Raw genomic sequence first — 57,671 nt, 5'->3', positions numbered from 1 at the left:
TGCGGTTGCCGACGACGCTGGTGTTCGACTACCCGACGCCGATCGTGCTGGCGGAGTTTCTGCTGAACGAGTTGTTCGGCGAGGGCGCCGATGTGGTGGTGCCCACGGCGATGGCGCCGGTGACGAACGATCCGATCGTGATCGTGGGGATGAGCTGCCGGTTCCCCGGTGGGGTGGATTCGCCGGAGGGTCTGTGGCGGTTGCTGTCCGAGGGTGCGGACGCGATCTCGCCGGCCCCGGCCGATCGTGGCTGGGACCTGAGCATGCTCTCCGGGACGGACCTGGACATCCAGGGCGGATTCCTAGCGGACGCGGCCGGGTTCGACGCCGGGTTCTTCGGGATCTCGCCGCGTGAGGCGCTGGCGATGGACCCGCAGCAGCGGTTGCTGCTGGAAGGGGTGTGGGAGGCCGTCGAGCGGGCCGGGATCGACCCGGTCTCGCTGAAGGGCAGCTCCACCGGGGTGTTCGTCGGCACCAACGGCCAGGACTATGCGAGTTTGGTGATGAACGCCGCACCCGATGTGCAGGGTCATGCCATGACCGGAATGTCGGCCAGCGTGCTGTCCGGCCGTCTCTCGTACACCCTGGGTCTGGAGGGTCCGGCGGTGACGGTGGACACCGCGTGTTCGTCGTCGCTGGTGGCGATGCACATGGCGGCGCAGGCGCTGCGGGCGGGCGAGTGCGGCCTGGCGCTGGCCGGCGGTGTCACGGTGATGACCACCCCGTTCGGGTTCATGGGGTTCAGCGCACAAGGCGTCCTGTCGCCGGACGGGCGGTGCAAGGCGTTCGCCGACGCCGCCGACGGCACGACCTGGTCTGAGGGCGTGGGTGTGGTGGTGCTGGAGCGGTTGTCTGACGCTCGCCGCAACGGGCACGAGGTGCTGGCGGTGGTGCGTGGTTCGGCGATCAACCAGGACGGCGCGTCCAACGGGTTGACCGCGCCGAATGGTCCTTCGCAGCAGCGGGTGATCCGGCAGGCGCTGGCGGTTTCCGGGTTGTCGCCGTCCGAGGTGGACGCGGTGGAGGCGCACGGCACGGGTACGAAGCTGGGTGACCCGATCGAGGCGCAGGCGCTGCTGGCCACCTACGGCAAGGATCGGCCGGAGGATCGGCCGCTGCTGGTGGGCGCGATCAAGTCCAACTTCGGTCACACGCAGGCGGCCGCGGGTGTCGCCGGTGTGATCAAGATGGTGCTGGCGATGCGCCACGGCATGCTGCCCAAGACGCTGCACGTGGACGAGCCGTCCTCGCACGTGGACTGGACCTCCGGCGCGGTGGAACTGCTGACCGAGTCGGCTGAGTGGCCCCGGAACGGTCACCCGCGCAGGGCCGGTGTCTCCTCGTTCGGGATCAGCGGCACCAACGCGCATGTGATCTTGGAGGAAGGACCGCAGGCCGAGCCGGGTGCGGTGGATCGGGAACCGGTCACCGAGGTGGTTCCGGTGCTGGTGTCGGCCCGTACGGCAGAGGTGCTGCGGGCGCAGGCCGACCGGCTGGCCGCGCATGTGGCGGCCCACGACGAGCCGGCCTTGGCCGATGTGGCGTTCTCGCTCGCGACGACGCGGTCGGCGTTCGAGCATCGTGCGGTGGTGCTGGCGAGTGATCGCGATGGTCTGCTGGCCGGGCTGGGTGCGCTGGCCGAGGACCGGCCGGGTGCGGGTGTGGTGCGCGGCGTGGCCGCGACGGAGCCGAAGCTCGCGGTGTTGTTCACCGGTCAGGGCAGTCAGCGGGTGGGGATGGGCCGGGAGCTGTACGACCGCTTCCCGGTGTTCGCCGAGGCTTTGGACGAGGTGATCGCCGAGCTGGATCCACTGCTCGACGGATCGTTGCGCGATGTGATGTTCACCGAGCCGGAGTCGCTGGACCAGACGGGGTGGGCGCAGCCGGCGTTGTTCGCGCTGGAGACCGCTCTGTTCCGGCTGGTGGAGTCGTGGGGTGTGCGTCCGGATGTGCTGGCGGGGCATTCGATCGGGGAGATCACGGCGGCGCATGTGGCCGGGGTGCTCTCGCTGAGTGATGCGTGTGCGCTGGTGGCGGCCCGGGCGCGGTTGATGCAGGCCCTTCCCGCGGGTGGGGCGATGGTCGCGGTCCAGGCGTCGGAAGACCAGGTCGCCGACCTGCTGGCCGGTCGTGAGGGTGAGGTGTCGATCGCGGCGGTGAACGGTCCTGACTCGCTGGTGCTCTCAGGGGCCGAGCAGCCGGTCCTTGAGGTCGCCGCCACGCTGGGGGAGCGCGGGGTCAAGACGCGACGGTTGCGGGTGTCGCACGCGTTCCACTCGCCGTTGATGGATCCGATGCTGGCGGACTTCCGCACGGTGGCCGGCAGGCTCACCTACCACCTGCCGCGTATCCCGATCGTGTCGACATTGACCGGGGAGGCGGCCACGGCCGAGCAGGTGTGCTCGCCGGACTACTGGGTGGATCAGGTCCGTGGCGCGGTCCGCTTCGCCGCTGGCGTCCGCACGCTGCACGCCCAGGGCGTACGGGCCTATCTGGAGCTGGGCCCTGACGGGGTGCTGGCCGCCATGGCTGCCGGCACCCTCGCGGTGGACGTACACGACGCTGATGTGGCGCTGGTGCCGACGCTGCGTAAGGACAGGGACGAGCACACGGCTGTGCTGACGGCGCTGGCCGAGCTGCACGTGCACGGGGTGGCGGTGGACTGGCAGGCGGTGCTGCCGAGCGGGCGCCGGGTGGACCTGCCGACGTACGCCTTCCAGCATCAGTGGTTCTGGCCCAAGGGGCTGGCGTCTCAGGTGGGGAACGTGGCGGCGGCGGGGCTGGCGACAGCGGGTCATCCGCTGCTGGGTGCGGCGGTGGGCCTGGCCGACTCCGACGGGGTGCTGCTTACCGGCCGCCTGTCGGTGCGGTCGCATCCGTGGCTGGCCGATCACGTGGTGGCCGGGATGATGATCTTCCCGGGCACCGGGTTCCTGGAACTGGCGATCCGGGCGGGTGACCAGGTCGGCTGTGACCTGGTGGAGGAGCTGACCCTGACCGCGCCGCTGGTGCTGAGCGCGGACGACGCGGTCGCGGTGCAGGTGTCGGTGAGCGCGCCCGACGAGTCGGGCCGCCGGAGCGTGAACGTCTACGCCCGCTCGGCGGAAGCCGTCGCCGACACCCCGTGGGTACGGCACGCCACCGGCATGCTCGCGACCGGTTCCGCGGAAGCCGGGTCGTTCGACGCCGGGATCTGGCCGCCACGGGGCGCGACCGCGATTGACCTGGACGGGTTGTACGAGGACCTGGTCGCGGATGGGTTCGGCTACGGCCCGGTGTTCCGGGGGCTGCGGGCGGCCTGGCGCGGATCTGACGGTGAGGTCTTCGCCGAGGTCGCGTTGCCCGAGCAGGCGCAGTCGGAGGCGGCGACGTTCGGTTTGCATCCGGCGCTGCTGGACGCGGCGTTGCACGTGGTGGCCTTCGCCGGGCTTGACGATTCCGAGGGTGGCCTGGTGCCGTTCTCCTGGACCGGGGTGTCCCTGGAGGCCGTGGGAGCGTCGGTGTTGCGGGTCCGGCTGGCCCGCACCGCCGCCGACTCGGTGGAGTTGGTGGCGGTGGACGCGGCGGGCGCGCCGGTGGTGTCGGCGCGGTCGCTGGCGCTGCGTTCGTTCTCGGCGGATCTGCTCGCAACCGCGGCCGGTGGCCAGGCGACGATGGGAGACGGGCTGTTCCGGCTGGAATGGACCGCGCTTTCGGATCTTCCGGCGGCCGATCCGGTGCCGGTGGCGGTGGTCGGCCCCGACACGCTGGGTCTTGCCACGGAGCAGGCCGAGGTTCATCCGGATCTGTCGGCGCTGGCCGAGGCGGATCCGGTGCCGGGTGTGGTGCTGGCCGGGATCGGGACCGATCCGGCTGGGGACGCGGTGGCCTGCGCGCATGAGGTGACCGCTGCGGCGCTGGAACTCTTGCAGGGATGGCTTGCCGACGAGCGGTTGGAGGACTCGCGGCTGGTGTTCGTGACACGCGGCGCGGTCTCGGCTGGCGAGGGCGAGGCGGTCGCCGATCTGGCGGCTGCGGCCGTGTGGGGTCTTGTCCGTAGTGCGCAGTCGGAGAATCCGGGGCGGTTCGTCCTGGTGGATGTCGATGGTGAGCTGCCGGGCTCGGTTCTGGCCGGGGTGCTGGCCAGCGATGAGCCGCAGGTAGCAGTGCGCGCCGGTGGGGTGCGCGTGCCACGGTTGGCGCCGCTGGTGTCGGGGGCAGGGTTGGTGCCTCCGGCAGGGGTGCCGTGGCGGCTGGGCAGCCAGGCCAAGGGCAGCCTGGACGCGCTGGAACTGCTTCCCTTCCCGAGGGCGGCGGAACCGCTGGGAGCCGGACAGGTACGCGTCGCGGTACACGCGACGGGCGTCAACTTCCGGGACCTGCTGGACGGGTTGAACGCGCTGGGCTGGTACCAGGACATGGCCAGTCTGATGGGCAGCGAGGCCGCCGGCGTGGTGCTGGAGGTCGGCCCCGAGGTGGACGACCTGCGCCCGGGAGACCGCGTGATGGGTCTGGCCGAGGGCGCCTTCGGCCCGGTGGTCGTCGCCGCGGCCACGGCCTTGGCGAAGGTGCCCGACGGGGTCTCCTTCGAGCAGGCGGCGACGATTCCGGTGGCGTTCTTGACGTCCTATTACGGGCTGATGGATCTGGCCGGGCTGCGGCCGGGCGAGTCGCTGCTGGTGCACGCAGGCACGGGCGGCGTGGGCATGGCGGCGATCCAGCTGGCCCAGCGCCTGGGCGTTGAGGTGTTCGCCACGGCCAGCCCGGCCAAGTGGGACGTCCTCCGCTCGCTGGGCATCCCCGACGATCACATCGCGTCCTCCCGCACCCTGGAGTTCGAGGAGCGGTTCAGCGGGCGGGGGATCGATGTGGTCCTGAACTCGCTGACCGGCGAGTTCATCGACGCTACCGCGCGGTTGCTGCGCCCGGGTGGCCGGTTCATCGAGATGGGCAAGCTGGACATCCGTGACCAGGAGCAGTTCCCCGGGCTGACCTACCGCTGGTTCGACATGATGGACGCCGGACCTCAGCGACTGCGGGAGATCCTGACCGAGCTGGCAGGGCTGTTCGCAACCGGCGAGCTGCGACCGCTACCCGTCACGGCGTGGGATGTGCGGCGGGGCCGTGAGGCGTTCCGGTTCATGAGCCAGGCCCGCCACACCGGCAAGATCGTGCTGACCATGCCGCGCCGCTGGAACCCGGAAGGCACCGTGCTGATCACCGGTGGCACCGGCGGTCTGGGCGCGGAGGTGGCCCGGCATCTGGTGGCCGAGCACGGCGTACGACACCTGCTGCTGGTCAGCCGAAGAGGTCTGGAAGCGACCGGCGCACGCGAGCTGGAGCAGGAACTGGGCGCGCAGGTGACCATCGCCGCCTGCGATGTGGCCGACCGGGATGCGGTGGCCGGTTTGCTGGCCGGAATCGGCACCGAGCATCCGCTGACCGCGGTGATTCACACCGCGGGTGTGCTGGACGACGGGACCATCGCGTCGCTGACGCCGGAGCGGCTGGAGTCGGTGCTGCGGCCGAAGGTGGACGCCGCCTGGCACCTGCACGAGCTGACCCAGGACCTGGACCTGGCCGACTTCATGGTCTTCTCCTCACTGGCCGGTGTGACGGGCAACGCCGGTCAGGGCAACTACGCGGCGGCCAACGTCTGGCTGGACGCGCTGATGGCCACCCGCCGCGCTCAAGGACTGCCGGGCCTGTCCCTGGCCTGGGGATTGTGGGCGCAGACCAGCGGCATGATCGGGAGTTTGTCGCAGGCCGAGGTCCAGCGGATGACCGCCGCCGGGCTGCCGCCCATCACCACCGAGCAGGGGCTGGCCCTGTTCGACACGGCCATCGGCTCGGATTCGCCGCTGGTGCTCCCGGTCCCGATGAACCTGCCGCCGATGCCCGCCCAGCTGGTCCCGCCGCTGTTCCGCGGGCTGGTACGCGGCACCCGCCGCACGGCGGCGTCGGGGTCGGCGGGTGGCGACGCGGGCGAGGCGCTGTCCCGGCAGCTGGCCGGTATGGCGAAGGCCGAGCAGATCTGGCTGGTGGTGGAGCTGGTGCGGTCGCAGGCGGCGGCGGTGCTCGGGCACGCGTCGGCGGACGCGATTGAGGCGGGGCGGGAGTTCCGCGAGCTGGGCTTCGACTCGCTCACCACGGTCGAGCTGCGTAACCGGCTGAACGCGGTGACGGGGCTGCGGTTGCCGATGACGCTCATCTTCGACTACCCCACCCCCGCCAGCCTCGCCGAGCACATCGTGACGGAGATGGCGCCCGAGGCGGACACCGCAGCAGAGCCGACGGTGCTGGGTGATCTCGACAGGGTCGAGGCCGTTCTCTCCGGCGACGCCCTCGATGAGCTCACTCGCAACGGCATCGCGACCCGGCTGCGTCAACTGCTGGCGATGGTGAGCGAGAGCGACACGGACACTAGTGAAATCGCGGTCGCCGACATGCTCGAATCGGCGAGCACCGAGGAAATCCTGAGTTTCATCGACAACGAGCTGGGCCGCTCGAAAGATCTGTGACCCCGCGTCTGAATTGGAGGGCCACTCTGATGTCCGAAGATCGGAAGCTCGTTGAGTACCTGAAGTGGGTCACCGCCGATCTCCACGAGACCCGTCGACGGCTTGAAGAGTTGGAGTCGCACCGGCACGATCCGATCGCGATCGTGTCGATGGCATGCCGCTTTCCCGGCGGAGTCGGCTCGCCTGAGGACTTCTGGCGGTTACTGATCAACGGTGAGGACGCGATCTCCTCCTTCCCGGTCGATCGGGACTGGGATGTGGAGGGCATTTCGGCCATGGGGGTCGGATGCCAGGGCGGGTTCCTGTCCGATGCGGTGGAGTTCGACGCCGGGTTCTTCGGGATCTCGCCGCGTGAGGCAGTGGGGATGGATCCGCAGCAGCGGGTGCTGCTTGAGACGTCGTGGGAGGCGATCGAGCGGGCCGGGATCGACCGGGTCTCGCTGAAGGGCAGCTCCACCGGCGTGTTCGTGGGCACCAACGGCCAGGACTACATGAGCCTGGTCCTGGAAGGCGGGCAGGGCGACAGCGTCACCGGAACGGTGGCCAGTGTGCTGTCCGGACGCCTGTCCTACACGCTGGGCCTGGAGGGCCCGGCGATGACGGTGGACACGGCCTGTTCCTCGTCGCTGGTGGCGATTCACCTCGCGGCGCAGGCGCTGCGGTCGGGTGAGTGCTCGCTGGCGCTGGCCTGCGGGGTGACCGTGATGGCGTCGCCGCTGGTGTTCCTCGGGTTCAACGCGCAGGGCGCGATGGCGCCCGACGGCCGGTGCAAGGCGTTCGCCGACACCGCGAACGGCACGGGCTGGTCTGAGGGCGTGGGCGTGCTGGTGCTGGAGCGGTTGTCGGACGCCCGCCGCAACGGGCACGAGATCCTCGCCATCGTCCGGGGTTCCGCGGTCAATCAGGATGGCGCGTCCAACGGGTTGACCGCGCCGAACGGTCCTTCGCAGCGGCGGGTGATCCGCAAGGCGCTGGCCGTCGCGGGACTGAGTCCCGCTGACGTGGACGCGGTCGAGGCGCATGGCACCGGGACGACGCTGGGTGACCCGATCGAGGCCCAGGCGCTGCTGGCCACGTACGGCAAGGACCGGCCAGAGGGGCAGCCGCTCCTGCTCGGGGCGGTCAAGTCGAACATCGGTCACACGCAGGCCGCGGCGGGTGTGGCCAGCGTGATCAAGACGATCCTGGCTCTCCGGCATGGGGTGCTGCCCAAGACGCTGCATGTGGACGAGCGATCTTCGCGGGTGGACTGGGACTCGGGCGCGGTCGAACTGCTGACGGAGCCGGTGGAGTGGCCGCAGACGGGCCGTCCGCGCCGGGCGGGTGTGTCGTCGTTCGGGATGAGCGGCACGAATGTGCACATGATCTTGGAGCAGGCGCCGGAGGCGCCGCAGGCCGAGCCGGACGTGGCGGACCCGGCGCCGGTGGCGGGTGTGCTGCCGTGCGTGATCTCGGGCAGATCCGATGAGGCGTTGCGGGCGCAGGCCGGCCGTCTGGCCGAGTATGTGGAGGCGGCGGACGATCTGCGGCTGGTCGATGTGGCGTTCTCGCTGGCCACAATGCGGTCGATGTTCGAGCGCCGCGCGGTGGTGGTCGGGCGTGATCGCGAGGAGTTGCTGGCTGGTCTCGGTCCGCTGAGCACGGACGACGCCGGAGCCTCCCTGCGTGGTGGCGTGATCGCAGTGGGGTCGGCGGCTCGGGTGGTCACGGGTGTGGCCGACGTCGTCGGGAAGTCGGTGTGGGTGTTCCCGGGTCAGGGAGCCCAGTGGGCAGGCATGGGTGCTGCCCTCCTTGAGGAGTCGCCGGTCTTCGCGGGCCGGATGGCGGAGTGCGCGGCGGTGCTGGAGCCGTTCGTGGAGTGGTCACTGCTGGACGTGATCCGCCAGGCCGAGGACGCTCCGTCGCTGGATCGGGTGGATGTGGTCCAGCCGGTGTCGTTCGCGGTGATGGTCTCCTTGGCGGCGGTATGGGAATCGCTGGAAGCCCGTCCCGACGCCGTGGTCGGCCACTCTCAGGGCGAGATCGCGGCCGCGGTGGTCGCGGGTGGCCTGTCGTTGCAGGACGGCGCCCGGGTGGTGGCGTTGCGCAGCCGCCTGATCGCCGACCGGCTGGCGGGGCTCGGGGCGATGGCGTCGGTGGCGTTGCCGGTCGAGCAGGTGCGTGAGCGGCTGTCGTCCTGGGACGGCCGGGTGTCGGTCGCGGCCATCAACGGCCCTCGCTCAGTGGTGGTGGCCGGTGAACTGCACGCCGTCGAGGAGCTGGTGGAGCACCTGACCGAGGACGGGGTGCGGGTCCGCCGGATCGCGGTGGATTACGCCTCGCATTCGGCTCAGGTCGATCTGATCGGTGCGGAACTGGCCCAGGTCCTGACCGGGGTGGTGCCGCAGCAGGTGCGGGTGCCGATGCTGTCGACGGTGACCGGCCGGTGGCTGGAGGGGCCGGAACTCGACGCGGCGTACTGGTGTGACAACCTGCGCAACACGGTCAACTTCGCCCCGGCGATCGGGCAGCTGCTGGAGCAGCGGTATCGGGCGTTTGTCGAGGTGAGCTCGCATCCGGTGCTGACGATCGGCATCGGCGAATGCGTGGATGAAGCCGCGGTGGACGCGGTGATCGCCGGGACGCTGCGCCGGGACGAGGGCGGGCTGGACCGGGTTCTGGTCTCGGCAGCCGAGCTGTTCGTGCGCGGCGTGACGGTGGACTGGCAGGCCGTGCTGACCGGTGGACGCCGGGTGGACCTGCCGACCTACGCCTTTCAGCACCGCCGGTACTGGCTTGAGAGCGCCGGTGCCGGTGCGGGGGACGTGGCGGCGGCGGGTCTGGCCGCGACGGATCATCCGCTGCTTGGTGCCGCGGTCGGGTTGGCCGATTCCGACGGAGTGGTGCTGACCGGGCGTATCTCGCTGCGAACGCAGCCGTGGCTGGCTGATCATACGGTGGCGGGGATGGTGTTCTTCCCGGGCACCGGATTCTTGGAGCTGGCGGTCCGTGCGGGTGACCAGGTCGGATGTGGCCTGGTCGAGGAGCTGACCCTGGCCGCGCCGCTGGTGCTGGGTAAGGATGACGCGGTCGCGGTCCAGGTCGCGGTAGGCGCCCCGGAGGAGACCGGCCGCCGGACCCTGAGTGTCTACTCCCGGCCGGCGCAGGCCGGTGACGAGGCGCAGTGGGTGCGGCACGCCACCGGGACGCTCGCCACGGACGCTCAGGCCGCCGCGCACTTCGATACGGCGGCGTGGCCCCCGGCCGGCGCGACCGCGATCGAGCTGGACGGGCTGTACGAAGAGCTGGCAGCGGGAGGGCTGGGGTACGGCCCGGTGTTCCAGGGCCTGCGGGGGGCCTGGCGTGGCACCGGTGGTGAGGTCTTCGCCGAGGTCGCGTTGCCGGAGCAGGCGCAGTCGGATGCCGGTGCGTTCGGGGTGCATCCCGCGTTGCTGGACGCTGCCCTGCACGCGATCGCGTTCGCCGGGCTGGACACCGCGGCGGGTACGCGGCTGCCCTTCTCCTGGCAGGAGGTGACCCTGTACGCCACCGGAGCGGCACTGCTGCGCGTCCGCCTGGCCAAGGTGGGCGACGACGCCGTGTCGGTGAGCGCGGTGGACGCCGCCGGAGAGCCGGTGCTCTCCGCGCGGTCGCTGGTGTCGCGGCCAGTCTCGGCCGACCAGCTCGCCGCCGCCGGCAGTGGTCCGGGGGCGGAGCGGGAGGCGTTGTTCGGGCTGGAATGGGTGCCGGCTCACGCGCCGGTGTCCGATGCCGGGCTGGATGTGGCTGAGCTCACCGCAGAGGTTCTCGCTGACTTGGCGCTGCTGGAGGTGGTGCCGGATGTGCTGACTCTCCGTGTCAGCTCGTCGGAGACGGCCGGCACCGTGGAGTCGACGCACGAGCTGGTCGCTCAGGTCCTGGGGCTGTTGCGGCGGTGGCTGGCCGATGAGCGGTTCGAGGCTTCGCGGCTGGTGTTCGTCACTCGTGGTGCGGTGGCGGCGGGGGAGGGCGAGGCGGTCGCCGATCTGGCGGCTGCTGCGGTGTGGGGTCTGGTGCGGTCGGCGCAGTGGGAGAACCCGGGCCGGTTCCTGCTGGTCGATGTCGACGGTGAGCTGTCTGCACCGGTACTGGCCGGGGTGCTGGTCTCGGGTGAGCCGCAGGTGGCGGTGCGCGAGGGTGGAGTACGGGTTCCCCGTCTGGCGCGGGTGGCACCCGCGGAAGAGGTCGAGCGGCCGTGGGATCCCAACGGGACGGTGCTGATCACCGGTGGCACCGGTGGTCTGGGCGGTCATCTGGCCCGGCATCTGGTGGCCGAGCGTGGCGTACGGCATCTGCTGCTGACCAGCCGCCGGGGTTTGGCGGCTCCGGGTGCGGTGGAGTTGCAGGCCGAGTTGATCGCGCACGGTGTCGAGGCCACGGTCGCGGCGTGTGACATGGCCGACCGGGATCAGGTGGCGGCTCTGCTGGCCGGCGTGGATGCCGCTCATCCGCTGACCGCGGTCGTTCACACCGCCGGTGTGCTGGATGACGGCACGATTCCCTCGCTGACGCCGGAGCGCCTGGAGTCGGTGCTGCGGCCGAAGGTGGACGCCGCCTGGCACCTGCACGAGCTGACCCAGGGCCTGGACCTCGCGGCGTTCGTACTGTTCTCCTCGCTCGCGGGTGTTATGGGCGCGGCTGGGCAGGCCAACTATGCCGCCGCGAACACGTTCTTGGACGCGCTGGCCGAGTCGCGTCATGCCGAGGGGCTGCCCGCGCTGTCGCTGGTGTGGGGTCCCTGGACTCAGGACACCGGCTTGACCGGCACGCTGAGCGATGTCGACATGCGGCGGATCGCCCGGACGGGCATGCCGCCGCTGTCGGTGGAACAGGGCTTGGCGCTGTTCGACGCGGCCTGCCTGGTGACGCGGCCGGTGGTGATCCCGCTCCGGTTGGAACTGGCGGTGCTGCGCGCCTTCGGCGAGGTCTCTCCGTTGTTCCGGGGGCTGGTGCGGGGCGGTCGGCGGTCGGCGGCGTCCGGTTCGGTGGTGGCGGCGACGTTGCTGAATCGGCTGGCTCCGCTGGGGGCGGCCGAGCGCGCCGAGGTTCTGCTGGATCTGGTGCGCACCGAAGTGGCCATGGTGCTCGGGCACGTCTCGCCGGAGACGGTGGAGGTGCGCCGGGAGTTCCGTGAGCTGGGTTTCGACTCGCTCACCGCGGTGGAGTTGCGTAACCGGTTGAACGCCGCGACCGGGTTGCGGTTGCCGTCCACGCTGGTGTTCGACTATCCGACTCCGGTGGTGCTGGCGGAGTTTCTGCTGAACGAGTTGTCCGGCACCACCGCCGATGTGGTGGTGCCCACGGCGATGGCGCCGGTGACGAGCGATCCGATCGTGATCGTGGGCATGTCGTGCCGCTTTCCGGGCGAGGTCGACTCTCCGGAGGATCTGTGGCGGCTGGTTTGCGAGGGCGGGGACGGGATCGGTGAGTTCCCGACCACACGCGGCTGGGATCTGGGAGCGTTGTACAGCCCGGATCCGGATAACCCGGGCACCAGTTACGTGCGCGACGGTGGCTTCCTGGAGAGCAGCGAGCAGTTCGATCCTGGCTTCTTCGGGATCTCGCCGCGTGAGGCGCTGGCGATGGATCCGCAGCAGCGGCTGCTGCTGGAGGCGTCCTGGGAGGCTTTCGAGCAGGCGGGTATGGACCCGCTCTCTTTGCGGGGCAGCCGGACGGGTGTTTTCGCCGGTGTGATGTATCACGACTACGCGATGACCGCGGAACTCCCGCTGGAGGCGATGGGCTTCATCAGCACGGGTGCCGCGGGAAGCGTCGCGACCGGCCGGATCTCGTACACGCTGGGGTTGGAGGGTCCGGCGGTGACGGTGGACACGGCGTGTTCGTCGTCGCTGGTGGCGATGCACATGGGGGTGCAGGCGCTGCGGTCGGGTGAGTGCGATCTGGCGCTGGCCGGTGGTGTGACGGTGATGGCCTCGCCGGCGGTGTTCATCGGTTTCAGCGCGCAGGGCGGCCTGTCGCCCGATGGCCGGAGCAAGTCTTTCGCTGACGCGGCGGACGGCACCAGCTATTCCGAGGGCGTGGGCATGGTGGTGCTGGAGCGGTTGTCGGACGCTCAGCGCAACGGGCATCAGGTGCTGGCGATCGTGCGTGGGTCGGCGGTCAACCAGGACGGCGCGTCGAACGGGTTGACCGCGCCGAACGGTCCGTCGCAGCAGCGGGTGATCCGCCAGGCCCTGGCTGTCGCTGGGCTATCTCCTGCCGAGGTGGACGCGGTCGAGGCGCACGGTACGGGTACGACGCTGGGTGACCCGATCGAGGCGCAGGCGCTGATGGCGACCTATGGGCAGGATCGGGACGAGGACCGGCCGCTGTTGCTGGGTTCGATCAAGTCGAACATCGGTCACACGCAGGCCGCCGCCGGTGTCGCGGGTGTGATCAAGATGGTCCTGGCCCTCCGGCATGGCGTGCTGCCCAAGACGCTGCATGTCGATGCTCCCTCATCGCATGTGGACTGGTCGGCCGGTGCGGTGGAGCTGCTGACCGAGCCGGCCAGGTGGCCGGAGACCGGCCGTCCGCGCCGGGCGGGTGTGTCGTCGTTCGGGATCAGTGGCACCAACGCGCACGTGATCTTGGAGCAGGGGCCGGAGGCTTCTGTATCGGAGTCGGAGGAACAGGCGCCGGGTGCGGTGCCGTGGGTGATCTCGGCGAAGACTCCGGAGGCGTTGCGTGGTCAGGCCCGTCGTCTGGCGACGCAGGTGGAGGCGGCCGACCTGGACCCGGTGGATGTCGGGTCCTCGCTGGTGGTGTCGCGGTCGGTGTTCGAGCACCGTGCGGTGGTGGTCGGGCGGGATCGTGGCGGGTTGCTGGCGGGTGTGGGTGCGCTGAGCGCAGGTGAGCCGGCGGCTCACGTTGTCTCGGGCGTGGCCGATGTCGCAGGGAAGTCGGCGTGGGTGTTCCCAGGCCAGGGAGCGCAGTGGGCGGGTATGGGCGGGCGGCTGCTTGAGGAGTCGCCGGTCTTCGCGGGTCGGATGGCGGAGTGTGCGGCGGCGTTGGAGCCGTTGGTGGAGTGGTCGCTGCTGGACGTGATCCGGCAGACCGAGGGTGCTCCGTCGCTGGATCGGGTGGATGTGGTCCAGCCGGTGTCGTTCGCGGTGATGGTGTCGCTGGCGGCGGTGTGGGAGTCGCTAGGGGTCCGTCCCGGCGCGGTGGTCGGCCACTCTCAGGGTGAGATCGCGGCTGCGGTGGTCGCGGGTGGTCTGTCGTTGCAGGACGGCGCCCGGATAGTGGCGCTGCGCAGCCGCCTGATCGCCGACCGGCTGGCCGGGCTCGGGGCGATGGCCTCGGTGGCGTTGCCGGTCGAGCAGGTCCGTGAACGGCTGGCCGTCTGGGACAGACGGATCTCGGTCGCGGCGATCAACGGCCCGAATTCGGTGGTGGTGGCCGGTGAGGTCGCGGCCATTGAGGAACTGGTCGAGCGACTGGCCGGGGATGGGGTGCGGGTTCGCCGTATCGCGGTGGATTATGCGTCGCATTCGGCTCAGGTTGATCTGATCGGTGCGGAGCTGGCCCAGGTCCTGGCGGAGGTGGCTCCGCGTCCGGTGCGGGTGCCGATGCTGTCGACGGTGACCGGCCAGTGGGTGGAAGGGCCGGAACTCGACGCGGGGTATTGGTGTGACAACCTGCGCAACACGGTCAACTTCGCCCCGGCCGTCGGGCAGCTGCTGGAGCAGCGCCACCGCGTGTTCGTGGAGGTGAGTCCCCATCCGGTGCTGACGATCGGCATCGGCGAATGCGTGGACGAGGCCGCAGCAGATGCGGTGATCGCGGGGACGCTGCGCCGGGACGAGGGCGGGCTGGACCGGGTGCTGATCTCGGCCGCAGAGCTGTTCGTGCGCGGCGTGACGGTGGACTGGCAGGCCGTACTGCCAGGCGGTCGCCAGGTGGACCTGCCGACCTATGCCTTCCAGCACCAGCGATTCTGGCCGAACACCAGGCAGAGCGGTGACCCTCGCGTGCTGGGCCTGTCCGCGACGGGTCACCCGCTGCTGGGCGCGGCGATTCCGCTGGCCAACTCCGATGGGGTGGTGCTGACCGGGAGGTTGTCGGTGAGCGCCCAGCCGTGGCTCGCCGATCACATGGTGGCGGGTTCTGTGGTGGTGCCGGGCAGCGTGTTCGTGGAGCTGGCGATCAGGGCGGGTGACCAGGTCGGCTGCGACTTGGTGGCGGAGTTGGCGCTGGCCGCGCCGCTGGCCCTCGTCGAACACGAGGCGGTAGTGGTGCAGGTCTCGGTGGACGCACCACAAGAGGGCCGCCGGAGCCTGAGTGTGCACACACGTTCGGCGGACGCGGCCGATGAGGGACAGTGGGTGCTGCGCGCCACCGGCACGCTCGCGACCGGTACTCCGAAAGCCGTGCCGTTCGACGCGGCGGTGTGGCCTCCGGCCGGCGCGACCGCGATCGAGCTGGAGGGGCTGTACGAGGAACTGGCGAAGGAGAGCTTCGCCTACGGTCCGGCGTTCCAGGGCCTGCGGGCAGCCTGGCAGGGTGCTGACGGCGAGGTGTTCGCCGAGCTGAGTCTGCCGGAGCAGGCAGGAGACGCGGCTTCGTTCGGGTTGCACCCGGCGCTGCTGGACGCGGCGTCGCATGCGGCGCCGTTCGCCGGGCTGGACGATGCCGAGGGCGTCCAGGCACCGTCGTCCTGGGGCGAGGTGTGCCTGCACGCGAGCGGCGCGTCGATGCTGCGGGTACGGCTGGCTCGGACAGGGGACGACGCGTTCTCCCTGTTCGCGGTGGATGCGGCCGGGGAGCCGGTGGTGTCGGCCCGGTCGGTGGTGATGCGACCGATGGCCACCGAGCACGTGGCCGGCTCCGACCATCGTGGGGCAGGATGGGACTCGCTGTTCGGGGTGGACTGGTCCGTGGCCGACGGTCTGCCGGAAGCCGACCCGGCGCCGGTGACGGTGCTTGACCTGGACCCGCTGGATCTCTCGTCTCTGCTGGAGTCGGGTCCGGTCCCGGGCGTGGTGCTGACGGAGCTGGTCTCGGATCCGGCGGCCGGGGTGGTGGAGTCGGCGCATGAGCTGACCGCCCGGGTTCTGGATCTGCTGCAACGGTGGCTGGCCGATGAGCGGTTCGCCGATTCGCGGCTGGTGTTCCTCACCCGGGGCGCGGTCGCGGTGCGCGATGGTGACGCGGTCACCGATCTGCCGGCCGCGGCGGCGTGGGGCCTGGTCCGCAGCGCTCAGTCGGAGGACCCTGGCCGGTTCCTGCTGGTCGACGTGGATGATCAGGAGTCTTCGCCGCTCGATGTACTGCCCGGGGTGCTGGCCTCCACCGAGCCGCAGGCGGCGATACGCGAGGGGGAGGTGCTGGTTCCCCGCCTCGCCCGGCTGTCACCGGACGAACACGACGCCCCGGCCTGGAACCCCGAGGGCACCGTGCTGATCACTGGTGGGACCGGTGGTCTGGGCGCGTTGTTCGCGCGGCATGTGGTGGCCGAGCGTGGCGTACGGCATCTGCTGCTGACCAGTCGCCGGGGCTTGGATGCTCCGGGTGCGGTGGAGCTGCAGGCCGAGCTGATCGCGCACGGCGTCGAGGTCACGATCGCGGCGTGCGACATGGCCGACCGGGACGCGGTGGCGGCCCTGCTGGCGCGGGTCCCGGCCGGGCATCCGCTGACCGCGGTGATTCACACCGCCGGTGTGCTGGTCGACGGGACGATCCCGTCGCTGACGCCCGAGCGGCTGGACAGTGTGCTGCGGCCGAAGGTGGACGCGGCCTGGCACCTGCACGAACTCACGCGGAGCAGCGACCTGGCCGGGTTCGTGGTGTTCTCCTCGCTGGCCGGTGTGATGGGCAACGCCGGTCAGGGCAACTACGCGGCGGCCAACGCGTTCCTCGACTCGCTGGTCCAGCTGCGCCGGGCGCAGGGGCTGCCCGGGTCATCGCTGGCCTGGGGCTTGTGGGCGCAGGGGACCGGGATGACCGGGGAGCTCGGGGCGATCAATCTGCAGCGGATGGCGCGGGCGGGCATGCCGGCGCTGTCGGCCGAGCAGGGGCTGGCGGTGTTCGAGGCGGCCACCGCGTCGGCCCGGGCGGCGGTGGTGGCGGCGCGGCTGGATCTGTCGGTGCTGCGCAGGTTCCCTGAGGTGCCGCATCTGATGCGGGGCCTGGTCCGGGCAGGCCGCCGGTCGGCGGTCTCCACCTCGCTGGGCGGGGACGCGGACCTGGTACGGCGGCTGGCGGGACTGGGGGACGCCGAGCGGGTGCGGCTGGTGACGGAGCTGGTGCGGGCTCAGGCGGCGGCGGTGCTCGGGCACGCGTCGGCGGACGCGGTCCAGGCGCGGCGGGAGTTCCGCGAGCTGGGCTTCGACTCCCTCACCGCGGTGGAACTGCGCAACCGGCTCAATGCCGTCACCGGGTTGCGGCTGCCCGCCACCCTCATCTTCGATTGCCCCACCCCCGCGAGCCTCGCTGAATACGTGCTGGCGGAAATCACGCCCGGAGCGAATACCGAGGTGGAGCTGTCACTGCTGGCCGATCTCGACCGGTTCGAAACCGCGTTTTCCGGCAACGCGCTCGACGATCGCGCCCGGAACGGCATCGCGACCCGGCTGCGGCACCTGCTGGCGAAGGTGAGCGAGAGCGGCACGGAAACTAGTGAAACCGCTGTCGCCGGCATGCTCGAATCGGCGAGCACCGAGGAAATCCTCAGTTTCATCGACAACGAACTGGGCCGCTCGAGAGATCTGTGACCCGAGCCCGCGTCTGAATACCGAAGGACCACGCTCATGTCTGAAGACCGGAAGCTCGTCGAGTACCTGAGGTGGGTCACCGCCGATCTGCACGAGACTCGCCGGCGGCTCGAAGAGGTGGAGTCCGGTAGGCATGAGCCGATCGCCATCGTGTCGATGGCGTGCCGCTATCCCGGCGGGGTCGATTCTCCTGAAGATCTGTGGCGGTTGCTGTCCGAGGGTGCGGACGCGATCTCGCCCTTCCCGGCCGATCGGGGCTGGGATGTGGAATTGCTGTCGGCGATGGGCGTCGGGGGCCAGGGCGGGTTCTTGCCTGATGTGGCGGACTTCGACGCCGGGTTCTTCGGGATCTCGCCGCGTGAGGCGCTGGCGATGGATCCGCAGCAGCGGGTGCTGCTGGAGGTGTCGTGGGAGGCGGTCGAGCGGGCCGGGATCGACCCGGGCTCGCTGAAGGGCAGCCAGACCGGCGTGTTCGTGGGCACCAACGGCCAGGACTACGCGAATCTGCTCATGAGCACTCAGGCGGATACGCAGGGCCACGGCCTCACCGGTCTGTCGGCCAGCGTGTTGTCCGGCCGTCTCTCGTACACGCTGGGTCTGGAGGGCCCGGCGGTGACGGTGGACACCGCCTGCTCATCGTCGCTGGTGACGTTGTCCCTTGCGGCGCAGGCGCTGCGCTCGGGTGAGTGCTCGCTGGCACTGGCCGGCGGTATCACGGTGATGACGTCGCCGTTGGCGTTCGTGGGTTTCGAGGGCGGGCTGGCGCCGGACGGTCGCTGCAAGGCGTTCTCCGACTCGGCGGACGGCACCATTTGGTCTGAAGGCGTCGGCGTGCTCGTGCTGGAGCGGCTGTCGGACGCGCGCCGGAACGGGCATCAGGTCCTGGCGGTCGTGCGTGGGTCCGCAGTCAACCAGGATGGCGCGTCGAATGGGTTGACCGCGCCGAATGGTCCTTCGCAGCGGCGGGTGATCCGGCAGGCGCTGCTCAGCGGCGGTTTGTCGCCGTCCGAGGTGGACGCGGTGGAGGCGCACGGCACCGGTACGGCGCTGGGTGATCCGATCGAGGCGCAGGCGCTGCTGGCCACGTACGGCAAGGACCGGCCGGAGGGTCGTCCGCTGTTGCTGGGGGCGATCAAGTCGAACATCGGTCACACGCAGGCGGCCGCGGGTGTCGCCGGTGTGATCAAGATGGTGCTGGCCATGCGGCACGGGGTGCTGCCCAAGACGTTGCATGTGGCTGCGCCGTCTTCGCATGTGGACTGGTCGGCGGGTGCGGTGGAGTTGCTGACCGAGCCGGTGGAGTGGCCGCGGACCGGTCGTCCGCGCCGGGCGGGTGTGTCGTCGTTCGGGATCAGCGGCACCAACGCGCATGTGATCTTGGAGGAGGGGCCGGAGGTTCCGGCCGAACCGGGTGTGGAGGTTCCGGCATCGGGTGTGGTGCCGGTGCTGGTCTCGGCCAGGACGGGTCAGGCGTTGCGGGCGCAGTCCGAGCGGCTGGTCTCGCATGTGCGGGACCGTGGTGAGGTTGCGCTGGCCGATACGGCGTTCGCGCTGGCTGCGTCGCGGTCGGTGTTCGAGCATCGTGCGGTGGTGCTGGCCGGGGACCGTGATGGTCTGCTGGCCGGGCTGGGGGCGCTGGCGGAGGACCGGCCGGGTGCGGGTGTGGTGCGCGGCGTGGCCGCGACGGAGCCGCAACTGGCGGTGTTGTTCACCGGTCAGGGCAGTCAGCGCGCGGGCATGGGCCGGGAGTTGTACGACCGTTTCCCGGTGTTCGCGCAGGCGTTGGATGAGGTGATCGCTGAGCTGGACCCGCTGCTCGACAGGCCGTTGCGCGACGTCATATTCGCCGAGGCGGGGTTGCTGGACCAGACGGGGTGGGCGCAGCCGGCGTTGTTCGCGCTGGAGACGGCGTTGTTCCGGTTGGTGGAGTCGTGGGGTGTGCGGCCGGATGTGCTGGCGGGTCATTCGATCGGGGAGATCACGGCGGCGCATGTGGCCGGGGTGCTGTCGCTGGCGGATGCGTGTGCGCTGGTGGCGGCCCGGGCGCGGTTGATGCAGGCGTTGCCGCCCGGTGGGGCGATGGTCGCGGTGCGGGCGTCGGAGGATCAGATCGCCGATCTGCTGGCCGGGCGTGAAAAGGAGGTGTCGATCGCCGCGGTCAACGGTCCTGCCTCGCTGGTGCTCTCCGGTGTCGAGGAGGCGGTGCTTGAGGTGGCCGCCGCGCTGGAATCCCAGGGGGTCAGGACGCGGCGGTTGCGGGTGTCGCACGCGTTCCACTCGCCGCTGATGGACCCGATGCTGGCGGACTTCCGCACGGTGGCCGGCAGGCTCGCCTACAACCCGCCGCAGATCCCCATCGTCTCCACCCTGACCGGGGAACCGGCCACGACCGAGCGACTGTGCTCGCCGGATTACTGGGTGGATCAGGTCCGTGGCTCGGTCCGCTTCGCCGACGGGATGCGCACCCTTCACGTGCAGGGCGTACGGGCCTATCTGGAGCTGGGCCCCGACGGCGTCCTGACCGCCATGGCCCAGGACACGCTGGCTGACCTGGAATCAGACGTCGCGCTGGTGCCGCTGCTGCGCAGGGACCGGGACGAGCACGAGGCCGCCACCGAGGCGCTGGCTCGTCTGCACGTGTACGGGGTGCCGGTGAACTGGGAGAAGGTGCTCCCGCGCGGCCGCAGGGTCGGCCTGCCCACGTACGCCTTCCAGCGCCAGCGGTTCTGGCCCGAGGCCGCCGCCCCCGCCGACGGCGCCGCCGTGGCCGATCCGGTGGACGCGGAGTTCTGGGCCACCATCGAGCGTGAGGATCTTCAGTCCCTGGCGGCGCGGCTGGATGTGGAGCAGGAGACGCTCGGTGCGGTGTTGCCGGCGTTGACGTCCTGGCGCCGGGCCCAGCGTGAGACGTCCGTCGCGGACTCCTGGCGTTACCGCGTCAGCTGGAAGCCGCTGACCAGCGTCTCGGCCGCTGCCGACCCTGGCAGCTGGCTCGTCGTCGTGCCCGCCGAACTGGCGGGCGACGTCTGGGTGGAGTCCGTGGTCCAGATGTTCGGCGCGGCGGCCGTACGGCTGGATGTGTCCGGCCAGGACCGGGCCGCGCTCGCGGAGCGACTGCGCGAGAGCCTCGATGCGGAACCGGCCGGGGTGGTGTCGCTGCTGGCGCTGCGTGAGACCACGGAGGTCTCCGCGGGTTCGGCGCTGACGGTGACCTTGGTGCAGGCGCTTGGTGATGCCGGTGTCGAGGCGCCGCTGTGGTGTGTCACGAAGGGCGCGGTCTCGATCGGCCGGTCCGACCAGGCGCCGAGCCCGGCTCAGGCGGGCGTGTGGGGCCTTGGCCGGGTGGCCGCGCTGGAGTACTCGCAGCGGTGGGGCGGCCTGATCGACCTTCCCCAGACGCTGGACCAGCGGGTGGTGACCTGGCTGGCGGGCATCCTCACCGCCCCCGATGCCGAGGATCAGGTGGCGATCCGCTCGACCGGCGTGTACGGCCGCAGACTGGCCCATGCTCCCTACCGGGGCACCGACGCCATGCCGCGACCGCACGGCACGGTCTTGATCACCGGTGGCACGGGTGCGCTCGGTGGTCACGTGGCCCGGTGGCTGGCCGCCCAGGGCGCCGAACATCTCTTGCTGACCAGCAGGCGGGGCCTGGCGGCCGACGGCGCAGCCGAGTTGCGCGAGGAGCTGACCGCGCTGGGCGCCCGGGTGAGCATCGTGGCGTGCGACGTGGCCGATGCGGACGACCTCGCGGCCGTGCTGGCCGACGTCCCAGCCGAGTGCCCGCTGACCGGGGTGGTCCATGCCGCCGGTATCAGCCCGGCGAACGGCCTGGACGGGCTTGACGCCGCCGAGCTGGCCGAGGTGATGCGGGCGAAGGTCGTCGGCGCGCTGAACCTCGACGAGTTGCTGGGTGACCTCGAGCTCGACTTCTTCGTGCTGTTCTCCTCGATCGCCGCGGTGTGGGGCAGCGGCGGCCAGGCCGCGTACGCCGCCGCCAACGCCTGTCTCGACGCCCTCGCCGAACAGCGGCGGGCGCGCGCGGCCGTGGCGACCTCGGTCGCGTGGGGCCCCTGGGCCGGGGACGGCATGGCCGCCGGCGCGGCACAGGACTACCTTTCCCGGCGTGGCGTGCGGGTGATGACGCCGGGCGTGGCCGTCACCGCGCTGTGGCGGGCGGTCGCGCACCGCGACGCGGCCGTCGCGGTCGCGGACATCGCCTGGGAGCGGTTCGCCCCGACGTTCACGGCCGTACGGGAGAGCGCTCTGCTCGGCGATCTGCCGGAAGTGCGGAGTCTGGTCGAGGCGGGTCGTGCCATCCGGGAAGGCGAGCAGTCGGCGGCCTCCGCCCTGCGGGCACGACTGCGTGAGCTGGCGGCGGGCGAGCGGTCGCAGGTCCTGCGTGACATGGTCCGCGAGCAGGTCGCCGTGGTGCTGCGGCATTCCGGCGCGGATGCGATCGAGACCGGACGGGCTTTCAAGGACCTGGGGTTCGACTCGCTGACCGCGGTCGAGCTCCGCAACGCGCTCCAGGCCGCGACCGGTTTGAACCTGCCGGCCACGATGGTCTTCGACTACCCGACGCCGGCCGTACTGGCGGACCACCTGCTGGCGGAGCTGCTGGGCGGGCAGGCACAGGTGGCGGCGCCGTCGGCGGTGGTGCCGGTGGCGGACGATCCGATCGTGATCGTGTCGATGGCCTGCCGCTATCCGGGGGGAGTGAACTCTCCGGAGGATCTGTGGCGGCTGGTCGCCGAAGGCCGGGACGCCATCTCCCCGGTGCCCCGGGACCGGGGCTGGCAGGCACAAGGCGAGCTGGACTTCCAGGGCGGTTTCCTCGCTGACGCGACCGAATTCGATCCGGGGTTCTTCGGGATTTCGCCGCGTGAGGCGCTGGCGATGGATCCGCAGCAGCGGCTCCTGCTGGAGGCGTCCTGGGAGGCGATCGAGCGGGCGGGGATCGACCCGGTCTCGTTGCGCGGCAGCCGTACCGGTGTGTACGCCGGGCTGATCCACCACGACTACGTGATGAGCCTCGGCCTCCAGCCGGAGGTGATGGCCTTCGCCAGCACCGGTACCGCGGGAAGCGTCGTGACCGGTCGGATCTCGTACACGCTGGGTCTTGAGGGCCCGGCGGTGACGGTGGACACCTCGTGTTCTTCGTCGCTGGTGGCGATGCACCTCGCGGCGCAGGCGCTGCGCTCGGGTGAGTGCTCGCTGGCGCTGGCCGGTGGTGTGACCGTGATGGCCACCCCGGGGGTGTTCATCGGCTTCAGCGCGCAGGGTGGGCTGTCGGCGACCGGCCGGTGCAAGGCGTTCGCCGACAGCGCCGACGGCACGACCTGGTCCGAGGGCGTGGGTGTGGTGGTGCTGGAGCGGTTGTCGGACGCTCGGCGCAACGGGCATCAGGTCCTGGCGATCATGCGCGGTTCGGCGATCAATCAGGACGGCGCGTCGAACGGACTGACCGCGCCGAACGGTCCTTCGCAGCAGCGGGTGATCCGGCAGGCGCTGGCCGGTGCCGGTTTGTCGGCGGCCGAGGTGGACGCGGTGGAGGCGCACGGCACGGGAACCACGCTGGGTGATCCGATCGAGGCGCAGGCGCTGCTGGCCACGTACGGCAAGGACCGGCCGGAGGGTCGTCCGCTGTTGCTGGGGGCGATCAAGTCGAACATCGGTCACACCCAGGCGGCCGCGGGTGTCGCCGGTGTGATCAAGATGGTGCTGGCCATGCGCCATGGGCTGCTGCCCAAGACGCTGCATGTCGATACTCCGTCCTCGCATGTGGACTGGTCGGCGGGTGCGGTGGAGCTGCTGACCGAGCCGGCGGAGTGGCCGCGGACCGGTCGTCCGCGCCGGGCGGGTGTGTCGTCGTTCGGGATCAGCGGCACCAACGCGCATGTGATCTTGGAGGAAGGGCCGGAGGTTCCGGCCGAACCGGGCGCGGAGGTTCCGGCATCGGGTGTGGTGCCGGTGCTGGTCTCGGCCAGGACGGGTCAGGCGTTGCGGGCGCAGGCCGAGCGGCTGGCCTCGCATGTGGATGGCCGTCGTGAGGTGGCGCTGGCCGATACGGCGATCTCGCTGGCTGCGTCGCGGTCGGTGTTCGAGCATCGCGCGGTGGTGCTGGCCGCCGATCACGATGGTGCGCTTGCGGGGCTGGGCGCGCTGGCGGAGGACCTGCCGGGTGCGGGTGTGGTGCGCGGGGTGGCCGGTGCGGAGCCCCGGCTCGCGTTCCTGTTCACTGGCCAGGGGAGTCAGCGGGCGGGGATGGGCCGGGAGCTGTACGACCGGTTCCCGGTGTTCGCCCAGGCGCTGGATGCGGTGATCGCGGAGCTGGACCCCCTGCTCGACGGGCCGTTGCGCGACGTCTTGTTCGCCGAGGCGGAGTTGCTGGATCAGACGGGGTGGGCGCAGCCGGCGCTGTTCGCGCTGGAGACCGCCCTGTTCCGGCTGGTGGAGTCGTGGGGTGTGCGGCCGGATGTGCTGGCCGGTCATTCGATCGGGGAGATCACGGCGGCGCACGTGGCCGGGGTGTTGTCGCTGAGCGATGCGTGTGCGCTGGTGGCGGCCCGGGCGCGGTTGATGCAGGCGCTCCCCGCGGGTGGGGCGATGGTGGCGGTGCAGGCTTCCGAGGAGGAGGTCGCCGAGTTGCTGGCCGGACGTGAGAACGAGGTGTCGATCGCCGCCGTCAATTCTCCGGTATCGGTGGTGATCTCCGGAATGGAGGAGCCGGTCCTTGAGTTGACGGCCGTGTTGGCGGAGCGCGGGGCGCGGACGAAGCGGTTGCGGGTGTCGCACGCGTTCCATTCGCCGCTGATGGACCCGATGCTGGCGGACTTCCGCACGCTGGCGAACAGGCTCCCCTACAACCCACCGCGGATCCCCATCGTGTCCACCCTGACCGGAGAAGCAGCGACGCCCGAGCAACTGTGTTCGCCGGACTACTGGGTGAAGCAGGTGCGTGAAGCGGTCCGGTTCTCCGACGGGATTCGTGCCCTGCGCGCTCAGGGTGTGCGGGCCTATCTGGAGCTGGGCCCCGACGGCGTCCTGACCGCCATGGCCAGGGAAAGCCTTGCCACGATCGCCGGCTCGGACGCGCCGGTCTCGGTGCAGGTGCCGGTGATGCGTAAGGACCGGGACGAACACACTGCGGCGATGACGGCGCTGGCCGAGTTGCACGTGCACGGGGTGCCGGTCGACTGGCGGGCGGTGCTGCCGGGCGGGCACCGGGTCGATCTGCCGACCTATGCCTTCCAGCACCAGAGGTACTGGCCTGAGAACGCCGACTCCGGTATGGGCGACGTGGCGGCGCTGGGGCGGGCCGCGACGTACCATCCGCTGCTCGGTGCGGCGACACCCGAGGCCGACCCGGTAGGGGAGCGGTTGCGCGGGCTTGGCGAAGCCCAGCAGGACGAGGTGCTGGAGGAACTGGTGCGGCGTCATGCGGCTGCCGTTCTCGGCCACAGCGACTCGTCGGCCGTCGATCTCGAACGTGATTTTTTCGAGCTGGGCCTCGACTCGTTCACCGCGACCGAATTGCGTAACTCCCTGGTCAAGGCGATTGGTTGGGAATTCCCGCTGATGGCGGTGTTCGAGAACACCAATTCCGCTGGTCTCGGCCGTTGGCTGCGGCATGAGTTCGGCACCCGGATGAATGCCGGCCAGGCGACTGCGGTGGCCCAGGTGGACGACACCGTGGCGGAGTTGTTCCGCGGCGCCTTCCGTTCCGGCAAAGCGCAGGAGGCGTTGGGACTGCTGTATGCCGTGGCGCGGACCCGGCCCATGTACGACGCACCCGTCGACCTGCGGGAGATCCCTCGACCGGTGACGCTGGCCAATGGCGCGGCTCGGCCGCGCTTGATCTGCGTGAGTTCTTCCACGGTGACCGGCGGCGTTCATCAGTATGCGCGGTTCGCCGCGCACTTCCGGGGGGAAAGACACGTCTCGGCGCTTCCCCTGCTGGGCTACGCCGTCGGTGAGGGCCTGCCCGCCACGATGGACATCGCCCTCGGGAGCATCGCGGAAAGCATCGCGCAGGCCAGTGCGGGGGAACCGTTCGTGCTCGTCGGTCATTCGGCCGGCGGCATTCTCGCTTACGGCGCGGCGAGTGTCCTGGAGAAGTCGGGGATCTCCCCGGCGGGGGTGGTGATGCTGGACTCCTTCCATTCCCCGGCAGGTGGCGATTCGCAGCTGCTGTCCGAGCAGATGCTGCAGTACATCCTGCAGATGGAGACGGTTTTCGGCGAGTTCAACAGCGCGCGACTTTCCGCCATGGCGCACTGGGCGGCCATTATGCACGACGTCGAACTGGCGGACGTGAGCGCGCCCGTGCTGTTCGTGCAGTGCACGGAGCCGTTCGCTGACGTCGAACCTGAATCGGATTACTGGCGGGCGACGCCGTTCGACCCGTCGCATGCCGTACGGACGATCGACGCGAACCACTTCTCGATGCTCGCCGACAAGGCGGAGGACACGGCCCGCCTGATCGACGGCTGGTTCCGCCTGGAACACTGAGGGAGTTCTCAGACCAATGGATCGTCCAACTCAGTCCAGTAGAGAACAGGCGGATCGCCGGCCGGTGGATGGCGGTGCGGCGGGTCTCGAACTGTCCACGTTGCGGCTTGAGCAGTCGGGCCGGGTGCTGACGGCGCGGGTGGACGACCCGCCCTTCAACTACCTGACCACCACGATGCAGCGGGACTTCATCCGGCTCGTCGAGGCGGTGGAGCACGACGATTCGGTGGGCGCGGTCGTCGTCACCGGTGCGCGGCCCGGCCGGTTCATCACGCACGCCGACATCGCCCGCATCTCTGAGCACTCCGATGGCGTGCCGGAGATCTCCCATGCGGTCGCCCAGAACCTGTTCCGGAGTGTGCGGGCCATGACGGGCTGGGCGGGTGAACGTCTGATCGCGCGTTCCTCGCTGAGCGGACTGCTCTCGATAACCCAGTTTCATCACATGGCGCTGCGACTGATGTACTCCCCGGCGGTGTGGATCGCCGCGGTGAACGGGCCGTGCGGCGGCGGTGGCCTGGAAATGTCGGTCTTCTTCGACCTGCGCGTGTCGGCCGATCGTGATGCCGGCTTCGGCCTGCCCGAACTGTCGGTGGGGTTGAACACCGCCCTGGGCGGGCAACGGCTCGCCCAGCTCGTCGGGCCGTCCCGAGCCTTGGAGATGATGCTCGAAGCGCGTTTCTATTCACCGCAGGAGGCCCTGGAGTTGGGTCTGGTGAACCGGGTGGTGCCGGCCGAGGACCTGCTGGACACGGTCCAGCGGATGGCGGAGCGCTACGCCAGCCGGCCGCGGAAGGTGGTGGCCCGGCAGAAGCGGATCTTCAACGACGCCCAGTCCATCTCGGCTCGGGCCAGTCTTAACCAAGAGGCCACCGCCGCATTGATGAACTTCACGTCACCGACCACCCAGGCCGCCATGCGGCGCTGGGTGCAGATGCAGGAGGGCACCGACGGCGATTCGGTGTTCCTGACCCAGCCCGAACCATGGATCGAGGGCACCGCGCTCGACATGAACGTCACGGTACGGGGACCGGAGCCGTCGTGATCGGCGCCTTTCCCCGCTGAGGTGACCAGTCGGCCGGTCGGTGCTGTCGCATCGGCCGGCCCGAGGTCAGAGGATCTCGCGATTGAAGGTCCGGGTGCCCCACCAGAGTGACATCACGGTTATCGCCACGAGTATGCCGCCGCCGATGACTACCGGCTCAAACGCGTAGTTAGCGGTGAAGGTCGCCCTGGTGAGATCGGCGATCCAGGTCAGCGGATTGCACCGCGACAGGATATAGAGCCATTGGGGTGCCAGGTCGGGTGTTATGGGCATCAGAATGCCCGACAGGAGTGTCAGCGGCAGCAGACCCGTGCTGATGATCGCGGTGAAGATCGGTTCGCTCTTCGCCAACAGTGCCAGGGTGATCGAGCATGCCGTGAGCGTGAAGGTGAGCAGGGCCCCGACGCCCAGGGTCAGCAGTGTGCCGATGAGCGTTAAGGGGAGATCGAAGAGTATCCAGGCCAGCAGGAACACCATAATGCTCTGGATCACTGTCTGGAGCACGGTCATCATGGCGTAGCCGAGCAGGAGCGCCGTGCGGCTGGCCGGAGTGACCCGCATGCGCTCGAGCACTCCGTTGCTCAGGTCCCCCAGGAGTTTGTATCCGGTGAACGCGCTGTTCATGAGCACCAGATAGATCGTGAGGGCGGGTGTCATGACCATCCAGGCGCCCCCGGGAGGGGAGCCTGGCGTCTCCTTCATGAGTCCGACCATCAGCGGGGTGAAGAGCACCAGCCAGGTCAGGGGTTGGGCGATCGAAAGCGCCATGGGTGCCCAGGACCGACGCGTCAGGATCAGCTCGCCCCGGAAGATCAGCGCTGCGTCGCGAAACATGGGTCACATCCTGTCGGGGGTTGACGTCTCGGTGTTGGGCTGCTCACGGATGCTCCGACCCGTCAGAAGGAGGAATATGTCGTCAAGGGTCGGCTGTACGACCTGGATCGAGAGAGTGGGGATGCTCGCCAAATCCATGGCGCGGATCAGATCGGGAATCACGGCGTCTCCCCTCGGCACCTGAAACCGCACGGTGTCTCCTATGACCGAGGGTTTGCTCGCATGGGGGAGACGCTCCGCGATGGCGGCCGCGGCCTGGACCAGGTCCATCGGCACCGTGATCTCGACCCGGTGCCCGGCCACTTTCGCCTTGAGGGCCTCGGGAGTACCTTCCGCGATGATCTGCCCGTGGTCGATGATGAGCACCTGGTCGGAGAAGGCATCGGCCTCCTCCAGGTAGTGGGTCGTGACGAACACGGTGGTGCCCAGCTCGGTGCGCAACATGTGCACGCGCTTCCACAGGGCCGCCCTGCTCTGCGGGTCCAGCCCGGCTGTCGGCTCGTCGAGGAACACGACAAGCGGCGAGTGAACCAGCCCGAGAGCGACGTCCAGACGGCGGCGCTGCCCACCTGACAGTGTTTTGACCAGCCGATTCTCCAGACCGTTCAGCTCAAGCTGCTCCACCACCTCCCCGCCGCGGCGCCGCGCTTTGGCCCTCGACAGGCCGTACAGCTGGCCTTGCGTCTCGAGCTCCTCGCGAACCGTGTGCTCGCCGCAGGTACCACCGCCCTGCGCGACGTAACCGATGCGTCTGCGTACACCCGTCGGATCGGCCAGCAGATCGTGGCCGGCGACGGTGGCGGTGCCGGCGGTCGGCCGGAGTAGCGTCGTGAGCATGCGAAAGGACGTGGTCTTACCCGCTCCGTTGGGGCCCAGCAAAGTGACGCCCATACCCGGCGACACGTCGATGTCGACACCCTTGACCGCGTCGATCCGCCGACCGTCCACGTGGAAACTGCGTGCCAGCCCATGGGTCGTGATCATGGAAACCCCTCTTGCCGCACATTGTCAGCAGGACAGTAGACGTAGAAAAACCGGGAAATCATCGGAGTTTTCTAGTGCGCGGAGAAGTAGTAATTTTGCGAGTCGTTGCCGGGGTTCACTGGTCTGAGCGGAATTCGGCGCGATGAAGGGACCAACAGATCGTGAGTACCGCAGACGACGTCAGCACCGCATGGATCCGTCGCTACCACCCGGCGGCGCGGGCGGGCAGGCGTCTGGTGTGCTTCCCTCATGCGGGCGGATCAGCCAGCTTCTTCCTGCCGACCTCGGCCAAATTCTCACCGGACACCGATGTGGTGGCCATCCAGTACCCCGGGCGGCAGGATCGGCTGCGGGAGCCGTGCATCACGGACATCGGCCTGCTGGCGGATCGAATCGTCGACGAGCTGATCGCGCTGTCGGAGAAGCCGACGGTCTTCTTCGGCCACAGCATGGGGTCGGTGATCGGCTTCGAGGTGGCCTCCCGGCTTGAGCGGAAGGGCGTCAACGCGCCGCACACGTTGATCGCCTCGGGACGCCGCGGGCCGTCCACCCAGCGGGACGAGTCGGTCCACCGGCGCGACGACGACGGCATCATCGCCGAGATCAAGCTGCTGAACGGTACGGACGCCGGAGTGCTCGGCGACGAGGAGATCCTCCGAATGTCGCTGCCCGCGCTTCGGGGCGACCATCGGGCGATCGAGACCTACCGCGGAGATCCGGAGCAACGCCTGCGTGGCTCGATCATCGCGCTGACCGGAGACGCCGACCCGAAGACGACGGTCGAGGAGGCGGAGGCCTGGCGTCGGCACACCGAAGGGCACTTCCGCATCAGGGTGTTCGCTGGCGGGCACTTCTTCCTCACCCGGCATCAGCAGGCGGTGAACGAAGAGATCGCTCAGGCACTCGGGGCGTAACGAGCGACCAGTCCTGCCGCCGGCGGCCGCGTGACGCGTCGAAGCGCCCGGCGGCGACTGTTTCCCGGATTCGGGCGCGGTCACGGACATCGCCTGCCACCAGGCCGAGGTCGGCGTGCCGCGCCGCGTCCGTCACATCACCTGATGGACAGCTCCGGGAACGGCACGACGAACGCGCCGCCGGATGCCGTGAACGCCGCAGACCGGGCGCGGATGCTGGACTCGAAGTTCCAGGCGAACAGCACACAGTAGTCGGCCGCGTCCGCGGTCAACCGCTCGGAGCTCACGATGGGGATACCGTCGCCCGGCGTGAACTTGCCCACCTTGCGCGGGTTGTCGTCGACGATCCACGCGATCTGACCGCCCACTCCGGCCTGGGAGAGCAGGGTGACGGCCCGCGCCGACGCGCCGTACCCGCAGATCCGCCCGCCGACTTTCGACAGACCGGCCAGCACGTCGTTGAGGGTCGTGCAGACCCGGTTGACGCGGTCCGCGAAGCCGTCGAGAAAACTGCCGTCGGGCACGCCCGCGTCGGCCTCGGCCCGCAAGATCCGGTCGAATTCGGCCGTCGAGGGGCGGGCTTCGTCATCGCGGCCTATCCAGCAGCGCAAGGAGCCTCCCTGGGCCGGGATGAGCTCAGCGTCGAACACCGCGAGGCCGTTCGCCGCGGCCGCCTGTGCCAGCACATGCAGGGAGAAGTACGAAAGGTGTTCGTGGTAGACGAACTCGAAGATACCGTGCTGGACCATCGGCAGGACGTGCGCGACCTCGATGACGGCGCGGCCGCCCGGCTTGAGGAGCAGGCGGATCGCGCGGAGGACTCCGTTCACGTCGTTGACGTGGGCGAGCACATTGCTGCCCAGCACCGCGTCAACGGGCCCGATCTCACTCAATATCTTCTCGACCGTCTCCACGCCGAAATGCGTGGCCAGCGTCGGCACTCCCCGCTCCTGCGCGTAGGTCCCCAGCTCGACTGCCGGGTCGACACCGAGCACCGTCATGCCGCGCTCGGCGAAGAAGCTCAGTTGCGTGCCGTCGTTCGAGCCGATTTCGAGCACCTTCGCCCCGGCGTCCAGCCCCAGTCGATCCGTGACCCCGGCGGCCAGCGCACGGCAGTGTTCGACGAGGGCGGGAGCGGCGCCCGTGGCGTACCGGTAGTCGGCGAACAGGACCGATCGGGGCACCACGTCCACCAGCTGGACCAGGCCGCACCTGGCGCAGCGCACGAGGTCCAACGGGTACCGTTCCTGAGCTCGGGCCGCCTCGGCTGTGGACGCGATGGCGTTGGCGGGCGGAGTCGGGGTGAGCGAGACCACCCCTTCCAGACTGTCGGTCCCGCACACCAAGCACCGGCTGGTGGTGTCCATCAGCGTTCTCTCCCTCCGCCCATCGTGTCCGGCCGCCGTGGCCACCGCGCTCGATCTGGCGGAAGACATTTCGGCAGCTCACGACAAGCCCTTGAGTAACCGGCGGTCGGAGCTTACGTCCGCGAACACTAAGGGAAATACCTGATCGGGCTGAGGCACAATCGCGGGAACGAACCCCCTCGATCTGGGGGAGCCACATTCGCCGACACCGTGTTTCCGTCCTGAGTTGTCCGCCAGGGGCGAGGCAGGTAACGCGGATGAAGGAGTATCACATGCGAATCCTGGTTACTGGCGGAGCTGGGTTCATCGGATCCCATTTCGTACGGTCGATGTTGGACGGTCGGTACCCCGGCCACGAGGACACCCGGATCACCGTTCTGGACAAATTGACCTATGCCGGCCGGAGGGACAACCTGCCCGAGGCACATCTGAAGTTGACCTTCGTGCACGGCGACGTCTGCGACCGGCAGCTGCTGGCTGATCTCCTGCCCGGACACGACGGAGTCGTACATTTCGCCGCCGAGTCGCACGTCGACAGGGCGGGGGACGACGCGGAACCGTTCGTGTGGGCCAACGTGATGGGAACCCACCGCCTGCTCGAACAGTGCAGGACGAGTGGAATTCAGCGCGTCGTGCACGTGTCCACCGACGAGGTGTACGGGTCGATCGAGGACGGATCATGGACGGAACAGTTTCCGGTCGAGCCCAACAACATCTACTCGGCGTCGAAGGCGGCCAGCGATTGCCTCGCCCGAGCGCACTGGCGCCTGCACGGCCTGGACTTGTCGATCACCCGATGCTCCAACAACTATGGACCCCGTCAGCATCCTGAGAAGATCATCCCCGGCTTCGTCACCCGCCTGCTCCAGGGGCGTGACCTCCCACTGCACGGCGATGGCAGCGCCATCCGCGAATGGCTGCACGTCGACGACCACTGCCGCGCCGTTTCCCTGGTCTTTGACAAGGGCCGCGCCGGCGAGATCTACAACATCGGCGGCGGAACGGAGCTCACCAACCGTGAGCTGACCGGCCTGCTGCTCGAACTGGCCGGGGCCGGCTGGGACCGCGTCCGCAATGTGCCAGACCGGCCGGCTCAGGACCCCCGGTACTCGCTCGACCACAGGAAGATCACCGAGGAGATCGGGTTCGAACCCGTGATCGATTTCAAGGAAGGTCTTGAGGACGTCTTCACCTGGTACCAGGAGAACCGATCCTGGTGGGAATCCATTGACGTGTAGTGGTGGGACCAGGGCGCTGGCCCGCTTTCTGGGCCAGCGCCACTTCTATTAACCAGAAACCCGTCCCATAGACAGCCGCATAGCCGCCGACCAGGGGACTCGCCGCCGCGGCTGTCCAGATCACGACTTTCTAATTAATACCTGGCCGCGAATACCTCCTCGATCGCGCGAACCGCCACACCCGTCCCGTCTTCTTCGCGGACCGCGGCGCCGAGCGCCCGAGCGCGGTCGGCCATACCGCTGTCGGTGAGCAGGCGATCGATCGTGCCCCGCAACCAGCGGGCGTTGAGAGCGTGGTGGTTACGAGACGGAGGTCCGACTCCGAGCTGTGCGATCCTCCTGCCCCAGTGGAGCTGATCACCTTGAAGCCACACAGCCGCCTGCGGGATACCAGCCCGGAAGGCCGCCGCGGCCGTGCCGGGCCCGCCGTGATGGACGACGCACGCGGCGCGGGCGTAGAGCCACCCGTGTGGGACGAAGTCCGCCAGGAATATGTTGGGCGGCAGCTCCTCGGCGCCGAGCTTCGCCCAGCCGGATTGCAGGACGACGCGACGGCCCAGGCCGCGAACCGCCTGGAGTAGCTGCTCGGTGACCGCGTCGGAGTCGAACCCGTTGTTGGAGCCGAAGCCGATCACGACCGGCGGCTCGTCGGCTACGAACGCCGCGAGGTCGTCTGGGGGCACGTACTCCGGTTCGTCGAGGAACCAGTATCCCGTGGTGCGGTAGGTGGGGCCGAAGAGCGGATCGCGCGGGAGGGTGTGCGGGCTGGTGGCGATGAGGTTGAGCCGGGGCGAATGGCTCGCGTCGAAGATGATGTCGCGCCAGGGCGGCAGGCCGGCCGTGGTGACGACAGGGTTGAGCGACTTGTCGGTCGCGCGTCTGACCGCCAAGCCGGTGATCGACCAGGCGAGGGCGTTACCGATGGTTCCGAAATCGATATTGGTCGGGCCGTACCCGCGCGCTCGGCGCAGCGGCCAGGCGTGGTGCACGCTCACGTGGGGCGTGCCGACCGCGCGCGCCGCGGCGACCGCGGCGACGGCCAGCGGCGGATGGATGACGACGTCGGCCTCACCTGCCAGCGCCATCAGCTCCGGCACCGCGGCACGCTGTTCCCGCGCCAGCACCTCAACCGTGATCGTCAGTTGCCGCAGCTTGTCCTTCGTGCCGGCCAGGCGGGTGTAGTACTCCTCGACTTCCGCCTCGTCCACAGTCGGCCGGCCGGAGAAAGGCACGCCGACGGCTTCGGCGTGCGCCGCGTAACTGTCGGAGGCCGAGAACATGACGTCGTGGCCCTCCGCGAGCAGACGCTGTCCGAGGGCGAGGAAAGGCTGGAGATCCCCTTGCGAGCCGACGGTCACTACGAGAGCGCGCATCGTATCCAAGCCGGACGGTCAAGGGCCGGAGCCGCGACGGTCGGAGTTGCTTTCACTCTCGATTGCCTCCCTGGATCGGCTGCCGAAGTGGCGTAGGTGGCGGATCCGAGCAGCGATCTTGTCTGCTCGTCCGGCACATCCTGCTGCAGCCGGTTCCCGGAAATCATTAGAAGCGAAACCGGCTGGCGGCCTCGGTCCGGGGCTTCCGGCTGAAGCGGTCACCCGCGAGGACTGCCCCCTACAGGTAGAACTCGCGGATCTTGCCGATCACGAAGTCCTGGTCCGACTCGGACAGCCCGGGATCGGTGGGCAGATAGAGACCGTCGGCCGCGAAGCGGGCGGCGTTCAGCGACGGCCAGTCGGGGTTTAAGTACATCGGCTGGCGGCTCATGGGCTGGAAGAACAGCCGGGTCTCGATCCCCGCGTCCGCGAGGAACTCCCGCAGGTCCTCCCGCCGCTCCGCGCGGATGTCGTACATCCAGAGAACGTCGCGGGGCGGCATGAGAGTGATCCCGGCGATGCCGTCGAGCCCGCTGTCGTAGTGGCTTTCGATCCGTTTGCGGATGGCGAGGATCTCCTCGACCCGCTCCAGCTGGGCCAGGGCGACCGCGGCCTGCATGTTGGTCATGCGGAAGTTGTAGGCCAGCTTCTTGTGGATGAAGTTGTGCTCCTTGCTGAAGGCCATGCCGCGCAGGTGGGCCATCTGCCGGGCCAGATGCTCGCTGTTGGTGACGCAGACACCCCCCTCGCCGGCCGTGATGATCTTGTTGGCGAACAGGGAGAAGCACGCCACGTCGCCCACCGGGCGCACCCCCATCGCCTCCGCCGAATCCTCGATCACCCGCAGGTTGTACTCGTACGCCACGTTCATGATCGCGTCCATGTCGCAGCGCCGGCCGTAGACGTGCACCGGCATGATGACCTTGGTACGTGGAGTGATCTTCTCCTCGATCAGCGAGACGTCGATGTTGAGGTCGTCGGCGCAGTCGACGAACACCGGCACCGCGCCCGTGTAGCTGACCGCCCACGCCGAGGCGACCATGGTGAACTCCGGCACCAGGACCTCGTCGCCGGGACCGACCCCCAGCGCGCGCAGCGCGAGGGTGAGCGCGGTCGTGCCCGAGGAGCACGCGACGCCGTGAGCGAAGCCGTTGTACTGGGCGAACTCTTCCTCGAAGCGCCCGACGAAGGGGCCTTGCGAGGATATCCAGCCGGAGTTGACGGCCTCGGTGAGGTACTCGAGTTCCCGTCCGGTGAGGTACGGCTTTGACACCTGATATTTGAACGCCATCGGTTCCCTCACTCATCAGCCGGCCCGGCTCGCCGGCACGGGGCGACAGGAGACGCTCGGAAAGTCCCGTCTTCCCCGCCGCTCCGCGACACGGGACTCGCCGAAGACACGCCGGGTCACGTACAGAAGAACCCGGACGGCACTCGTGAAAACACTAGGAATCCGCGTACCGCGCCGAACAGAACCGCGTCGATCCAGGTCACTGCCTTTTCCCGGGCGGCACACAACTAGTGAAACGCGCAGCGGGCGCTCGGCATAGTTTGTCGCGGCTGAGGCCGGAAGCCGGGACGCGGCGATTCGAGCGCACCCTTGCCGGGCGGTGAATCCGTGGTTCCGCGTGGCGGCAAGACGAGGGGAGCGGCGCGTGAATCGATCCGAGTTCATGCCTGGTCGTGGGTCCGGCACGAGTGACGATGCGATCGCGATCGTCGGAGTGTCCTGCCGGCTGCCCTCCGCGCCCGGCCCGTCGGAGTTCTGGCGGCTGCTGAGCGATGGCGTGAGCGCGGTGTCCACGGTGCCGCCCGGCCGTTGGAACGCGGGCCCGGAGCTCGGCCCCAGCGCGTACGGCGCGTTCCTGGACGGGATCGACCGGTTCGACGCCGGGTTCTTCGCGATCTCGCCCCGTGAGGCCCGCGCGATGGATCCCCAGCAACGGCTGATGCTGGAACTCGGCTGGGAGGCTCTGGAGGACGCGCGTATCGCGCCCACCGGCTTCCGCGGCGCCGACGTCGGCGTGTTCATCGGTGTGATGGCCGACGACTACGCGCTGCTGAGCCGCCAGGCCGGGGCGTCCGGAATCGGTCATCACTCGCTCACGGGCGTCAACCGCAGCATCCTCGCCAACCGGGTGTCGCACTTCCTCGCGCTGACGGGCCCGAGCATGGCCGTGGACACCGGCCAGTCGTCGTCGCTGGTGGCGGTGCACCTCGCCTGTGAGAGCATCCGCAGCGGCGAGTCCAGCATGGCCCTCGCGGGTGGCGTCCAGCTCAACCTCGCCGCGGAGAGCGCCATGGCGGCCGCGGAGCTCGGCGCGCTGTCTCCGGACGGCAGGTGCTTCACCTTCGACGCGCGGGCGAACGGTTACGTCCGCGGCGAGGGCGGTGGCATCGTCCTCCTCAAGCCGCTGTCGCACGCCCTCGCGGACGGCGACCACGTGTACTGCGTCATCGCGGGGAGCGCGGTCAACAACGACGGCCCCGGCGACGCGCTCACCACGCCGAACGCCCGGGCGCAGGAGCAGGTGATGCGGGCGGCGTGCCGGCGTGCCGGCGTGGACCCGGCGAGCGTCGGATACGTGGAGTTACACGGTACCGGCACCAGAGTCGGCGATCCCATCGAAGCGGCCGCTCTCGGCGCGGTCTACGGCTCGCAGCGCTCGGGTGATCCCCTGTGGGTGGGATCGGCCAAGACCAACGTCGGCCACCTGGAAGGCGCCGCCGGGATCGTCGGCCTGCTCAAGGCCGCGCTCGCCGTAGCGCACCGCATGCTGCCGCCGAGCCTCAACTTCGCGGAGCCGAACCCCGCGATCCGCTTCGACGAGTGGAATCTGCGGGTGGTGGAGTCGCCGATGCCGTGGCCGGTGCGCGACAGCGGCGATCGTGAGGATGCCGGTGAGGGCGGCGGTGCCGGCCGGATCGTCGCCGGCGTCTCGTCGTTCGGCCTCGGCGGCACCAACTGCCATCTATTGCTGACCTCCGCTCCGGAGCGCGTCTCCCCGGGCTTCGCGACCGGGAGCATCCTGGATCGGCCCGAGCCAGGGCCGTTGACCTCGCCACCGGTGTTCTGGACGGTGTCCGGCCACACCGAGAACGCGTTGCGGGCACAGGCGGCCCGGCTCGCCCGCCACGTCAGGGAACGGGAGGACCTCTCCGTCGGCGACGTGGCCTTCTCGTCGGCGACGACACGGGCTGGCCTGCTCCATCGAGCGGTCGTCGTCGGGGACGAACGCGAGCAGTTGCTCCGCGGGCTGGACGCGCTGGCGGAAGGGCGCTCCGCTCCCGGACTGGTGCGCGGCAGGACCGACGTCGACTCCGGTTCCGGCGGCGTGTTGTCCACCCAACTGGAGCGCATCGACCAGATGCGGCTGGTCCTCGGGCTGGGCCAGCACACCGCGCCGCTGACCCGCGGATGGCGACGTCCCGGCCGGCAGGTTTTCGTCTTTCCCGGCCAAGGATCGCAGTGGGCGGGGATGGGGGTGGAACTACTCGACTCCTCCCCGGCGTTCGCCGCCGCCATGGCCGAATGCGAGGCGGCGCTGAGCCCGTTCGCCGACTGGTCGCTGACGAGCGTCGTCCGGGGGGAGCCCGGAAGCCCGCCCAGAGAACGCGCCGACGTGATCCAGCCGGTGCTTTGGGCGATCATGGTCTCGCTGGCGGCGTTGTGGCGGTCGTACGGCGTGGAACCGGGCGCGGTGGTGGGCCACTCGCAGGGGGAGATCGCTGCCGCGTGCGTGGCGGGCGCGCTGTCACTGGAAGACGGCGCCCGGATCGTGACCGCCAGGTCGACGCTGGTCGCCGAGGTCCTCTCCGGCAACGGCGGCATGGTTTCCGTGGGGCTGCCCCGGGAGGTCCTGGACGAACGGCTGGCACGCTGGGAGGGCCGCCTGTCCGTCGCCGTCGTCAACGGTCCGTCCTCCGTGGTGGTGTCCGGGGACGATGAGGCGCTGGCCGAGATGAGGGCCGAATGGGCGGATACGGTGCGGATGCGCCGGATCAAGGTCGACTACGCCTCGCACTGTGCCATGGTCGAGCTGGTCGAGCAGCGGTTGGCGCCGATGCTGGCGTCGATCCGGCCGCGCAGCTCGGCGATCCCCTTCTACTCGACGGTGACCGGCGGCCTCCTGGACACCGCGGCACTCGACGGTGACTACTGGTACCGCAACCTGCGCCGGCCGGTTGACTTCCAGGGCGCGGTCGGCCGGTTGCTGTCCGACGGGTTCGGCGCGTTCATCGAGGTGAGCTCGCACCCGGTGCTGGTCGGGAGCGTCCACGAGGTCGCCCAGGCCGCCGGCCGCCCGGCGGTGGCCGTCTGCACGCTCCGGAGGAACCACGCCGGGATCTCCCGCGTGCTCACCTCGGTCGCCGAACTCCACGTGACCGGGGTGGACGCCGGCGGGGAGAGGTTCCTGCCCGTCGCGTCCCGGGTCGAGTTGCCGACGTACGCGTTCCAGCGGGTCCGCCACTGGCTGGAGGAGGCCGGGCCGCGCCGATCCGGCCCGGAGCCAGGACCGGCGGAAGAGGGCCTGGCCGGACCCGCCGCCGACCCGGACGTTGTTCAGCGCCCCGGCTACCTGCTCGATGTGGTGCGTGACGCGTGCGCGACCGTCCTCGGGACCCACGATCCCGACGGTGTCGAACTCGGCCTGCCCTTCAAGGAGCTCGGTTTCGACTCCGCGATGCTCGTCGAGCTCACCACCCGGCTCAGTTCGGCCGCCGGGCTGCCGCTGACCGCGAACACTCTTTTCGACCACCCCACGCCGGCGCGGCTCGCCGCCTTCCTGGGGTCCACAGCCGCCACCGGTTCCGGGTTCCCCCCGCCCCCGGAACCGGTGGCTTCCACCCGTACGGCTCTCGCGGCCGACGAGCCCATCGCGATCATCGGGATGGCCTGCCGCTACCCGGGCGGGATCGACTCCCCGGAAAGCCTGTGGCGGCTGGTCGACGCCGGCGCGGACGCCGTGTCGGCGATGCCCGCCGACCGTGGCTGGCGGCTGGGAGCCGTCCCCGGCGGCTTCCTCTACGACGCGGGCGAATTCGACGCCGCGTTCTTCGGGATCTCGCCGCGGGAGGCGCTGGCGATGGAGCCGCAGCAGCGGCTGGCGCTGGAAGTGGCCTGGGAGGCGGTGGAGCGGGCCGGGATCCCGCCGTCATCGCTGCACGGCACCCGGACCGGCGTCTATCTCGGCGCGATGGCGCAGGACTACGGCGCCCCGATGCACGAGGCGTCCGGCGACGCTGAAGGGTACACGCTGACGGGTACCTCGCCCAGCGTGCTGTCCGGCCGGGTCGCGTACACCCTGGGCCTGGAAGGCCCCGCGATGACGGTGGACACCGCGTGCTCGTCGTCGCTGGTCGGCATGCACCTGGCCGCACAGGGGCTGCGGTCGGGGGAGTGCTCGCTGGCGCTGGCGGGCGGTGTCACCGTCATGTCGACGCCGGGCATCTTCCTGGAGTTCGCCAAGCAGGGCGGTCTCTCCCCGGACGGGCGGTGCAAGGCGTTCTCCGACGCCGCCGACGGCACGGGCTGGGCCGAGGGCGTCGGCGTGCTGGTCCTGGAACGCCTGTCGGATGCCCGCCGCAACGGTCACCACGTGCTCGCCGTGCTCCGCGGCTCCGCCGTCAACTCCGACGGCGCCTCCAACGGCCTGACCGCCCCCAGCGGCGCCTCCCAGCAACGGGTGATCCGGCAGGCGCTGCACAGCGCCCGCCTTTCCCCGGCGGAGGTGGACGTGGTGGAGGCGCACGGCACCGGCACCACCCTGGGCGACCCGATCGAGGCCCAGGCCCTGCTCGAGACGTACGGGCAGGACCGGGACCTGCCTCTGCTGTTGGGGTCCATCAAGTCGAACATCGGTCACAGCCAGGCGGCCGCAGGGGTCGCGGGCGTGATCAAGATGGTGCTGGCCATGCGGCGGGGGATCGTGCCGCCGACGTTGCACGCCGCGGCTCGCACGTCCCGGGTCGACTGGTCGGCCGGTGCGGTGGAGCTGGTGACCGAGCGGGCCATGTGGCCGGAGGCCGGACGGCCCCGCCGGGCCGGTGTGTCGTCGTTCGGGATCAGCGGCACCAACGCGCACGTGATCATCGAGCAGGCTCAGGACCCCGAGCCTCTCCCGGCACTCGGTACGGCACCGGCCATGGTGCCCTGGGTGGTCTCCGGCAAGAGCGATGCGGCGCTCGGCGCCCAGCTCGATCGGCTGACGTCGTACCTGGCCGAGAGCGGAGCGGATCCGGTCGACGTCGCCTATTCGCTGGTGACGGCACGCTCGGAATTCGCCCACCGGGCGGTGCTGCTGGCCACCGGCGACGGTGTGACCGAGGCGGCACGCGGCGTCGCCGGCCCGCCCGGGGCGTTGGCGGTGCTGTTCGCGGGACAGGGCGCGCAGCGGATCGGGATGGGCCGCGAGCTCGCCGCCCGGTTCCCGGTGTTCGCCCGCGCGTTCGACGATGTTCTCGCGCGGCTGGCCGCCGAGCTTCGCGAGGTGCTGTCCGGTACGGATCCGGGACTGCTGGACCGCACCGAGTTCGCCCAGCCGGCGCTCTTCGCGATCGAGGTCGCTCTTTTCCGTCTGCTGGAGTCCTGGGGCGTGACGCCGGACCTGCTGGTGGGGCACTCGATCGGCGAGATCGCCGCCGCCCACGTGGCCGGCGTGCTCTCCCTGGACGACGCCTGCACGTTGGTCGCGGCCCGGGGCCGCCTGATGCAGCGTCTGCCCGAAGGCGGGGCCATGGTGTCGGTCCAGGCCGGTGCGGCGGAGGTGGAGCCCCTGCTGGCGGACGGAGCCGTCATCGCCGCGGTGAACGGGCCGTCCTCCGTCGTGATCGCCGGGGACGGGGACGCCGTCCTGCGCACCGCCGCGCGCTTCGGCAAGGCCACCCGCCTGCGGGTGAGCCATGCGTTCCACTCGCCGCTGATGGAGCCGATGCTGGCGGAGTTCCGGCAGGTCGTCGAAGGGCTGACCTTCCACGAGCCGAGCATGCAGATCATCTCCACCGTGACCGGCGAGCCGGTGGATGCCGCGTACCTGTGCTCGCCGGAGTACTGGGTGGACCACGTCGTGCGCCCGGTGCGTTTCGCCGCGGCGGTGCGCGCCGCCGGCTCGGCGGGGGCCAAGATGTTCCTGGAACTCGGCCCGGACGGCGGGTTGTCGGCACTCGTCCACCAGAACCTCCCGGTTGGCCAGGATTCCGGCGAGCCGCCAGTTGCCTTCCCCATCCTGCGCAAGGACCGCGGCGAGGAAGCCGCGGCGCTCGCCGCCGCCGCCCGGCTGTACGTGCACGGCATGCCGGTGCGATGGCCGCAGCTGTTCCCGGCCGCTCGCCGCGTGGACCTGCCGACCTACGCGTTCCAGCGGCGGCGCTACTGGCTGGCGCCCGGCGGCGCGGCGGACGCGCACCCCTTCCTCGGCGATCCCGTGCCGTCCGCCGCCACCGGCGAGACCCTGTTCACCGGCACACTCTCGCGCCGCGCCTACCCCTGGCTGGCCGACCACGTGGTGGGCGGCGTGGCGCTGCTGCCGGGCGCCGCCCTGTTGGAATCGGCCCTGTACGCGGGAGGCCGGCTCGGCTGCCCGCGCGTGGCCGAGCTCACCCTGGAGGCGCCCCTTCCGCTCCCCGGCGACGGCGAACCGGCGATCCAGCTCGCCGTGGGCCCGGCCGACGCCGATGGCCGGCGTCGCCTCGCCTGCTATGCCCGGCACGGCCAGGACGCCCCATGGACCAGGCACGCCACCGGGACGCTCGCCCCGGCCGAGCCCTCCGCCCAGGAGCGGCAGGTCCCGCCCGAGGTGGCGTCCGGGATCGACGCGGCGGAGGCGTACCGCAGGCTCGCCGCGCGCGGCTACGACTACGGCCCGGCCTTTCGCGGCCTGCGCGCCGTCACCCTCGACGGCGGGACCGCGCACGCCGAGGCGGCGCTGCCCACCGGTCTGGGCGGGTCCGGGTTCGGCCTGCACCCGGCCCTGCTGGACGCCGCGCTGCACGCGGCGGTGCTCGCCACCGGCGATTCGGGGGAGCCCGTGGTGCCCTTCGCCTTCGAGGACGTGTCGCTGCACCGCGCGGGCGCGCGCGAGTTGCGCGTCGAGGTCACGCCCGCGGGCGCCGGGGCCGTCTCGGTCGCGCTGGTCGACGGGCATGGACGCCCGGTCGCGGCGATCGGCTCGCTGGTGCTGCGCCCCGCCTCGTCGTCCGACGTGCCCGCCGATTCGAGGTTCGCCGACTCGATGTTCACCGTGGAGTGGCCGGAGCTGCCGCTGCCGCCCGGCGAGGCGCCCGCGCCCCGGATCGTGCGCCTGTCCACCGGCGAGGACGAGCCGACGGCCGCGTCCGTGCGCGAGATCGTGCACCAGGGCCTGGCTCTCGTCCGCGCCGCCGTGGAAGGCGCTGATGAGCGGTCTCTGGTGCTGGTGACCGGTGGCGCCGTCGCCGTAGACGACCGCGAGCACCCGGCCGATCCCGCGGCGGCGGCCGTGTGGGGCCTGGCGCGCTCGGCCCAGACCGAGCACCCCGGCCGGATCGTCCTGGTGGACAGCGACGGCCACGAGGCGTCCGAGCACGCGCTCGCCGCCGCCGTGGCGACCGGGGAACCCCAGCTCGCGCTGCGCGCCGGGACGGCCCGCGTGCCCCGGCTCGCCCGTCCCTCCCGCCACCTGCTCCCGCCCGGCGGGGCCGCGCACTGGCGGCTCGCCTCGGACGGGGGCGGCACCCTGGACGGCCTGTCCCTCGTCGCCGATCCCGGCGCGCCGCTCGCCCCCGGCCAGGTCCGCGTGGACGTTCGCGCGGCCGGGGTCAACTTCCGCGACGTGATGCTCACGCTCGGCCTTTACCCCGGCGGCGGAGGCGCCCTGGGTCTGGAGGGGGCGGGCGTAGTCGCCGAGACCGGCCCGGGCGTGACCGCGTACGCCCCTGGCGACCGGGTACTGGGAGTGTTCTCCCGCGCCTTCGCCACCACAGCGGTGGCCGACGACTGTGCGCTCGCCCCCATCCCGGACGGATGGTCGTACGCGCGGGCCGCCACCACGCCCATCGCCTTCCTCACCGCCTACCACGCGCTGGTGGAGCTGGCCGGGCTGCGCGCGGGGGAGACCGTGCTGATCCACTCGGCGGCGGGCGGCGTCGGCATGGCCGCCGTCCAGATCGCCCGGCACCTCGGCGCGGACGTGCTCGCCACCGCGAGCCCCGGCAAGTGGGACCAGGTGCGCGCCCTGGGCGTGCCCGGCTCGAACCTGGCCTCCTCGCGCACCGCCGAGTTCGAGCGCCACTTCGGCGGCCGGGACGTGGACGTGGTGCTCAACTCCCTCGCCGGTGAACTGGTGGACGCCTCGCTGCGGCTGCTGCGCCCCGGCGGCCGGTTCGTGGAGATGGGCAAGACCGACATCCGCGACCCCCGCCGGTACCCGCACCTGCGCTACCAGGCGTTCGACCTGCTGGACCTTGACCCCGGCCACCTCGGCCGCCTGCTGCGCGAGGTGCTGGCGTTGTTCGAGCGTGGTGAGCTGGCTCCGCTGCCCGTGGTCACCTGGGACCTGCGCCGCGCCCCCGACGCGTTCCGGCACCTGAGCCAGGCCCGGCACGTGGGCAAGGTCGCGCTCACCATGCCCGTCCGGCCCGGCCCCCGCGACACGGTCCTGATCACCGGCGGCACCGGTGCGCTCGGCCGCGCGCTCGCCCGGCACCTGATCGACCGCCACGACGTAGGCCGGGTGGTGCTGGCCGGGCGCGGCGGCCGGGAGGTATCCGACCCCGGCCCGAGGATCACCGTCGCGGCCTGTGATGTCGCCGACGCCGGCGCCGTCGAGGCGCTCCTGGCCGAGCACCGGCCAGCCGTCGTCGTCCACGCCGCCGCCGTGCTCGACGACGCCACCGTCACCGGGCTCACCGCCGAGCGCCTGGACGCCGTGCTCCGCCCCAAGGTGGACGGCGCGCTCAACCTGCATCGCGCCACGCGCGACGCGGGCGCGCCCGCCCTCGTCCTGTACTCCTCGGTGATGGCCACGCTCGGCGGCGCGGGCCAGGCCGCGTACGCGGCGGCCAACGCCTTCCTGGAGGCCCTGGCCCGGCACCGGCGCGCGCACGGGCTGCCCTCGACCGCCCTGGCCTGGGGACCCTGGACCGAGGGCATGACCACCGCGCTCGGCGGCGCCGACCGCTCCCGGATGGCCCGCGCGGGCCTGTCGCCGCTGTCCGTCCCAGCCGGGCTCGCCCTGTTCGACCGGGCCCTGGCCCTGGACGAGCCGGTGGCCGTGCCCGCCCGCCTCGACCTCGCCGCCGTGCGTGCCGCGGGGCCGGACGCGGCGCCGATCCTGCGCGCCCTGGTCCCCCCGGTTCCCCCGGTCCCCGCCCAGGCGCCGTCGCCCGGCCGCGCCGCCGGCGTGCCGCTCGCCGAGCGGCTGGCCGCGCTCGACCCCGGCGCCCGCACCCGCACGGTGCTGGAGCTGATCAGCGCCCAGTCCGCGACCGTGCTCGGGCACGACGCCGCGGGCGACGTCGAGGCAGATGCGTCGTTCAAAGACCTGGGCTTCGACTCGCTCACCTCGGTCGAGCTACGCAACCAGCTCTGCGCCGCCACCGGCCTGCGCCTGCCCGCCGCCCTGCTGTTCAACCACCCGACGCCCGCGGCCCTGGCCCGGCACCTGATCGCCGAGCTGACGCCCGGCGCGCCCGAGCCCGGCGGGGGCGTCCTGGCCGACCTGGACCGCCTCGCCGCCGCCCTGGCCGCCACGCCCGCCAACGGCGGACTTCGCGTCGGCGTCGCCGCCCGCCTGAAGCTCCTGTCGGACCAGGTGGCGGCCTGGGCCGCGCCGCCACCACCGGCCAACGGCGACGGCGAGGTCACCGGGCGGCTCCAGACGGCCTCGGTGGCCGAACTGCTCAGCTTTATCGACGAGGAACTCGGATGACGGGGGACGCGCGGATGACGGACAACGAGCAGCTCGTCGAATACCTGAGGCGGGTGACCGTCGAGCTGCACGAGACGCGCAAGCGCCTGCGCGACCTGGAGGAACGCGACCGGGAGCCCATCGCCGTCGTCGGCATGGCCTGCCGGTTCCCCGGCGGGGTGACCTCGCCGGAGGACCTGTGGGAACTGGTGGCCGGCGAGCGCGACGCGATCGGCGACTTCCCGGCCGATCGGGGCTGGGACGTGGACAGCCTGTACGACCCCGACCCGGATCGGGCCGGGAAGAGTTACCTGCGGGTGGGTGGGTTCCTGGCGGACGCGGCGGGGTTCGACGCGGGGTTCTTCGGGATCTCGCCGCGGGAGGCGCTGGCGATGGATCCGCAGCAGCGGTTGTTGCTGGAGACGTCGTGGGAGGCGGTGGAGCGGGCTGGGATCGACCCGCGCTCCCTGCGCGGCAGCCGTACCGGTGTGTTCGTCGGAGCGATCGCGCAGGACTACGCCGCCCCGCTCTACGCCGCCCCCGAGGTATTCGAGGGGCACCTGCTGACCGGCACCACCGCCAGCGTCGTGTCCGGGCGGGTGGCTTACGCGCTGGGCCTGGAGGGGCCTGCGGTCACCGTGGACACCGCGTGTTCCTCGTCCCTGGTCGCATTGCACCAGGCGGCCCGTGCCCTGCTGGCCGGGGAGTGCTCCCTGGCCCTGGCCGGTGGCGTCACGGTGATGGCCAACCCTGGCATGTTCGTGGAGTTCAGCAGGCAGCGGGGCCTGGCGCCGGACGGCCGGTGCAAGTCGTTCGCGGCGGCGGCTGACGGCACCGTCTGGGCGGAGGGCGCCGGCGTCCTGGTGGTGGAGCGGCTGTCGGACGCGCGGCGGCTGGGCCACCAGGTACTCGCGGTGCTGCGGGGCAGCGCGGTCAACCAGGATGGTGCCTCCAATGGCCTGACGGCGCCCAATGGTCCGTCGCAGGAGCGGGTGATCCGGCAGGCGCTGGCCGGCGCGGGGTTGTCCTACGCGGATGTCGACGTGGTCGAGGCGCACGGTACGGGTACGACGCTGGGTGATCCGATCGAGGCGCAGGCGCTTTTGGCGACCTATGGGCAGGATCGGCCGGAGGATCGTCCGCTGCTTCTTGGGTCGGTCAAGTCGAACATCGGTCACGCGCAGGCGGCTGCGGGTGTGGCGGGTGTGATCAAGATGGTCATGGCGATGCGTGAGGGTGTGGTGCCGCGCACGTTGCATGTGGATGCGCCGTCTTCGCATGTGGACTGGAGTGAGGGTGCGGTTGAGCTGGTGGCCGAGCCGGTGGGGTGGCCGCGGAGCGATCGCCCGCGCCGGGCCGCCGTGTCGTCGTTCGGGATCAGCGGCACCAACGCCCACGTGATCATCGAGCAGGGCGTTGATGTGGTGTCCGAGCGCCCGGTGCCCGTGGTGGACGGAGGGTTGTCGGTGCCGCTGCTGGTCTCGGGTCGGACCGATCAGGCGTTGCGGGCCCAGGCCGAGCGGCTGGCGTCGTACCTGGACGGTGTGCCTGATGTCGGGCTGGCCGATATGGCGTTCTCGCTGGCGACGACGCGGTCGGCGTTCGAGCACCGGGCGGCGGTGATCGTCGGGGATCGCGAGGGCGCGCTGGCCGGACTGCGGGCCGTTGCCGAGGATCGGCCGGGTGCCGGTGTGGTGCGCGGGGTGGCCGGGGCGGAGCCGAGGCTTGCGGTGTTGTTCACCGGTCAGGGCAGCCAGCGGGCGGGGATGGGCCGGGAGTTGTACGACCGTTTCCCGGTGTTCGCGCAGGCGTTGGATGAGGTGATCGCTGAGCTGGACCCGCTGCTCGACGGATCGTTGCGGGAGGTGCTGTTCGCCGAGCCGGATACGGCTGAGGCGGAGGCGCTGGATCAGACAGGGTGGGCGCAGCCGGCGTTGTTCGCGGTGGAGACGGCGTTGTTCCGGTTGGTGTCCTCGTGGGGTGTGCGGCCGGATGTGCTGGCCGGTCATTCGATTGGGGAGATCACGGCGGCTCACGTGGCCGGGGTGTTGTCGCTGGGTGATGCGTGTGCGCTGGTGGCGGCCCGGGCGCGGTTGATGCAGGCGTTGCCGTCCGGTGGGGCGATGGTGGCGGTGCAGGCGTCCGAGGATGTGGTCGCCGGGCTGCTGGCCGGGCGTGAGGGTGAGGTGTCGGTCGCGGCGGTGAACGGCCCTGCCTCGGTGGTGATCTCCGGGGCGGAGGAGCCTGTCCTTGAGGTGGCGGCTGCGCTGGAGTCTCAGGGGGTCAGGACGCGGCGGTTGCGGGTGTCGCATGCGTTCCATTCGCCGTTGATGGATCCGATGCTGGCGGATTTCCGTGCCTTGGCTGGGACGCTCAGCTACAACCCGCCGCGGATTCCGGTGGTGTCCACCCTGACCGGAGAGCAGGCCACGGCCGAGCGGTTGTGCTCGCCGGATTACTGGGTGGATCAGGTGCGCCAGGCCGTGCGGTTCTCCGAGGGCGTCCGTACGTTGCATGCGCAGGGTGTGCGGGCGTATCTGGAGCTGGGTCCCGGCGGGGTATTGACCGCCATGGCTCAGGAGACCCTTGTCGTGATCGCTGATTCGGACGTCGACGCGCGCGAGTCGGACCTGGTGCTGGTGTCGGTGTTGCGCAGGGATCGGGATGAGCAGAGCGCGGTGATGTCGGCGCTGGCCGAGTTGCATGTGCATGGGGTGCCGCTCGATTGGCGGGCGATGTTCCCTGGTGCCCGCCAGGTGGAGCTGCCCACATACGCCTTCCAGCGTCGGCGTTTCTGGGCTGATGGCGCGGTCTCGCGAGCGGGAGACCTGACTACGGCGGGCCTGACGGCCGCCCAGCACCCGCTTCTTGGGGCCGCTGTTGGGCTGGCCGGTTTGGATGGGGTGCTGCTGACCGGTCGTATCTCGCTGAGGTCGCATCCATGGCTGGCCGATCACATGGTGGGCGGGACGGTGGTGTTCCCGGGCACCGGATTCCTGGAGCTGGCGATCAGAGCGGGTGATCAGGTCGGCTGTGATGTGGTCGAGGAGCTGACCTTGACCGCGCCGCTGGTGCTGGGTGCGGCTGAGGCCGTGACAGTTCAGGTACGGGTGGGACCTGCTGACGGGTCGGGTCGCCGGGAACTGAGCATTCATGCTCGGCCTGCCGAGACGGACGATCGTGATACGTGGGTACGGCACGCCGGTGGTGTGCTGACGAGCAGTGATCACAGCGCTGGAACGAACGTTCAGAACGATCGGCGGCAGGTCGTCGGGGCCGGTGGTGCGGCTGGCACGCTCCTTGACACGGCGGTGTTCGATGCGGCGGTGTGGCCGCCGCGGGGTGCGTCGGTGATTGAGCTGGGTGGGTTGTATGGCCGGCTGGCTGGGGGTGGGTTGGGTTATGGGCCAGTGTTTCAGGGGTTGCGTGCGGCGTGGCGGGGCGCGGCTGGTGAGGTGTTCGCGGAGGTCGTGTTGCCGGAGGAGGTGGTTGATGGGGGGTTGTTCGGGGTGCATCCGGCGTTGCTGGATGCGGCGTTGCATGTGGTGCCGTTTGCCGGGTTGGGGGATTGGGGGCTGGGGGGTTCGGAGGGTGTGTTGTTGCCGTTCGCGTGGGGTGGGGTGTCCTTGCACGCGGGTGGGGCGTCGTTGTTGCGGGTCCGGCTGGTCAGGACGGGTGATGATTCGGTTTCGGTGACTGCGGTGGACGCGGCCGGGGGAATGGTGTTGTCGGCGCGGTCGCTGGTGCTGCGGCCGGTCTCAGCTGATCGGTTCGCCCTCGCTTCCGGTGATCGCAGGATGGGGCGGGATGCGCTGTTCGGGGTGGAATGGACGCCGGTGCCGAAGAGTGCGGCAGCAGGTGGGGTGGCCGATGGGATGCCGCCGGCGGTGCTGGGTTTCGGGGCGTTGGGTGCCATCGCGGCGTGGCGGCCGGGTGGGGATTCGGTTCCGTTCCATCTGGATCTGCCGTCGCTGCTGGCGGCAGGGCCGGTACCCGGGGTGGTGCTGACGCAGGCGGTCACGGATCCGGACGGGGACGTGGTGGGGTCGGTTCACGAGTTGACCGCCCAGGTGCTGGGGTTGGTGCAGGCGTGGCTGGCTGACGCCCGGTGTCATGGTTCCCGTTTGGTGTTCGTGACCACGGGTGCGGTGGCGGCCGATGACGGCGAGGGCGCGGCTGATCTCGCGGCGGCAGCGGTGTGGGGTCTGGTGCGGAGCGCGCAGTCCGAGCATCCCGGCCGGTTCGTGCTGGTGGATGTGGATGACAGATCCTCGCTGTCGGCGTTGCCGGGAACGTTGCCCGAAGCGATGGGTGAGGTGTTGGCGTCAGGCGAACCACAGGCGGCGATCCGCGGCGGTGAGGTGTGGGTGCCTCGGCTGGCGCGGGTGACCACCACCTCTGACCGTGGCGGCGACCTGGGTGGAGCGCGTCGTGCTCCTGGTGGCGCTGGTGGTGATGTCGTACGCCCCTGGGATCCGGAGGGGACGGTGCTGATCACCGGCGGCACCGGTGGTCTGGGTGCGTTGTTCGCGCGGCATGTGGTGGCCGGGCGTGGGGTTCGGCGTCTGCTGCTGGCCAGCCGCCGGGGGGCGGACGCTCCGGGTGCGGTGGAGTTGCAGGCGGAGCTGATCGCGCATGGCGTGGAGGTTTCGATCGCCGCGTGTGATGTGGCAGACCGGGATCAGGTCGCGGCGTTGCTGGCTCAGGTCCCGGCCGCTCATCCGCTGACGGCGGTCATTCACACCGCTGGTGTGCTGGATGACGGGACGATCTCGTCGTTGTCGGCGGAGCGTGTGGATGCGGTGCTGCGGCCGAAGGTGGATGCGGCCTGGTATTTGCACGAGCTGACTCGGGATCTGGATCTGGCGGAGTTCGTCGTGTTCTCGTCGGTGGCGGGGGTGTTCGGTGGGGCGGGTCAGGGCAATTACGCGGCGGCGAACGCGTTCTTGGATGCGCTGGCTGAGCATCGGCGTGCTCTGGGTTTGGCGGGGTTGTCGCTTGCGTGGGGTCCGTGGGCGCAAGACGCGGGGATGACGGGCACGCTGGGCCAGGCCGATATGCACAGGATGGCGCGGGCGGGGATTCTGACCTTGACGGCCGAGCAAGGCTTGGGGTTGTTCGACGCGGCTGTCGCGGTGGGTCGTGCGGCGGTGGTGACGGCGCGGTTGGACGTGTCCGCCGTGGCGCGGGCGGGTGGTGAGGTGCCGTATCTGTTGCGGGGATTGGTGCGGGGAGTTCGCCGGTCGGCGGCGTCGGCGGCAGGCGATGGGTCGCTGGCTGGACGGTTGGCCGGTTTGGGGGAGGCTGATGGAATTCGGTTGGTGGTTGAGCTCGTCCGCAGCCAAGTAGCCGCAGTGCTGGGGCATGCCTCGCCGGATGGGGTGGAGGTGCGGCTCGAGTTCCGTGAGCTGGGTTTTGACTCGCTCACTGCGGTGGAGTTGCGTAACCGGCTGGGTGTGGTCACGGGGTTGCGGTTGCCGGCGACGTTGGTGTTCGACTATCCGACACCGGTTGTGCTGGCGGAGTTCCTGTTGGGCGAGTTGCTGGGTGAGCAGGCCGGTTCGGCTGTGCTGTCGCCTGTGGTGCGTTCGGTGGCGGATGACCCGGTTGTGATCGTGGGGATGGCGTGCCGGTATCCGGGTGGGGTCGCCTCTCCGGAGGATTTGTGGCGTCTGGTGGTTGAGGAGACCGACGCGATCACCGGTTTCCCGACGAATCGAGGGTGGGATCTGAGGGCGTTGTACAGCCCGGATCGGGAGAGCCGGGGCACCAGCTACGTGCGTGAGGGTGGTTTCCTGCATGAGGCAGGGGAGTTCGACCCCGGCTTCTTCGGCATCTCGCCACGTGAGGCGCTGGCGATGGACCCGCAGCAGCGCCTGCTCCTGGAGACCACCTGGGAGGCGATCGAGCGGGCCGGGATCGACCCGACCTCGTTACGCGGCAGCCATACCGGTGTCTTCGCCGGCGTGATGTACCACGACTATGCGAACAGTGTGTCGCTCCCGCCGGACGTGATGACCTTCTCCAGCATCGGTAGCGCCGGTAGCGTCGTGAGCGGCCGCTTGTCCTACACCCTCGGCCTGGAGGGTCCGGCGGTGACGGTGGACACGGCCTGCTCGTCGTCGCTGGTGGCGTTGCATCTGGCGGCGCAGGCGCTGCGCTCGGGTGAGTGCTCGCTGGCGCTGGCCGGTGGCGTGACAGTGATGGCCACGCCAAGCTCCTTCATTGATTTCAGCGCCCAGGGCGGGCTGGCAGCCGACGGCAGGTGCAAGGCGTTCTCCGACAGCGCCGACGGGGTGAGCTGGTCGGAGGGCGTGGGCGTGCTGGTGCTGGAGCGGTTGTCGGACGCGCGCCGAAACGGGCACGAGATCCTCGCGATCGTGCGGGGGTCTGCGGTCAATCAGGATGGTGCGTCGAACGGGTTGACGGCGCCGAATGGTCCTTCGCAGCGTCGGGTGATTCGCCAGGCGCTGGCTGGTGCGGGGCTGGCTTCCGCTGATGTGGACGTGGTGGAAGGCCACGGTACGGGTACGACGCTGGGTGACCCGATCGAGGCGCAGGCGCTGCTGGCGACCTATGGGCAGGACCGGCCGGAGGACCGTCCGCTGCTTCTTGGGTCGATCAAGTCGAACATCGGTCACACGCAGGCCGCCGCTGGGGTCGCCGGTGTGATCAAGATGGTGCTGGCGATGCGGCACGGCCTGCTGCCGAAGACGCTGCATGTGGACGCGCCGTCCTCGCATGTGGACTGGAGCGAGGGTGCGGTTGAGCTGGTGACCGAGCCGGTGGGGTGGCCGGAGGCGGGGCGGCGCCGCAGGGCCGCCGTGTCGTCGTTCGGGATCAGCGGCACCAACGCCCACGTGATCATCGAGCAGGGGCCGGAGGTTTCGGAGAGTCGGACCGGGGCTCGTGCTGAGGACCGGGCTGTTGACCGAGATCCGGGTGCGGAGCTGGTGCCAGGTGCCGGGACGGTGCCGGTGGCGGGCGTCGCGGTGGATCCGGTGGTGGATCCGGGGCTGGTTCCGGTGGTGGTGTCGGGTCGGACCGATCAGGCGTTGCGGGCGCAGGCCGGGCGGCTGGTCGCTCATCTGGAGGGTGCGGCTGGTCTGGGTCTGGCCGATGTGGGGTTCTCGCTGGCGACGACGCGGTCGGCGTTCGAGCACCGGGCGGTGGTGCTGGCGAGCGGTCGTGAGGGTGCGCTGGCCGGACTGCGGGCCGTTGCCGAGGATCGGCCGGGTGTGGGTGTGGTGCGCGGGGTGGCCGGGGCGGAGCCGAGGCTTGCGGTGTTGTTCACCGGTCAGGGTAGCCAGCGGGTGGGGATGGGCCGGGAGTTGTACGAGCGTTTCCCGGTGTTCGCGCGGGCGTTGGATGAGGTGATCGGCGAGTTCGACTTCTTGCTGGATGGGTCGTTGCGTGAGGTGCTGTTCGCCGACCAGGCCGGGCTGCTGGATCAGACGGGGTGGGCGCAGCCGGCGTTGTTCGCGGTGGAGACGGCGTTGTTCCGGTTGGTGTCCTCGTGGGGTGTGCGGCCGGATGTGCTGGCGGGTCATTCGATCGGGGAGATCACGGCGGCGCACGTGGCCGGGGTGCTCTCGCTGGCCGATGCGTGTGTGCTGGTGGCGGCCCGGGCGCGGTTGATGCAGGCGCTTGCCGCGGGTGGGGCGATGGTGGCGGTCCAGGCGTCCGAGGATCAGGTCACCGATCTGCTGGCCGGGCGCGAAGAGCAGGTGTCGATCGCGGCGGTCAACGGCCCGGCCTCGCTGGTGGTTTCCGGGGTCGAGGAGGCGGTGCTTGAGGTGGCGGCCGCGCTGGAATCTCGGGGGGTCAGGACGCGGCGGTTGCGGGTGTCGCATGCGTTCCATTCGCCGTTGATGGATCCGATGCTGGCGGATTTCCGCGCCCTGGCCGGGACGCTCAGCTACAACTCGCCGCGCCTTGCGATCGTGTCCACTTTGACCGGGGAGCTGGTCACGGCTGAGCGGTTGTGCTCGCCGGATTACTGGGTGGAGCAGGTGCGTGGCGCGGTCCGCTTCGCCGACGGTGTCAGTGTGTTGCATGCGCAGGGTGTGCGGGCGTATCTGGAGCTGGGTCCCGATGGCGTTCTGACCGCCATGGCTCAGGAGACCCTTGCCGCGGTCGCCGATTCGGACGTCGACGCGCGCGAGTCGGACCTGGTGCTGGTGTCGGTGTTGCGCAGGGATCGGGATGAGCAGAGCGCGGTGATGTCCGCGCTGGCCGGGCTGCATGTGCATGGGGTGCCGCTCGATTGGCGGGCGATGTTCCCGGGCGCGCGCCAGGTGGAGCTGCCCACATACGCCTTCCAACGTCGGTGGTACTGGCCGAACCCCGCTTCGGCTGGGGATGCCCGAGGGTTGGGGCTGACCGCTGCGAGCCATCCGCTGCTGGGTGCGGCGGTGGGCCTGGCCGACTCCGACGGTGTGCTGCTGACCGGGCGCCTGTCGGTGAGGTCGCATCCGTGGCTGGCCGATCACGTGGTGTCCGGCACGGTGATCTTCCCGGGTACCGGGTTCCTTGAGCTGGCGATCCGGGCGGGTGATCAGGTCGGTTGCGACCTGGTGGAGGAGCTGTCCTTGACCGTGCCGCTGGTGCTGGGCGAGGGCGAGGCGGTCGTGGTCCAGATCGCGGTGGGTGCGCCGGAGGAGTCGGGCCGCCGGAGCGTGAACGTTTATGCCCGATTGGCGGAGGCCGGTGAGGATGTGCCGTGGGTGCGGCACGCGACCGGGACGCTCGCGACCGGTGCTTCGGAAGCCGGGTCGTTCGATGCCGAGGTCTGGCCGCCGCGGGGCGCGACCGCGATCGAGCTGGACGGGTTGTACGAGGACCTGGCCGCGGGCGGGTTCGGCTACGGTCCGGTGTTCCAGGGGTTGCGGGGGGCCTGGCGGGGCGCGGCTGGTGAGGTGTTCGCGGAGGTTGTGCTGCCGGAGCAGGTGGTTGATGCGGGGTTGTTCGGGGTGCATCCGGCGTTGCTGGATGCGGCGTTGCATGTGGTGCCGTTCGCCGGACTGGGGGATTGGCGGCTGGGTGGTTCCGAGGGTGTGTTGTTGCCGTTCTCGTGGGGTGGGGTGTCCTTGCACGCGGGTGGGGCGTCGTTGTTGCGGGTCCGGCTGGCCAGGACGGGCGATGATTCGGTTTCAGTGACCGCGGTGGACGCCGCCGGGGAAATGGTGCTGTCGATGCGGTCGCTGGTGCTGCGGCCGGTCTCAGCCGATCGGTTCGCCCTGGCCTCCAGTGGCACGATGGGGCGGGATCCGCTGTTCGGGGTGGAATGGACGCCGCTGACGGAGCTTGCGGTGCCTGAGGCGGTGCCGTTGGCGGTGCTCGGCTCGGACGTGCTCGGCACAGCGCCGGCGGGCCCGAGCGGCGATCGCGACGGGCTGGTGCTGCCGGTTCACGCGGACCTGTCGGTCCTGGAGGGGCCGGTGCCTGGTGTGGTGCTGACCGAGGTCGTCTCCGACCCGGCCGATGGGGTGGTGGAGTCGTCGCATGCGCTGACCGTCCGGGTGCTGGAAGTGGTGCAGGGGTGGCTGGCCGATGACCGGTTCGCTGATTCGCGTCTGGTCGTGGTGACTCGGGGCGCGGTCGCGGTGGGTGAGGGTGAGGAGGTCACCGATCTGGCGGCTGCGGCCGTGTGGGGTCTTGTCCGTAGTGCGCAGTCGGAGAATCCGGGCCGGTTCGTGCTGGTCGATGTTGGTGCGGCCGACTGCCGTGATGGCGGGGATCTGGGCCGGTTGGCGCCGTTGGGTGTGGCCGGGGAGCCGTCCTCGCCGCTGGGGGGGTTGTCCACGGTTTCGCCGCTGATTTCGTCTGTGGTGCTGGCCGGGGTGCTGGCCTCGGGTGAGCCGCAGGTGGCGGTGCGCGGCGGTGGGGTGCTGGTTCCCCGCCTGGCGCGGGTGACACCCCGCTCTGATCTTGGCGATGCCCTTGATGGGGGCGGTGTCCGCTCGTGGGATCTGGAGGGGACGGTGTTGATCACTGGTGGCACCGGTGGTCTGGGTGCGTTGTTCGCGCGGCATGTGGTGGCTGGGCGTGGGGTGCGGCGTCTGTTGCTGACCAGCCGCCGGGGGGCCGATGCCCCGGGTGCGCTGGAGTTGCGGGCCGAGCTGATCGCGCACGGCGCCGAGGTGGAGATCATCGCGTGTGATGGGGCGGATCGTGAGCAGGTGGCGGCTCTGCTGGCCGGGGTGGATCCCGCTCATCCGCTGACGGCGGTCATTCACACTGCTGGTGTGCTGGATGACGGGACGATCTCGTCGTTGTCGGCGGAGCGTGTGGATGCGGTGTTGCGGCCGAAGGTGGATGCGGCCTGGTATTTGCACGAGCTGACTCGGGATCTGGATCTGGCGGAGTTCGTGGTGTTCTCGTCGGTGGCGGGGGTGTTCGGTGGGGCGGGTCAGGGCAATTACGCGGCGGCGAACGCGTTCTTGGATGCGCTGGCTGAGCATCGGCGTGCTCTGGGTTTGGCGGGGTTGTCGCTTGCGTGGGGTCCGTGGGCGCAAGACGCGGGGATGACGGGAGGACTGGCTGAGGTTGATCTTCGGCGGATGACGCGGGCGGGGATCTCGGCCTTGGCGGTCGAGCAGGGGTTGGCGTTGTTCGACGCGGCGGGTGTGGTGGGTCGTGCGGCAGTGGTGGCGGCCCGGTTGGATGCGGCGGCCGTGGCACGGGCGGGTGGTGAGGTGCCGCATCTGTTGCGAGGGTTGGCGCGGGGGGTTCGCCGGTCGGCGGCATCGGCGTTGGTGCCGGTGCCGGGTGATGGGTCGCTGGGTGGGCGGCTGGCCGGCATGGGACAGGCCGATCGGGTGCGGTTTGTGCTGGATTTGGTGCGTGCGCAGGTCGCGGCGGTGCTGGGGCACGCGTCGGCGGACGCCGTCCAAGCGCGGCATGAGTTCCGTGAGCTGGGTTTTGACTCGCTCACTGCGGTGGAGTTGCGTAACCGGCTGGGTGTGGTGACGGGGTTGCGGTTGCCGGCGACGTTGGTGTTCGACTATCCGACGCCGGTTGTGCTGGCGGAGTTCCTGTTGGGCGAGTTGCTGGGTGAGCAGGCCGGTTCGGCTGTGCTGTCGCCTGTGGTGCGTTCGGTGGCGGATGACCCGGTTGTGATCGTGGGGATGGCGTGCCGGTATCCGGGTGGGGTCGCCTCTCCGGAGGATTTGTGGCGTCTGGTGGTTGAGGAGACCGACGCGATCACCGGTTTCCCGACGAATCGGGGGTGGGATCTGGATGGCATCTATGATCCGGATCCTGGCCGGGTGGGGGCGTCGTACACGCGGCATGGCGGGTTCCTGCATGACGCCGACGAGTTCGACGCGGGGTTTTTCGGGATCTCGCCGCGTGAGGCGCTGGCGGTTGATCCGCAGCAGCGGTTGCTGCTGGAGGTGTCGTGGGAGGCGGTCGAGCGGGCGGGGATCGAGCCGGGGTCGTTGCGGGGCAGCCAGACCGGTGTGTTCACCGGGGTGATGTACAACGATTACGGCCTGACCCTGGGCAACGCCGCCGGCCGGGTGCATCAGGCCGCGGTTGGCGAGGTGGTTGAGGGGCTTGGCGGGCGCGACGCGGTCGAGGGTTATGAAGGGACCGGGACCGCGCCGAGCGTCGCTTCCGGCCGGGTGTCGTACACCCTGGGTTTGGAGGGTCCGGCGGTGACGGTGGACACGGCCTGCTCGTCGTCGCTGGTGGCGTTGCATCTGGCGGCGCAGGCGCTGCGCTCGGGAGATTGCTCGCTGGCGCTGGCGGGCGGGGCCACGGTGATGTCGACCCCGAACACCTTCATCGGGTTCGCCCGGCAGCGTGGTCTGTCGGTTGATGGGCGGTGCAAGGCGTTCTCCGACAGCGCCGACGGGGTGGGCTGGTCGGAGGGTGTGGGTGTGCTGGTGCTGGAGCGGTTGTCGGACGCGCGCCGTAACGGGCACGAGGTGCTGGCGGTGGTGCGGGGTTCTGCGGTCAATCAGGATGGGGCGTCCAACGGGTTGACGGCGCCGAACGGTCCGTCGCAGCGTCGGGTGATCCGGCAGGCGCTGGCCGGTGCCGGTTTGTCGGCGTCCGAGGTGGACGCGGTGGAAGGCCACGGTACGGGTACGACGCTGGGTGACCCGATCGAGGCGCAGGCGCTGCTGGCGACCTATGGGCAGGACCGGGACGAGGATCGTCCGTTGCTGCTGGGTTCGATCAAGTCGAACATCGGTCACACGCAGGCGGCTGCGGGTGTGGCGGGTGTGATCAAGATGATCATGGCGATGCGCGAGGGTGTGGTGCCGCGCACGTTGCATGTGGATGCGCCGTCCTCGCATGTGGACTGGAGTGAGGGTGCGGTTGAGCTGGTGACCGAGCCGGTGGGGTGGCCGCAGACCGATCGCCCGCGCCGGGCCGCCGTGTCGTCGTTCGGGATCAGCGGCACCAACGCCCACGTGATCATCGAGCAGGGGCCGGAGGTTCCGGAAAGTCGGACCGGGGCGGTGGATCCGGGGCTGGTTCCGGTGGTGGTGTCGGGTCGGTCGGCTGGGGCGTTGCGGGCGCAGGCCGGGCGGCTGGTCGCCCGTCTGGAGGGTGCTGCTGGTCTGGGTCTGGCCGATGTGGGGTTCTCGCTGGCTGCGACGCGGTCGGCGTTCGAGCATCGTGCGGTGGTGTTGGCCGGGGACCGTGATGGTCTGATGGCCGGGCTGGGCGCGCTGGCGGAGGACCTGCCGGGTGCGGGTGTGGTGCGTGGGGTGGCTGGTGCGGAGCCGCAGCTGGCGGTGTTGTTCACCGGTCAGGGCAGCCAGCGGGCGGAGATGGGCCGGGAGTTGTACGACCGGTTCCCGGTGTTCGCGCAGGCGTTGGATGAGGTGATCGCCGAGCTGGACCCGTTGCTCGACGGGTCGTTGCGTGAGGTGCTGTTCGCCGACCAAGCCGGGCTGCTGGATCAGACGGGGTGGGCGCAGCCGGCGTTGTTCGCGGTCGAGACCGCCCTGTTCCGGCTGGTCGAGTCGTGGGGTGTGCGGCCGGATGTGCTGGCCGGTCATTCGATCGGGGAGATCACGGCGGCTCATGTGGCCGGGGTGCTCTCGCTGGCGGATGCGTGTGCGTTGGTGGCGGCTCGGGCGCGGTTGATGCAGGCGTTGCCTTCCGGTGGGGCGATGGTGGCGGTGCAGGCGTCCGAGGATGTGGTCGCCGGGCTGCTGGCTGGGCGTGAGGGTGAGGTGTCGGTCGCGGCGGTGAACGGCCCGGCCTCCACCGTGATCTCCGGTGTCGAGGAGGCGGTGCTTGAGGTGGCGGCCGCGCTGGAG

General features: G+C 70.4%; 13 protein-coding genes (1 of these 13 running past the window's edge). 8 read left to right on the top strand and 5 right to left on the bottom strand.

Translation table 11 applies throughout. The features are described 5' to 3' along the window. The 4 genes from Amac_RS57355 to Amac_RS18810 all read left to right on the top strand — a co-directional run. Positions 1-6,500 carry the final stretch of a type I polyketide synthase gene (locus tag Amac_RS57355; RefSeq protein ID WP_218041159.1) on the top strand. 16,519 nt of this gene lie to the left of the window's left edge, so the window shows 6,500 of its 23,019 coding nt (coding positions 16,520-23,019); its start codon lies beyond the left edge, outside the window; its stop codon occupies positions 6,498-6,500. Positions 6,501-6,529: 29 nt separating this feature from the next. Continuing rightward, the gene (locus Amac_RS56230; RefSeq protein ID WP_155355695.1) at positions 6,530-17,233 is read left to right on the top strand and encodes a type I polyketide synthase; all 10,704 of its coding nucleotides are present in this window, start codon (positions 6,530-6,532) and stop codon (positions 17,231-17,233) included. A 36-nt stretch (positions 17,234-17,269) separates the two neighbouring features. After that, complete coding sequence (locus Amac_RS56225) at positions 17,270-25,747, top strand: type I polyketide synthase (RefSeq protein WP_155355694.1); 8,478 nt, start codon at positions 17,270-17,272, stop codon at positions 25,745-25,747. A 64-nt stretch (positions 25,748-25,811) separates the two neighbouring features. Beyond that, positions 25,812-26,792, top strand: coding sequence for an enoyl-CoA hydratase/isomerase family protein (locus Amac_RS18810; protein ID WP_170322555.1), 981 nt, complete (start codon positions 25,812-25,814; stop codon positions 26,790-26,792). A gap of 66 nt (positions 26,793-26,858) precedes the next feature. Here Amac_RS18810 and Amac_RS18805 read toward each other — a convergent pair whose 3' ends face one another. Both Amac_RS18805 and Amac_RS18800 read right to left on the bottom strand, forming a co-directional pair. Continuing rightward, complete coding sequence (locus Amac_RS18805; protein WP_155355692.1) at positions 26,859-27,626, bottom strand: ABC transporter permease; 768 nt, start codon at positions 27,624-27,626, stop codon at positions 26,859-26,861. A 3-nt stretch (positions 27,627-27,629) separates the two neighbouring features. Next, positions 27,630-28,610, bottom strand: coding sequence for an ATP-binding cassette domain-containing protein (locus tag Amac_RS18800; protein ID WP_155355691.1), 981 nt, complete (start codon positions 28,608-28,610; stop codon positions 27,630-27,632). A gap of 161 nt (positions 28,611-28,771) precedes the next feature. Between Amac_RS18800 and Amac_RS18795 the strand changes: the two genes are divergently transcribed. Next, the gene (locus tag Amac_RS18795; RefSeq protein WP_155355690.1) at positions 28,772-29,524 is read left to right on the top strand and encodes a thioesterase II family protein; all 753 of its coding nucleotides are present in this window, start codon (positions 28,772-28,774) and stop codon (positions 29,522-29,524) included. 137 nt (positions 29,525-29,661) lie between these two features. On the opposite strand, the gene Amac_RS18790 is transcribed toward Amac_RS18795, so the two are convergent. Next, complete coding sequence (locus Amac_RS18790) at positions 29,662-30,891, bottom strand: class I SAM-dependent methyltransferase (protein ID WP_170322554.1); 1,230 nt, start codon at positions 30,889-30,891, stop codon at positions 29,662-29,664. A gap of 257 nt (positions 30,892-31,148) precedes the next feature. On the opposite strand from Amac_RS18790, the gene rfbB reads away from it, so the two are divergent. After that, positions 31,149-32,129 carry a dTDP-glucose 4,6-dehydratase gene (gene rfbB / locus Amac_RS18785; protein ID WP_307729736.1) on the top strand — a complete coding sequence of 327 codons (981 nt, stop codon included), beginning with the start codon at positions 31,149-31,151 and terminating at the stop codon, positions 32,127-32,129. A gap of 134 nt (positions 32,130-32,263) precedes the next feature. Here rfbB and Amac_RS18780 read toward each other — a convergent pair whose 3' ends face one another. Both Amac_RS18780 and Amac_RS18775 read right to left on the bottom strand, forming a co-directional pair. Further along, the gene (locus Amac_RS18780; protein WP_155355687.1) at positions 32,264-33,502 is read right to left on the bottom strand and encodes a glycosyltransferase; all 1,239 of its coding nucleotides are present in this window, start codon (positions 33,500-33,502) and stop codon (positions 32,264-32,266) included. A 238-nt stretch (positions 33,503-33,740) separates the two neighbouring features. After that, positions 33,741-34,793: a DegT/DnrJ/EryC1/StrS family aminotransferase gene (locus Amac_RS18775; protein ID WP_155355686.1), complete on the bottom strand. Its 1,053-nt coding sequence runs from the start codon at positions 34,791-34,793 to the stop codon at positions 33,741-33,743. A gap of 364 nt (positions 34,794-35,157) precedes the next feature. Here Amac_RS18775 and Amac_RS54935 point away from each other — a divergent pair, with 364 nt between their 5' ends. Both Amac_RS54935 and Amac_RS56220 read left to right on the top strand, forming a co-directional pair. Next, a complete protein-coding gene (locus Amac_RS54935) occupies positions 35,158-44,409 on the top strand; it encodes a type I polyketide synthase (protein ID WP_218041158.1) in 9,252 nt (3,083 codons plus the stop codon). After that, on the top strand, positions 44,406-57,671 hold a 13,266-nt coding region (locus Amac_RS56220; protein WP_174900188.1), incomplete at its 3' end, for a type I polyketide synthase. The genes Amac_RS54935 and Amac_RS56220, both read left to right, overlap by 4 nt.

The organism is Acrocarpospora macrocephala (assembly GCF_009687865.1).
GTDB classification, from domain to species: Bacteria; Actinomycetota; Actinomycetes; order Streptosporangiales; family Streptosporangiaceae; genus Acrocarpospora; species Acrocarpospora macrocephala.
The sequence above is the reverse complement of the archived record's forward strand: the minus strand, read 5'-3'. Positions and strand labels throughout refer to the sequence as shown.

Excerpts from the sequence above, each read along its gene's own strand:
- Amac_RS56230 (WP_155355695.1), top strand. The coding sequence starts at position 6,530 with ATGTCCGAAGATCGGAAGCTCGTTGAGTACCTGAAGTGGGTCACCGCC.
- Amac_RS56225 (WP_155355694.1), top strand. The coding sequence starts at position 17,270 with ATGTCTGAAGACCGGAAGCTCGTCGAGTACCTGAGGTGGGTCACCGCC.
- Amac_RS18805 (WP_155355692.1), bottom strand. The coding sequence starts at position 27,626 with ATGTTTCGCGACGCAGCGCTGATCTTCCGGGGCGAGCTGATCCTGACG.
- Amac_RS18800 (WP_155355691.1), bottom strand. The coding sequence starts at position 28,610 with ATGATCACGACCCATGGGCTGGCACGCAGTTTCCACGTGGACGGTCGG.
- Amac_RS18790 (WP_170322554.1), bottom strand. The coding sequence starts at position 30,891 with ATGGACACCACCAGCCGGTGCTTGGTGTGCGGGACCGACAGTCTGGAA.
- rfbB (WP_307729736.1), top strand. The coding sequence starts at position 31,149 with ATGAAGGAGTATCACATGCGAATCCTGGTTACTGGCGGAGCTGGGTTC.
- Amac_RS18780 (WP_155355687.1), bottom strand. The coding sequence starts at position 33,502 with ATGCGCGCTCTCGTAGTGACCGTCGGCTCGCAAGGGGATCTCCAGCCT.
- Amac_RS18775 (WP_155355686.1), bottom strand. The coding sequence starts at position 34,793 with ATGGCGTTCAAATATCAGGTGTCAAAGCCGTACCTCACCGGACGGGAA.